The organism is Klebsiella sp. RCJ4, assembly GCF_009025755.1.
GTDB lineage: Bacteria > Pseudomonadota > Gammaproteobacteria > Enterobacterales > Enterobacteriaceae > Klebsiella > Klebsiella michiganensis.
The window spans coordinates 57,672-114,102 of the sequence record NZ_WCIN01000012.1; the positions used below are offsets into that span (position 1 = coordinate 57,672).

Genomic DNA, 56,431 nt, shown 5'->3' on the forward strand with positions numbered 1-56,431 from the left:
GCCCGCCCGATTTCAACAGACGGGTCTCGAGGACGCCGCACAGCGCATCGGGGACAGTCCCCTCCTGCGCCTGCTCCATCAGCAATAATGCGCCGCTGATACGCAAGGCATCAGTACTGCCGGCCTCGGGGTACAGCGACAGGCTGTCAAGCATCCGCTGTCCGGCGAGCCAGTCAAATGCGGCCCTTCGGCTGCGCTCCCGCAGCGGGTGCAGCTGTTCGCCAAAACCCTGCATCAGCCCGGCCAGCAGTTCCAGTCCGTCCGCAAGACCGCTTTCGCCATCCCGGTGCAGCCGCGCCCACGCGTAATATGAGGCAACGCGAATATCTTTGGTCACGGTGGTGAGCAGTTTTTCGGCCAACCTACAAATCAGATCGCTATCCGCACCGGTGATCTTGTTCACCTCTTCGCGCATCAGCTGGAAATCATCATCGTAGCCGGGATCGTCCCCCGCGGGTTTATCGGCTGACAGCGGCTGCAGCCAGTTGTTCCACAACAGCAGACGTTGTTGCGTTTGTACCGCCAGCGCATCAGCAGCGGCCTGACAGACTGAAATCAGAGTATAAACATTGGCCATCAGTACATCTCCTCTCCGGTCAGCGCGGGGCCGGCTGCCAGCGCCGTTCGGGCCACGGAATCAGCCACCTGCGCGTCCAGCATATTCCCGGTGAATCCATTAAATAACGCACGCCGTTTATTGCGGGGCCAGCGCGCTGATTTCGTCGCGTAATTCCTGCGTCAGCGCCGGGTCTTTCAGGATTTTTTCGAACTCTTTTCTGAAAATGCGTGCCCTGGGCACCTCATTCTGGAACGTATCAGCCATAGCGGTCCCTTCCCGTGAGGAATAATGTGTTAAAGATAACGGCGTGTGATGACCAGGATATAGTAGAGCAAAGCGCCAAAAAATATCAACCTGCCGGCCCCAAAGTCCATTATAAGACTTTCCTCAGACATCTTAAGGCAAATGTAAAAATAAAACGCATCAGACAAACAAAGCCGGTATGTAATAACAACCTTTTGCTTACAATAAAGGCTAAGTGTATACCTGGCAGAGGAATATGAATTAAATTCATATCTGAATAGACAGAGTTGATTGATGCAAATCAATGTGCAAAGGAAATAAAGATCACTCCTGACACTGAAAAGATCGCGAATAGCAGAGTGTGAAATAAATTATTTTTTATGGTTTACAGGCTGTAAGCCGCCCAGCTCTGGGTATTAATATGGTCATAATTAATGACTGGTAAGATTAATATAAAATTCACAAATAATATCCGGCAGATATCAAGTCGGGATTCATTGGGAAAGGGACAGGATCGCAGTTCCGTCTTCATACTCGTTGAGAATGGTAATATGCTGCTTTTCACACCTCGCCCCGTATGACGAAGCGGCGCATTACGCCGGGGGAGGCCTCGGGCGTCACCGCCTTTGAGTCAAACCTCATGCAGCTGGATTGACTGCTGCCGAAAGCGATCGGTTGAAAGCGCGATGGGCAGCATTCTGCCCGCCAGGCGATAGTTGCAGTCAGATGTCCGTCCCGGACATCTGACTGCCCCCCTGGTATGCGGGCGATGGCTTTGCGGATACGCAAGTCGGCGGGGAGCCGCTATCGATCGCTCAGGGAATGAGTTCGAAGGTAATGGAGATTAAGGTATCCGGGTTCAGGTCCGCTGGCGTGGTGCTATACAGCGAGCCGGCCTGTCCATATAGCGTGACCGTTCCGCCTTTTAATCCGGATGATATTACTTTGGCCATTAGCGGATCGATTTGCTTATCGTAAACCATCTTTGAATTCATCGTATTGAGTATCGGCGTACCATCAAGCTTCTTCTCAAGGATATTCATAGACAAAGTCTCATTCGACTTGTACGGCTCCTTTCCTTTTTTATCAACTACAAAATATACGCCATTAGGCAAAATCTCATATTTTTTATTTTTGATTTTTACCATAATTCTTTTTTCAATATCGACGTACTTAGACGATAGTTGTTCGTTAAGCATGTTAACGATACTTTCTATTTCATTTTCTTTAATTTTTAGTTTTTTATTATAAGCGTCGTTAAACCCGGAAACCAACGCTGAAGGCGCCAGCTTGACATTATTGTCGGCCATTTTATTCACATCGGATAGCGCCTGGGTAAGGTAGAAAACGCCGAGCGCATAGGCATTTTTATGACTTTTATCCGCAAGGCTTAAATCACTTTGCTTGATGGCCAGGCTATCGAGCGTAGACTGTAATTTTTTATTTTTATCGTTTAAAGCAGCGACTGAAACATCATATTCTTTCTGCGCGGTTGCGGCGGCGGCGGCCAGCTCGGCGTTCTTTTTGGTCAGCGCATCAAGCGCGGTTTTCTGCTGACTTTCTCTCTCCGCGCGCTGCTTGTTCAGCATGGCGATCTGCGCCGACAGCGCGCGGGTGGTCTCATCCTGCTTTTTCTGTGCAGATTCGGCAGCGGCGCGCAGTTCCAGATTCTTTCCCGTCAGCGTATCGATCGTCGATTTCTGCAGGTTCTCACTCTGCTCCTTCTGCGTTTTCAGCGCGGCAATCTGCACCGATAGCGTGCGGGAGGTCTCATCCAGTTTTTTCTGCGCCGCTTCGACAGCGGCGGCCAGCTCGGCGTTCTTTTTGCTCAGCGCATCAAGCGCGGTGGTCTGCCCGCTTTCGTTCTGTGCACGCTGTGCCGTCAATGCGGCAATCTGCGCCGTCAGCGAGCGGGTGGTCTCATCCAGTTTTTTCTGCGCCGCTTCGACAGCGGCGGCCAGCTCGGCGTTCTTTTTGCTCAGCGCGCTCACGGCGGCAGTTTCGCCGCTCTCTTTCTGTACACGCTGTTCACCCTGAGCCTTCAGCGCGGCGATCTGCGCCGACAGTTCGCGCGTCGTTTCAGCGCGCTTTTTCTCCGCCGCTTTGGCGGCAGCGCTCAGCTCCGCATTCTGTTGCCGCAGAGCGTTAATCGTACTCTCTGTTTTATTCTGATGACTTTTTTTTCTGACGACGTCCTGCTTCTGAGGCGTTTTTTTATCAGGGCTATCGTTATTTTGCTTAGACGAGACCGACTCCCCGCTGGCGGCGCCTGAGGCCGGCGGATTGTTTATTTCGAGTTTCGATATATTATCAAGGAAGTCTCCCGGCTCAGCACGAGCAGGAAACACAACAATAAGGGTAAAAAGAGCAAATACAATCGCAGGACCTCGTAGATTGCATATATTCAGTTTCCCCTTATCGTCCATCATCTGGCCAGCCCATCCTTGAGTTCAGATTTTCTTGCCCGGCTTTCAAACTCTTTAATTAATTTCTGCGAAATGCTATTACACTTATCGTTTATCTTGTATTCAAAAAGCGGTGTAATCGTTGATTTTACGCTGGCGGAGGTTTGGTCTGAAACAGAAGCATAAAACTTAGCATCATTGATTAAACCATACAGCTCGTTTGAATCCTGCTGAAATTTTTTATCGAGCTTAACTAAAGCGTCGGCATCCTGGATACACTGCTGTAAAGCAGGAACCTGCGCGGGCTGTTCATTTTGAATGACATCTTTTTTTATGAGTGCGCTCTGCGGTTTTTTACCATTAGTACACCCCTGTAATAAACCTACAGAAATGCACACCAATGCCAATAAGCTATTTCTTATCATCTTCCCATCCATTAGAAAAAAATACGTCAAAAATATATTTGTCGATTGCAGCAGAAAAAATTTTAACAAACAACGTCAGGCGTTGGATTTAACATTAATTCAGAAAAAACACACAAAAAGGTCATTTTTTAACCAGATAAGGAATGGGAATTATCCAGGTGCAGGACGATATTTTTATCTAAGTTTTTTCTCACCACCATATGATTAATGGCACATTACCTTATATATGCCTGATATTGAGCGGTCTTTTTACAATTCTAATCAGGCATAAGCTCTTACTCATTCAATGCGAATCTCATTCGCTCCACTTCGGTCTGGCCACCGTATTCTTCTTGAGTAGATTGCGAAACTCCTTCAGATAGGGTTCGTTGCTGCGCCCGCGCTTGCATATCGCCGAGAAGGGAGATTGAAAGCCAAACTCATTGGGCAGCAGTACGCGCAGGCGATTCTCCTTAATCCACGGCCAGGCGTAGTGCTCGGGAAGGTAGCCGATGTATTTCCCGGAGAGGATGAGCAGCAGCTGCGCATCGACGGTTTCAACGGTCGCGCTGCCCTTGCTGAACCCGCGCCGCCGCAGATCGCTGGTATTCCAGTAGCTGCGCGTCACCAGCGGACACTGGCTGATCAGCTCTTTATCGAGCTGTCGACTGAAGAACATGGGATGCAGGTCGCTGCAGTAGAGCCAGTGCTGCTCGCGATAGAGCGGTTCGCTGATGATGTTATGCACCCGCGAGTTGTAGCTGCCGATGGCGAGATCGATATGGTTATTCAATACGCCGTTAAGCTGTTCCGCCGGGGTACGGATAATCAGCTTGATATGCACATTAGGAAACTTATCGCTAAAGCTGCGCAGCACGACCGGCAGCGACAGCGCGGTTTCCGTCTCGATGGAATCGAGCGTTGAGATACAAATCGTGCCGCTATGCTCGCCTTTCAGCAGCGCCGACTGGCGCTCCAGTTCATTCAGTTCGCTCAGCACGCGGATCGCCTGCTGTAAAAAATGCTGCCCTTTTTCGGTCAACGCAAAGCCGCCGCGCCCGCGCTGACACAGGCTAAAGCCAAGCTGGCCTTCCAGCTGCGACATCGCATTGCTGATCGCGGAAACGGAAATCCCCAGCTCCTGCTGGGCCCGGCCATAGCTCTCAAGACGGGCCACCGCCTCAAAAACCTGGAGCTGTCGAATGTTAAGCGTCGCGTCGTTAAGCATGGCGTCTTAGTTCACTAATAAATGAACTAAGTATTTGCGGCAGACGATTTAAAGTCCAGCACATCTTTCGCACTATCCCTGCTGTTGAGTTTTGTTTGTCAGATTCAGGAGCTGAAATGGATAACGTCTTTCATCAACCGCAGGGTGGCAACGAGATGCCGCGTTTTGGTGGCCGCGCCACGATGATGCGCCTGCCATTTATCGAAAATTTACAGGGACTTGATGCAGCGTTTGTCGGCATCCCGCTGGATATCGGAACCTCACAGCGTTCCGGAACGCGCTACGGACCGCGCTATATTCGTACCGAATCGGTAATGATTCGCCCGTACAACATGGCCACCGGCGCCGCGCCTTTTGATTCACTGTCGGTGGCAGATATTGGTGATGTACCGATCAATACCTACAACCTGCTCAAATCGGTGCAGATTATCGAGGATTACTACACCGGTTTAAATAGTTTTCCGCTTATCCCCCTGACGCTGGGGGGCGATCACACCATTACCCTGCCGATCCTGCGCGCGCTGACCAAAAAGCACGGTCCGGTTGGGCTGATTCACGTCGATGCCCACACCGATACCAACGATGAGATGTTCGGCGAAAAGATTGCCCACGGCACCACCTTCCGCCGCGCCGTCGAAGAGGGGCTGCTGGATCTTAAACGCGTCGTCCAGATTGGCCAGCGCGCGCAGGGCTACGCCGCCGGTGACTTCCAGTGGGGCGTCGATCGCGGTTTTCGTCTGGTTCAGGCCGAGCAGTGCTGGCACAAATCTTTGACCCCGCTAATGGCCGAAGTGCGCCAGCAAATGGGGGCTGGCCCGGTTTATCTCAGCTTCGATATTGATAGCCTCGACCCGATCTGGGCCCCCGGCACCGGAACCCCGGAAGTGGGCGGACTGACGTCGATTCAGGCGCTGGAAATCGTGCGCGGCTGCCGCGGCCTGAACCTGATTGGCTGCGACCTGGTCGAGGTCTCGCCCCCCTATGACGTCAGCGGCAACACGTCCCAGCTGGCCGCCAACCTGCTGTATGAAATGCTCTGCGTTCTCCCGGGCGTGAAATATCCATAGAGGAAAAACCATGCAGCTTAACGTCTTTCGCACGCTGTGGGGCGTAACCACTCCGTGGCAGCAAACGGTCAGCGAACTCCGGAGCGTCGGCTGCTGCGGCATTGAAGCGCGGGTTCCGCTGACGCCAGAAGAGCAGCGGGCGCTGGCCCAACGCATCGAAGCGTCCGCGCTTGAGTATATCGCCATTGTGTTCAGCGGCGGCGGCGTTATTCCGGCCCAGGCCGAGACGCCCGCGCAGCATCTGGAGCGCTTAAAAGAACGTTTTGCGGCGGCAAAAGCGCTTAATCCGCGCTTCGTCAATCTGCTGGCCGGTAACGACCGCTGGCCGCTGGCGCAGCAGGTGGATTTTCTCGGCAAAGCGCATGAGCTCGCCGCCGAATATGAGCTGTTCTGCAGCTTTGAAACCCATCGCGCCACATCGCTGTATAGCCCGTGGCTGACGCTGGAGATAATTCAACAGCTGCCGCAGCTGCGCTTTACCGCCGATATCAGCCACTGGATCGTGGTAAGCGAACGCCTGCTGGATGACCCCTGCGATGACTTCAGCGCCTTTATCGAACGGGTCCACCATATTCAGGCCCGCGCCGGGTACGACCAGGGGCCGCAGGTGCCGCACCCCGCCGCGCCGGAATATCGGGCGGCCCTGCGGTTTCAGCAGCGCTTCTGGGAACAGATCTGGCAATCGCAGCGCCGGCGCGGCTACCAGCACACCACGCTTACGCCGGAATTTGGCCCCGATGGCTACCTGCATCACCTGCCGTTTACCAACGTTCCGGTCGCCGACCTGTGGTCGCTGAACGCCTGGATGGCCCAGCGTGAACAGCAGCATTTTGTTGAATTCACCTCGCAAACTGAATAAGGAACGGAAGAAATGACCGCTGCAAAAAGTTCGTTTACTGAATTACCGACCATCGATATCAGCGACCTGGCCTGCGACGATCTCGTCCGACGCCAGGCGGTGGCCGACGCCATCGGCCAGGCGGCCCGCGAAGTCGGCTTTTTCTACGTTACCGGCCACGGCATCGCGCCTGAACTGATTGCCGGGATCCGCGCGGCGGCCAAAGAGATTTTCGCCCTGCCGATGGAGCGCAAGATGGCGTACTACATCGGACAGTCGAAAAGCCATAAGGGCTACGTTCCCGAAGGGGAAGAGATTTACGGCTCCGGCAAGCCGGATCACAAAGAGGCGTTTGATATCGGCTTTCAGGCCGCCGACGACCATCCGTTCGTCGTGGCGAAAACGCCGCTGATTGGCGCCAACGAGTGGCCGGACGTGCCGGAATTTCAATCCCGCGTGCTGGCCTACTATGACGCAGTCTTCGCCCTTGGGCATCGCCTGTTTGACGCCTTCGCTCTCGCCCTTGGCCTGCCGGAGGGCTATTTCAGGTCGATGGTTACCTGCCCGCCGTCAAAGCTGCGGCTGATCCACTACCCCTTTGACGCCAGCGCCGAAGATGTTCCCGGTATTGGTGCACACACCGACTATGAATGCTTCACCCTGCTGCTCGCCGACCAGCCGGGTCTTGAAGTGCTGAATGAAGATAGCGACTGGATCGACGCCCCGCCGCTGAAGAACGCGACCGGAGAAGAGGCTTTCGTGATTAATATCGGCGACATGCTGGAAGTCCTGAGCGCTGGCACATTTGTTGCAACCGCACACCGCGTACGCAAGGTGCCGCAGGAACGCTACTCCTTCCCGCTGTTTTTCGCCTGCGACTACCACACGCTGATTCGCCCGCTGCCGGGCTTCCTTGAGGCAGGCGAAGCCAGCGAGTATCAAGAACTGAGCATTGGTGAGCATATGTGGAGCCAGGCGTTACAGACCTATCGCTACCTGCGCGAGAAAGTCACCCGAGGCGAGCTCCAGCTCCCCGAACGCGCCCGCGGCACTAACACCTTTGGCCATCTGAAAAAACAAGCACAGCAAAAAACCGTAAATAACCCGTGAGGATAAATGATGAACAAAACGCTAAAAAAAATCTCGCGCCGTGTGGCTTTATCCATCGCCGTCACCGCTTGTTTTTCCCCGCTGGCTCAGGCCGCTGAGCTGCTGACCGAGGGCGTCTTTAAAGTCGGGATGGAGGTGACCTATCCGCCTTTTGAATCCTATGACAGCAATAACAATATTGTCGGCATCGACCCGGAGTTCGCGGCGCTGATCGCCGAACAGCTGAAGGCAAAACCGCAGCTTATCGACACGAAATTCACCAGTCTGATCTTAGGTATCGGTAAGAAATACGATGCGGTGATCTCCGGGATGTACGTGACGCCCGAGCGCCAGAAGCAGGCGGACGCCATCCCTTACGCCCTGTCCGGCGCGTCCATTATTGCGCTGAAAAGCAGCGCCATTCAGCCAAAAACGGAAGACGAACTGTGCGGCGTGAAGGTAGGTCTGCAGGCGGGTACCGCCTGGGTTTCCAGCCTGAAAACGCACTCCGACGAGTACTGCCTGAAAAACGGCAAACCGGCCATTAGTATTCAGGAATTCCCGACCGCGCCGGAAGCCTCCCAGGCTCTGCTGTCGAAAAATATCAACGCCCAGTTAGAAATCGCCCCGGCGGCGCAAATTATCGTCGAGAAAAGCCGCGGCCGCCTGGCCATTAGCTCGAACCGTCTGGTCTATCCGCTGCCGCTGGGAATTTACGTCGCCAAAGGCAACACCGAGCTGGCCGAGGCCATTAAATCAACGTTAGCCACCCTTAAAGCCAACGGCAAATATGACACCATCATCAAGAAATACAACTTAGAAAGCATCAATTAATACAATAATTAAACGGGAGTCGGTATGGAGTTCGATTGGGGATACTTTTTTTCATTATTTAGCGTTGGGGCATTCTGGCAGGCGTGTGTCACCGTGGTTGTCGTCAGTTCATTGTCCTGGTTTATTGGCCTGATATTAGGTTTTCTTTTAGCCTGCGCGAAGCTCTCTGGCCCGCGCTGGCTGAAGGTTCCCGTCGAACTCTATATTTGGTTTTTCCGCAGCGTACCGCTGATGGTCCTGCTGGTCTTTGTCTATAACCTGCCGCAGCTGTTTCCGGCCACCCAACCGCTGCTCGGCGTTCCGTTTATTGCCGGCCTGGTCTCGATGACGGTGACCGAAGCGGCCTACATGGCGGAAATCCATCGCGGCGGCCTGCTTTCGGTCGCCAGGGGGCAAAGCGAAGCCGGGCATGCCTTAAGCTTTAGCTTTATCGGGATTCAGCGCTTAATTATTATCCCGCAGGCGTTTCGTATTTCCCTGCCCACGCTGATTAACGAATACATCACCATCATCAAGCTCAGCTCGATTCTGTCGGTTATTTCGCTGCCGGAGCTGCTGCTGACCGGCCAGCGCCTGTACGCGCAGAATTTTCTCGTCATGGAGACGCTGCTGGCGGTCGCCATTTACTACGTTATGGTCGTCACGGTGTTTAGCTGGCTGTTCCGGGCGCTGGAAAACCTGCTGGATATTCAGCGTAAGCGCCCGCAAACGCTCAACGAGCATGAATGCGAAACCCTGCGCCAGAATCTGAAGCCGCCGGTACAGACGCAAAAAGCGCAGGCCGCCAGCGGCAACCCGCCGGCGCTGGATCTGCACGCCATCGAAAAATCCTGGGGCCAGCACCACGTGCTGAAAGGCATCGACCTGAAAGTGGAAAACGGGGAGGTAATCAGCATCATCGGCCCGTCCGGCTCCGGCAAGACCACCCTGATCCGCACCATTAACGCCCTTGAAAGCATCGACGGCGGCGAGATCATTCTTTACGGCGAGGATTACCTGAAGGGCGCCTCCGTTGTTGATAAACAGCAAATGCGCGCGGGCGTACGCCGCATCGGCATGGTGTTCCAGGGCTTCAACCTGTTTCCCCACCGCACGGTGCTGGATAACGTGATGCTCGCCCCGCTCTATCACAAGCTGCTCGACCGCGCCGCCGCCAGAGAGCAGGCGCTGTGGCTGCTGGATCGCGTCGGTCTGCTGGCGCACGCCGAAAAGTACCCGTACCAGCTCTCCGGCGGCCAGCAGCAGCGCGTGGCCATCGCCCGCGCCCTGGCGCTGAAACCGGACATCATGCTGTTTGATGAACCCACGTCGGCGCTGGACCCTGAACTGGTTGGCGAAGTGCTGAAGGTCATTCAGTCCCTCGCCCGCGAAGGCATGACGATGATTATCGTGACCCACGAGATGGACTTCGCCTTATCAATTTCTGACCGGGTGGTGATGATGGAAAACGGCGTCGTGCAGAGCGATATGCCGCCGCAGCGCATTCGCAGCGATGCCGCCGATCCGACCCTCACCCGCATTCGTGAATTTATGGGAGTGCAATAAATGGCAACTGAACGGGAACTACGCCAGCAGCTGGCCGCCGCCTATCGTCTGGCGGCGCTCTTCGGCTGGGAAGACACGCTGTATACCCACTTCTCCGTGCGCCTGCCCGGCGACGGCGAGCCGCGGTTTTTAATTAACCCCTTTGGCATGATGTTTGACGAAGTCACCGCCAGCAACTTAATCGTGGTCGATATGCAGGGCAAGGTCGTCGAGGGCAGCGCCCCGGCAAACTCGGCGGGATTTACCATTCATAGCGCGGTCCATATGGCCCGGGAAGACGCCCACTGCGTGATCCACACCCACACGCTGCCGGGGATGGCCGTTGCCGCCTGCGCAGACGGGCTGCTGCAGCTTAACCAAATCAGCACCGAATTTTATCAACGCGTCGGCTACCATCCTTATGAAGGCGTCGCATTCGATCTCGATGAACGCGTGCGGATCCAGCGCTCGCTCGGCGAGAACATCGCCCTGATCCTGCAAAGCCACGGGCTGCTGTCGGTCGGGCGCACCGTCGCCGATGCGTTTTACATCATGTACTACCTGAACCGCGCCTGCGAGATCCAGATGGCCGCCGCGCAGCTGGCGCCGCTCGGCCCCATCCATACGATACCTGAACCGCTGAGCCGGCACGCCGGTGAGCAGCTGATGGGGGTTGAACATGAACGCCAGCTGGTGTGGCAGGCGTGGCTGCGGCGCCTCGACCGCCTTGATACTTCTTATAAGAGCTAATGCCTATGACCCAGTTCACCATCGTCGTGGATTGTAACGATCCTCAGTACACCCGGGAGCTTTGCGCCGCGTTCGCGCTATTCCCGGAAGTGAAAGCGGTTCTGCCCGAGGACCCCGCCGCCCGCGAGGCGCAATACGCCTGCTGCTGGTTTCCCGACCCGCAGCTGCTGGCGCGCTCGCCTCAGCTGAAGCTGATCCAGGCCGCGTCTGCCGGCGTAGACCATTTGCCCGCCAGCGTTTTCGCCAGCGACGTTCCGCTCTGCCGGGTGGTGGATGAAGATTTTCGTCACGGTATGTTTGAATACGCGCTGTGGGGCGTGCTGTGGTTTCAGCGTCGCTTTGACCGGGCGCTGGCCCACCAGCGCGAGCGCGTCTGGAAGATGTATCCGCAGCGAGCGGCGGCCGATTATCACGTTGGCGTCATGGGCCTCGGCGAAATTGGCGGCTATATCGCCTCGCAGCTGGCCGCGCTGGGGTATCGGGTTTCCGGCTGGGCGCGTAGCGAAAAATCCCTTGCCGGCGTGCGCTGCTACCACGGAGAGGCGCAGGCTGGCGAATTCCTTGGCCAGCTGGATGCGCTGATCAACGTCCTGCCGTTAACCGGACAGACGCGAGGTATCCTCGCCCATCCTTTACTGCAGCAGCTGCCCGACGGCGCGTCGCTGATTAACTGCGGCCGCGGCGAGCATATGGTGAATCAGGACGTGCTCGAGGCGCTGGATAGCGGCAAGCTGTCCGGCGCGGTGCTGGACGTCTTCCCCGTCGAGCCCCTGCCCCAGGAAGACCCGCTGTGGCAACACCCGCAGGTGGCGATCACGCCGCATATGGCCTCCATCGCGCAGACGGAGGTGATTGCCCGCCAGCTGCTGGACAACATCCGGCGGCAGCAGCAGGCGCTACCGCTGAAAAACCTGGTGAACAAACGGAGCGGTTATTAACCTTGCGCGTCAACGGCGGGATGTTCGTGGGTTAAGCGTTGCTCCGTCTGGTTGATATGATGCTCAATGACCGCCCGGCGCGTATCGTCCGGCGGTAATCGTTTTAGCAGCAACCGCCACGCCGTCAGCGCCTCGCTGAAATGCGCCTGCTCTGATGCACTGAGCGCGTAGAGATTAAGCAGGCGGTCGTTAACGCGCTGGCTCTCCATCAGCTGGCGCACCAGCGCACCGCCCCGCGGGTCAGATACCCGCAGCAGCGCCTCCGCATAGCCAAATGCCGCGCGATCGTTCTCCGGGGCCAGCGCGTAAGCGCGAGCATAGGCCTGAGTCGCCATAGCGGCGTTATCCAGGACCCTGCCGAGACGCCCGAGCATAAGCCAGTCCTCAATAGAAGCGTCCGGATTTTGCCACAGCGTCGTGCGTAGCCCGAGGGCCAGACGCCGCAGCTCGTCTTCATCAAGCGGCTGCGCCTTTGGATCCTGCACCCGCGCCAACAGAGCCGGCGTCTGAGCCACCGCCTGCTGCCAGCGTTGCACCTGCTGATAGTGGCCGGTCTGGCTATAGCTGACCGCACCTACCGCCAGCGCAAGCACCGCGCCAGGTATAAAAATCCACGGCCCGGCGGATTTATCCTCCGGCGCCCGGCCGTCAGAAAACGTCTCCTGCCCTGGCCTGACGCGGCGGCTGGAGCGGGCCACTATAGCCCAACCGCCCATGGCGATCGCAGCGGCCGGCACGACCCACAGCAGCATCGTCAGCGGGGTTAATGGCGGATCGTAGGTGACGAAGTTGCCGTAGCGCGCCACCATGTAGTCCACAATATCGCTGTCGCTTTTTCCTTCCTGCATAAGCGTAAAAACTTTCTGCCGCAGGTCGGCCGCGATCGCGGAACTGGAATCCGCAATGCTATTGTTCTGGCATTTCGGGCACCGAAGCTGCTCCGTGAGCAGGCGAAACCGCTGTTCCTGCTCCTCGTCCTTAAACGGCATGACATCAATAGCGGCCAGCGCGTTTGCGCAAAGCAGCAGCATCAGCGCGCTCAGTAATAATCTCATGGCGCAGCCTCCCGGCTAAACTTCTCCCACAGCGGCCTGAATTCGCGCTCCCACACCCGATCGTTAAGATCCCCCGCGTGGCGGTAGCGAATGATCCCCTGCCCATCGATCAAAAACGTCTCCGGCGCGCCGTAGACTCCGAGATCCAGCCCGAGCATCCCGTCGCCGTCAAACAGGCTCAGCGCGTAGGGATTGCCCAGCGTGTTCAGCCAGCCAATTGCTTTCTGCCGATCGTCTTTGTAGTTCAGACCCACCACGCGGATCCCCCGCGCGGAAAGCTGATTCAAATACTGATGCTCTGCGCGACAGGTCGGGCACCAGGTCGCCCAGACGTTAAGCAGCAGCGGTTTGCCCTGGGCCAGCGCATCCGACTGAAAATGCTGCCCGGGATCTTCCAGCGCCTCAAGACGGAAAATCGGTACCGGTTTTCCGATCAGCGCCGACTCCAGGCTATTGGGATCGTCCCCTTTCACATTACGCGCCAGCTGCCACAGCAGCAGCATCGCGATAGCCATAAAAATGGCCAGCGGCATCAATAACGTACAGCGCTTCATCTGGCCTCCGCGCCAGGATATCCGCGGCGCGGGCGATAGCGCGGATCGCACAGGCACAACAGCCCGCCCAGCGCCATCAGCACTCCCCCGGCCCAAATCCAGCGTACGAACGGTTTATAATAAAGGCGTACGGCCCAGGCGCCGTTGCCCAGCTCTTCGCCCAGCGCGGCATAGAGATCGCGGGTGAATCCGCCGTCAACCGCCGCTTCGGTCATCATGGCGCTGCTGCTGTGGTAAAAGCGCTTTTCCGCATTCAGTATCGCCTGCGGTTCACCGCGTCGCATGACGCCAATCACCGCGACGGCGGAGCGATAGTTTGGGCCGATCGCCTCTTTGACCTCACGGAAAGAAAAGCGATATTCATGGACATCGACGCTGTCGCCCACCCGCATGCGCACGTCGCGCTCCACGCTGTAATTTTGACTAAAGGCGATACCCACGAGGGTGACCGCCAGCCCGAGGTGGCCTGCGACCATTCCCCAGTAGCTGAGGGTCATCCTGGCGCCGCGTGAAACCCGCAAAGCGATCTCTACTCCCGCCAGCACAAAGACCCAACAGGCCATCGCCAGCCCGACCACCGTCATGGCGACAATCTTATCGCCCAACCACCACGGCAACAGAAGCGACAGCGCCAGCGTGCTTGCGCAGGCAATAACCAGCAGCCTCCTGAACTTACGCGGGCGATCGCGCCCCCAGCGCACCAGCGGGCCGATGCCCATCAGGAGCGCAAACGGCGCCATCAGCCAGCTAAACATCGTATTAAAGAACGGCGCGCCAATCGAAATACTGCCGAGACCCAGCTGTTTATGCACCAGCGGCAGCAGCGTACCCAGCAGCACCGTGAGCATAGCGGCCATCAGCAGAACGTTGTTGCCGAGCAGCAGCGACTCGCGCGACCAGAGCGCATTATTTACCCGAGAGCGGACTTTATAGCCACGCATGGCGAACAGCAGTAAAGAGCCGCCAATGACCAGCACCATAAAGGCCAGAATAAACATGCCGCGCGCCGGGTCGGAGGTAAAAGCGTGAACCGAGACCAGCACGCCGGAACGCACCAGAAAGGTCCCCAGCAGACAGAGCGAAAATGCGCAGATAGCGAGCAGAAGCGTCCACGCCTTGAAGCTGGCGCGCTGTTCAGTGACCGCCAGCGAATGCAGCAGCGCGGTGCCGGCCAGCCATGGCATCAGCGACGCGTTTTCCACCGGATCCCAGAACCACCAGCCTCCCCATCCCAGCTCGTAGTAAGCCCACGCGGAGCCCAGCACAATACCGAGCGTCAGGAAGGCCCACGCCGCCAGCGTCCACGGGCGAGAGAAGCGAGCGAAGGTGCTATCCAGCCGCCCGCTCAACAGCGCGGCTATCGCCAGGGCAAAACTCACCGAGAAGCCCACATAGCCCATATACAGCAGCGGCGGATGGAAAATGAGCCCGGGGTCCTGCAACAGCGGGTTCAGGTCGCGCCCTTCAATGGCAAATTCCGGCAGGGTACGGGCAAACGGGTTGGAGGTGAACAGAATAAACAGCAGAAAGCCAACGCTAATCGTTCCCATCACCGCCAGCACCCGGGCGACAATATCAAGCGGCATTCGCCTGCTGCGCAGCGCTACCGCCACTGTCCAGCCGCTCATCAGCAGCACCCATAACAGCAGCGAACCTTCATGTGCGCCCCAGGCTGCGGCCACGCGGTACCGGACCGGCAGCTGAGTATTGGCGTTACTGACCACGTAGCTCAACGTAAAATCGTTGGTAATGAAGGCGTTAATCAGCACCATAAAGGCGCCCATAATGAGGATGAACAGCAGAACGGCAAATACCCGGGAAGAGGCCATCATTCGCCTGTCCCCCCGCGCCGCGCCCCACAGCGGATAGACGGAAAGCAGTAGCGCGACGCCAAGCGCCAGGCACAGCAGCCCGTTGCCGACTTCAGGCATCATAAGGATGTGTCCCTGTAGGCGCTATCCGGGCGACGATGGTTGCTCTCCATCGCTTTTTCCACGTCTGGCGGAGTGTAGTTCTCATCGTGTTTGGCGAGCACTTCTTTCGCCTGTATCCGGTTGTGCGCATCAAGCTCGCCCTGAACCACCACGCCCTGCCCTTCGCGGAACAGGTCCGGCAGAATGCCTTCGTAGCTGACGTCCACCGAACCTTCGGCGTCATAGATGCTAAAACTCACCTGCAGCGAATTCGCATCCCGCTTCACGCTGCCGGGCGCGACCATCCCACCGACGCGCAGACGCTGACCCCGCTCGGGCCGCTGCTGCGTTTCGCGCTTGCCGTAGAGGATTTCGCCAGGCGTATAGAACAGGTCGATACTGGAACGCAGCGCATAGAGCACCAGCGCGGTGGTCAGCGTTAGCCCGGCGAGCACCGCAAGGGCGACCCACAGCCGGTTTTTGCGGCGAATATTCATGTCGCCTCCCGCGCCGCGCGCCTGCGGGCTTCACGGGCGCGCTGCCGGGCGATATCGCGCAGAATGACACGATGCAGGGTCGCGCTGTGCGCGACCAGCGCCGCCAGCGGAAGAACGGTCAACGCCACCGCCAGCCAGACGTAAAAGGCATAGCCGCCCATGGCCAGGAAATCACTCCAGCTTGTAAATGCGCTGCTCATCGACGACCTCTTTTTAAAATCAGTTCACTGACCCACGGGCGACGTTTTTCCATGAGCAAAATCAGATTCCGCATGCGCATTAGGGCCAGCGTGATAAACAGCAGCAGGTAGCCGATAATCGCCAGCCGCAGCGGCGCGCGCATCGCCGGAGCGATGCTTTGCTGCATATTCGTTGAGCCCTGATGCAGGGTGTTCCACCACTCAACCGAGTAGTGAACTATCGGTAAATTCACCACGCCAATCAGCACCAGAATAGCCGCCGCGCGCCCGGCCAGACGGCGATCGTCAAAAGCGTGCCACAGCGCTATCGCGCCGACGTAGAGAAACAGCAGAACCAGCTCAGAGGTTAATCTGGCATCCCAAACCCACCAGGTTCCCCACATTGGCTTACCCCACGCGGAACCAGTCACCAGCGCCACAAAAGTAAACACCGCCCCCACGGGCGCCATCGCCGCCAGCGCCAGATTGGCCATTTTCATCTGCCAGACCACGCCGAAGAACGCCGCGGCCGCCATCAGGGCATAAATGCCCATAGACCACATTGCCGCCGGAACATGCAGATAGATAATGCGATAGCTCTCGCCCTGCTGATAGTCCGCGGGCGCAAAGCCAAATCCCCAGACCCAGCCCGCGAGCAGTACCAGCGCGCTGGCGCCGCCCAGCCACGGAGCGACCCTGCCGCAGAGCTGATAAAGCCGCGGCGGATTCGTCAGTTGAATCCCTGTTTTCCTCATATTTCAGTCACCAGAAATAAAGTTAAATCCATTGATAAGCCCGGGCTGAATCCCTGGCGCCGCAAACCTGATAAGCGCCATCCATCAAAAACCGCGCTAGTGCAGACTGACGCGTAGCGCCGCCGCCGTCGCAAAGGGGCTTAACGTTGCGCTGCCCGCCAGCAGCGCGCCCAGTATCGCCATATACCCCGCCACGGGCAGATGCATGGAGGCCGCATCCATCGCGGCGGTAGCAAAAATAAGTAAGGGAATAGTCAGCGGCAGAACCAGAATGCTTAACAGCGCGCCGCCGCGCTTAAGTCCGACGGTGAGCCCCACGCCCGGCGCGCCAAGGAACCCCAGCGTCGGCGTCCCTAATAGCAGGGTCAGCGCCATAATTTTCCAGCCATAGACGTCCATGCCCAGCAGCAGAGCCACCAGCGGCGACAGGATCAGCAGGGGCACACCGGTGACCACCCAGTGAGCCATCACTTTAGCCACGACCACCGCCGGCAGCGGCAAAGGCAGCAGCATCAGCTGTTCAAGGCTGCCGTCCTGTAAGTCGTCGCGAAACAAGCGCTCGAGCGCCAGCAGCGAGGAGAGCAGCGCAGCGACCCAAATAATGCCGGGCGTCAGCCGCGCCAGCAGCTGCGGCTCCGGACCAACGGCGAGCGGAAACAGCGTAATGACAATCAGAAAAAACCACAGCGGATTGGCGATTTCCGCGCGATGGCGAAACGCGACCCGCAGTTCAAGGCAAAAAATCCGCCACATCACGGTTCCGCCCTCTCGCCGCGCAGCGCAATGCGTCGAATCCTGTCGGATGCCGCGCTAATTGATTGATGGGCAGTGAAAATGACGATGCCGCCTTGCTCCGTGTGCTGCGCCATGCGCTGAATCAGGCGTTCGACGCCCTCCGTATCGACGGCGGTAAAAGGTTCGTCGAGGATCCACAGGCGGGCGCGGGTCAGCCAGAGGCGCGACAGCGCCACGCGCTGCTGCTGACCGGCGGAGAGCTGGTTAACAGGAATATCGTCGAAGCCGGCAAGCCCGGCCTGCTTAAGGGCCTCCCGGCACTGGGCGATATCATCGTGTTGATGAAGAAAGCGCAGGTTTTCCATGGCGGTCAGCCTGGCTTTGATTCCCGGCTTATGGCCAATCCACAGCAGGTTTTGCTGGTAGCTATCGCGAACGCGATGCAGAGGGCGGCCTTGCCAGTAGATTTCTCCGGCATCAGCGCGGGCCAGCCCGGTAAGCAGGCGCAGGAGAGTGGTTTTCCCCGCACCGTTGCCTCCGGCTATCTGCACCCAATCGCCCGCCGAAACGCTGAATGAAAAATCTTTCATCAGCGTCCGACCATCGCGTTCGCAGTGCAGTTTAATGGCCCTGAGCCAGCTCCGGGAACTTTCGCTCATCATCCCGTTATTGCCCCGGCTGATACGGCGTATAAACACCGGTCAGGCTATGCAGAAAAGCGACAATATCATCGATATCTTTTTGCGCTAAATCCGTACCGACCTGATAGCGCAGCATCAGTTTTACTGCGCCATCAAGCGTCGGAACATCACCGCGATGAAAATAGGGCGCGGTGAGCGCCACGTTGCGCAGACCCGGCACTTTTTGGCGTAATTTATCCCGTACCTCTTTCGTCACATTCATTCGGCCAATATCAGCAGCCGTGATTTCACCAAAATTAAAATCACGCTTCAGCCCCAGCGGTTCAAAAGAGCGGCCGCCGAGAATAATACCGCCGTGACAGGTAGCACATTTATTATCTTTAAATAGCTGATAGCCATGTTTTTGTTGCGCGGTCAGCGCGTCTTCATCACCGCGCAGCCAATTATCAAATGGCGCGTCGGGGGTAATTAATGTTTTTTCAAATTCAGCGATAGCGTCAGTAATGCGTTCACCGCTAAAACCTTGCGGATAAACGGCTAAAAAATCCTTTTTCAATACGGGATCTTTATCCAGTTTATTAATAATGTCTTCCCAGGATTTTGATGCCATCTCAATGGGGTTTAACGGCGGGCCACCGGCCTGTTCTTGCAGCGTTGATGCCCGTCCGTCCCAGAATTGCTCAATATTAAAGACGGAGTTAAATACCGTTGGCGCGTTAATTGGCCCAACAGCGCCCCCCACGCCGATAGACGTTTTTCTGCCATCGACCCCACCCGCGTTTAACGCATGGCAGTGTGCGCAAGAAATGGTGCTATCCCCGGACATTCGCGCGTCGTGATAAAGCCGAAAACCCAGCGCAGCTTTACGCTCATCAACGGGCAGCTTTTTAGGGATCGGCTGGAGAGGTTCATTGCGATGCTGCGCGGCGGTATCAGCGCTGGCGTAGTAGCGCTCGCGCTGGTGCTTAATCCAGTTGAGTATCTCAATACGTTCGCTGTCGCTAACGCCGCCGGCCCAGTGCAGCGCGACGTATCGCGTAGGCGGCATCGTTTGATGCTGCATAACCCACTCAATCTTGTTTAATTCACTTTGTGAAACGGGTTTATCGTCAATCAGTGACGTACGCACGGATTGAAGGTTAAAGGATTTGTATCCCAGCTGTACGTCATACTCCATCAGCTGTTTGGCAACGGGAAAAACGGCGTAAAAGGGCAACTCCGCCGAGGGCGTATGGCAATAGTCGCAACCTTTTTCACTAAAAAAAGAGAGAACTTTATTATTCTCGGCAACCGCCGAGAGCCGGACGTCGTTTTTTTTAATACGCTGACTGTCGTAATACCAGATATAGCCTGACAACCCTAAATAACATAACACGCCTGCGGTAATGACCGAGGCTGTAATGGTCGCAATTTTCTTCATAAGATCATTCCTTTGAGGCATTGCAGCTGAGATAATGACGTTTTATATTTATAGTTTCACGTAACATCATAGCGGTGACGGCGCCGTGGATATTGATTAACGTCAAAGCCGATGACAGGCAGGACCTATAGATATAATAAACACACCCTATCATCACTATATTATTCTGCGCTGCGCGCGGCGGCGAAAAACCTCACTCCCTTGCTCAATCCTCCATGTATTCATTCTTATTATATAAACGGGTAAAACATTAATAAGAGGATTCACATTAGCGTGTTTCCATTAAGCAGTAAAAAAGAGAGATGAATTTTATCTCACCCTACCAATTCATATTTTAAATTTGCTCTCGCGGCAGAAATAAAAAGCGGAAAAATAATTCCGCCTGCGTTTGAAAAGCTAAGAGGATTAACCCCTTAGCGTTGGGCGTCGGCCTGCCAACAATGCGATCAGCGCAACCGCAACCGGCACCAGCGAACCCCACAGCACGGCATTCCAGCCGAAGAGGTTCATCAACGCGCCCGAGGAAAATGAGCCAATCATCATGACGCCGAAGACAATAAAATCATTCAGCGATTGCACCTGAGTTTTCTCTTCCGGCCGGTGGAAATCCATAATCTGCGCCGACGCGCCGGTAAAGCCGAAGTTCCAGCCGATACCCAGCAGGATCAGCGACAGCCAGTAGTGCATCACGTCGATACCGGCGAGGCCAACCATCACCGACAGCAGCAGCAGAACTAAACCAGCCGCGTTAATACGCCGGGCGCCGAAGCGATTAATCAGCTTGCCGGTAAAAAATCCGGGACCGTACATGGCGATCACGTGCCACTGAATGCCCAGATTCGACGCCTGCTGGGAGATCCCGTGCATATGCATGGAAAGCGGCGCCGCGGTCATCAGGAAGTTCATCACCATATAGGATATTGCGCCGCTAAAAACCGTCCGGGAAAACCCCGGCTGGCGCACGATTTCGCCCAGCGGGCGCCCGCCCGATTTGGCCTGCGCCGCCGGCTCGGGGGTTTTTACTCCCAGCAAGACCAGCGCGGATACCGCCGCCACCAGCCCCTGAGCGATAAAGGTCATCGCAAAGGTGTGCGGCGGCCACAAATTCATGGTCGCGGTAACCAGCATCGGGCCGATGATCCCCGCCGCCACGCCGCCGCCCATGACCAGCGAGAGCGCCCGCGCGCGCCGCTCGCCGCTGACGCCGTCGGTAGCGGCAAAGCGAAAGGACACCGCCACCGCCGCATAGGCGCCGCCGAAAAAGGCCGCGAGACAGAACAGTCCGAACGAAGCGATCGCGACCGCCAGCGCCGCCAGCGCTCCCGTCAACACGCCGGCGCCGGTACCGACCATAAAGACCGTTTTGCGCCCGCGTCTTCTGGCCAGCGCGCCAAACGGCAAAATACAGGCCGCCATCCCCAGCACAAAAATGGTGATGGGCAGCGTGGCCAGCGTCGGCGAGGGCGCGATGGCGTTGCCCACAATCGCCCCTGTGGCGTAAAACACCACCGAGTTTGCTCCTGCGAGCGCCTGCGCCGTCGCCAGGCGAACAATATTTTGGTTTTGCTGTCCGACGGGCAGCGTTATCTCAGCGCTCATGACTCTCTTTATCCTGAATTCGTTTGCGTTATGCCAATACCCTGACTGACATAATGAACGTAATCAGACATGACGACCAGCCATCACGCCGCCATCAATATCCCAAACCGCGCCGGTCACCCAGCGGGTGCTATCGCTGAGCAGAAACGCCACGGTTTGCGCGATATCATCAGGCGTGCCGACGCGGCCAATGGGATGGAAGCCGTCAAAGCTGTTCATCACATCCTTCACATCCTCTTTAGGGATAAACCCTTCATATATCGGCGTATGCACCACCGCCGGCGATACCGCATTGACCCGAATCCCGCTGCCGCCCAGCTCAATCGCCAGATTTTTGGTCAGCGCATGCAGACCCGCTTTCGCCATGGAGTAGGCTGACGACGGCGTTGCGCCGATGGCCTGCTGCGCCCACATCGAGCCGATATTCACAATCGAACCTTTGATGCCATTAGCCAGCATATTGCGCACCACCTCACGGGTGATAAAAAACGTCGCGCGGTTGAGATGCATATACCGATCGTAGTCAGCCATTTCATGTTCGATAAACGGCTTCGGGAAGAAAACGCCGGCGGCGTTGACCAGCAGGCTGATATCCTGATGTTCCGCGTTAATAGCGGCCATAACCTGCTGCATACCGCTTTCGCTCGTCAGATCAGCGACGATAACATCCACCTTCCCCGCTGCCGCCAGCGCCTGACGCGCCTGTTCGGCCTTCTGCCGACGATTGCCCACCAGCACCACGCTGCCGCCATTCTCCACCACCCGTTTGGCCGTCGCCAGCCCCATACCGCTGGTCCCGCCAACCACTAACAGTTTTTTCCCCATAAACGCCGTATTCATCATTCACCTCTTCACGCTTGATTTGTGTGGCCTAAGCATGCCTTTCCTGCAGCGCGCTGACGAATGAGAAGAAATAGCCCAACGACAAAGAAAATCTATCTTGATGACCTATACTGAGACGCAAATTCACTGAGGGATATTCACCATGCGTTCGCTTAACCGACTGAAATGGCTTCACGCATTTGAAGCCACCGCCCGCCACGGCAGCTTTACCGGCGCGGCGCGCGAGCTGGGCGTGACGCCCGCCGCCGTCGGGCAGCTGGTCAGAGCGCTGGAAGAGTGGGTCGGCCATCCGCTGCTGCACCGTACCCGTAGCGGTAAAGAGCGTCTCACCCTGGTGAGCGAGGCGCAGGCGGCGCTGCAGGATATTACTCAGGGGCTGGATAAGCTGGAGAGCGGACTGAATAAGCTTCGCGGCCGCCGGGCGCGTTCCGTGGTGGTGATTACCGCCTCGCAGGTGCTGATGATGAACTGGCTGATGGAGCGCTTAAACCGCTTCTCTGAAGTCCATGATAATATCGACCTGCGCCTCAACGTTACGGAAAAGCTGATGGACGTGGCCCACGGCGAAGCGGATTTGGCGGTACGCTGCGGTCGCGGCGACTGGCCCGGGGTCAATAAAACCTGGCTGATGGATGAAGAAGCGGTGCTGGTGTGCAGCCCGCTAATCGTCCCGGCAGACAAAACCGCCTGCGGCGAGTGGCTGGCGGCGCAAAAGCTGATTCATGATGATACGCCCTATCCCGGCGCCAGTTTTCCATCATGGGCGGAAGTGCTGGAGGCCGCTCAGGCGCCAACGGCGCGCGATAGCGGGTTGCACATTAACTCAACGTCGGCGGTCATCCTGGCCGCGCTCAGCGGGCGCGGCGTCGCTATTGTTCGCCGGGCGCTGGTACAACAGCTCCTCGCCACCGGCCAGCTCGTTCAGCTACACCCGGCCCGCCGCTGGCCGCTCACCTGGTCCTACTATATTGTGACGCCCCAGCATGCGGTCATGCGCCCGGAAGTGAAGGTGTTTTATGACTGGCTGCTTCACGATGTGCTGGCGGAAAACCCGATGCGCTGAATATCTTCCGCCACACCCGCATAGAAAACCTTTATTGCTTTATGGTTTTAGCTGGTCATGAATGCGCCACTTCTGTTTCAGCACGTTTTTGTCCTGGCTGGCCAGCCACTGGTTAACCTTGTCCAGCAGCTGCGGGTTATCTTTATTCATCATATAGACTTTGAAGCTGGCGGTGCCCGGGAACGGCTGCTCATTGGCCACGCAAAACACGCCCGGCTCATTGCTCTGGTAATAGACGCCCTCAATCAGGTCGGTCACCATCATATCCGCCGTTTTCTGCCGCAGCGCTTCAAGATTATCGATATTGTTTTTCACCCGAATAATCTGCGCCTGCTTGATATGTTCATCGACAAAGCTTTGGTTGGTGCCGCCCGGATTCACCACCACCTTCACGTTTGGCTGGTCGATTTTTTCCAGGCTACCGAGCGCCGGCGCCGCCGCGCAGTTAGCCAGCGCAATCTTGCCGTTCGGCACCACCGGCTGGCTTAACGCGAAATCTTTCGCCCGCGCTGCGGTTTCCGTCACCCCGCCCATGGCGATATCAAACTTATCGGCCTTCAGGTCGGCGGAGAGCGTGGGCCAGCTGGTCGTCACAAAGCTCACCTTTAGCCCAAGCCGCTTGCCGAGATCTTTCGCCATATCAACATCGTAGCCCACCAGCTCCCCGGCTTTATTATGAAACGCCAGCGGCGCGTAATCGCCCGGGACGCCGACTTTAAGTTCACCGCTTTGTTGAATGCTGTTCATGTCGCGCGCCTGGGCGCCAAAGGCGACGGCAGCGATGACGAAAACAAGACCTGACTTCAACTTCATCGTTATATCCTTGTTCAAATGTGAACCGTTTATGATTACACCGCGCTGCGCAGCGGATGCTGTTTATTGTTTATAAAATCTTTAATCATGGATACCGTCAATACCGGCGGCGAGAAAGGCGGCATCGTTCCTTCGGCCACCCGCCCGGCGAGCTGCTCGCAAAAGCGCTCAACCTGATTAACCGGATACCCGGCAATATCCTGGGCGGAGTAACGCCACCATCTTAGCGCCATCAGCTGCTCAATAATCGCCTCGCTAAAGCGCATGCGGATGATCTTCGCGGGATTACCGCCGACGATGGCGTACGGTGCGACGTCTTTGACCACCAGCGCGTTGGCGGCAATGACAGCCCCATCGCCAATAGTAATCCCCTGCGCCAGGGTGACATTCTGGCCAATCCACACATCGTTGCCGATGGTTATCGGCCGGGGCGTTTTCGCAAAAGGATAAAACTGGTTGGGCCTGCCGCTATCGGCAGCCAGCGTCGCCATCACGCCGGAATGATGGGCATAAAACACCGGGCTGGCGCTGGCCCACTCCAGGGGATGTCGGTCGCCGAGCACCTGTAACCGATCGGCAATCGACGTGTAGCGCCCCACGTTAATCAGCGCCGGCAGCAGGGTTCGCGTATAGCTAAAGGCGCCCAGCGAGGCCAGCCGTTCGCCGCAGCGCCCCCAGTAGGTGGTATAAGCCTCGGTGGCTAAGTTTTCCGGTATCTCAATCGACAGGTCGTCACGGTAAAAGGCGTGGCTACAGGCCAGCGTCTGCCCGCCGACAAAAATCCGCTGCGCCTGCAATAGTGGCTTAAGCTCCCCAAAGGCGATTTTCATTATCGATTTTCCCGCACAAAAGTATTCCCGGACAGCCGCTTAATCTCTCGATCATTGATAGCGTACCGATCCGCTCGCCGTGCGAAAAATCGTTATGACTTCTCTTTTTTGTGAGCGACAGCGCGAAAGCGACGGTCAGTTATACTCCAGCGCAAACGTCACCATGCTATTGGCGGTACCGGCGGTTACCGCGTCATCCGTCTGTACGTACTGGGCGTTAAAGTTGATATTTTCCGCCGCACCCGCGCTGCTGGCGGTAATCCGCTTGAGTACAGGTAAGTTACTGGCCTCATTGATTTTGACGCCGGTTCCGACGGCGGGCGCTGGGGCACTGTTATTGCCGTAGGTGAGCCTGACGCCCACACCGCTCGCGGAGGCGTTTGCTTTACTTAGCGCCAGTGTATCCGTCCCTCCGGATGGCGAGGTGACGCCAAAAAAGCCGATGCGGATATCGGTTGGCGTGGAGCAGAAGACCGGTATGGAGAAGCGCTTCGCGACGCCGCCGGTGGTGTTTTTGCCCTTAAACTCCGCTTTATTTACCGTGCCGAGGCTAACGTGAATATTCGCGGTTGAAACCTGACAGCTGCCGCTGCTGCCGATATCGACATTCAGCGCCGCCATATCGAGCGTGACCGGCGAGCTGGCGACAAAACCGCTGCGGCTGTCGGCCTGCTGCTGAATAGTGAGTTCGCCAATCTGCGGCTGCGCCGGAACGTTTGCGTGGTTGCCGCTGACCAGGGCGACATTACCGGTCTTATAAAACGTCACAAAGACTTTCACCACAATCTGCTGCTGGTTCAGCAGATTAGCCATCTCATTGCTGTCGCAAACCGTCACGGATTCCCCATTACCGGCCGCATGGCTGCCATCAATAAAGCGAACGGCGCCGCCGCTGCACTGGAAGCCCAGCGAGTATCCTATGCCGTCCAGCGCTGAGGGGAACACGTGCTGACCGCCGATTGACAGCGGCGTTGAGGCCGTTTTTAGCTGCCGATAAACCAGACGCTTTGCCGCCGCTTTCGGCACCTGAAGATCGCAGGAGAAATGAATCCCGCTGCCGTTATCCGCCATCATACCGGTCATCTGGGTATTCAACGGCAGCGTGGGCAGGTACTTGATATTCTGGACGTTCACGGTCATCTGACCGATATCTCCTCTACAGGTTTCCGCCCAGCCGCAGTGGCTATAAATCCCCGCCATCAGCAGGAATAAAAACGATATTATGCGCAAAATCACCTCTGTGCAGACCTACTGGCAGAGGCCAGAGACGGTTTTAACCGGACTCTGCCCCTGCTGTACGGTATCGGTAAGATGGAAATGCAGCGCGCATCTCCGTGAGAGATTGTCGGCGTTCCAGGCGGCATCGAGCGTCCCTTCTTGCGGAATACCGCTCAGATAGACCTGCCCGCCATCCGCCACCATGCCGCCCGGCGCCGCGCCCCGATCGTCTTTTGCTTTACGCAAGCGAACGCTGGCGCCGAACGGCAGCGGGCCGTGGCTATCGCTGAGGGTAAACAGCACGCGGCTGCCGATGTGGGTCTGATAGTTTGCCTGCACCACCGCCCCGCCGCCGGGGATCACCGTCTGCCCTTCAAGTTCAACATCGGCATCGTCGGCCAGCGATTCGGTATCGAGCGTAATGGTGTTTTTGCGATACGCCGTCAGCGAGGGCACCACCGCATAGCCCCGCCAGTCGGTATGCACGTTGCTGCCGTTCTGAATCGCCACGTCGGCGGCTCCCGGAGCGCGTACGATGGCAAAGCTTTCGCCGACGGTCTGACCCAGCGTCACGCCATGAGGATGGGCGACGATGGACCCCGATGCGCCCCAGGTCAGCTGATGGCTTGCGCTATCGCGGCGATAGCCGAGCTGCGCGGTTCCATAGCCGCCGTGGTAATCGAGCGATGCGCTGCTGTTGCTGCCCTGGCCGCCGTTAACGTAGCCCTGCTGAAGGGAGTAGTAGAGATTGGGATTGCGCGGAAGCGAACCGTACAGCGACGCCTGCTGCGAGGTGCGTCCGTTACTGTCGGAGGTAGTGCTGTAGCTAACCGCGCTCTCGGACAGCGGGCCGCCAAGCGGAATGCTCAGGTTCAAGGACCACGAGCGATCGTCTTTTTGGCGATCGGATGACTGGGTGTAGTAATAACCCACGCCCCACGAAACGCCTCGCCAGGCGCTGTAAAAACCGAGATGGATCGTTTCATCGCGGCTCTGGCGGTGCCAGTACTCCTGCGACCAGGCGGAAATCGCCAGGCTGCTCATACCGCCAAATGCCTGAGAAAGGGAGACCTCTTCGCGGCTGCGCTTGTTATCCAGCAGACCATTGCGGCTCTCAAGCGCGCTGGCTTCGCTGAAGTCGTAATAACCGCCGGAGGAGTAGCGATAGCTGGCGAGGCTAAATGAGGTGCCGGTGCCGGCAAAATCCTTCTGGTACTGCACCCGTACCGAATGGCCGGCCGAGCGCTTTCCCGACGGCGTCGTGGTGTTCGCCCATGTCGCATCGCCTCCAAGCGATCCGAGCTCGCCAAAACCGCGCCCGACGCCGAGCGCCCACGACTGGTAATCCTGCGCCAGCTGGCTACCGCCGTAGAGCGTGAATTCAGCCGGTAGCCCATAAAAGAGCGTACCCTGCAAAAACGTCGGCGAACGCGCCTGGCTCTGCTCCGAATGGTAGCGTCCGGCGCTCAGGCTGAATTTCACGCGTCCTTCCCGCAGCATAAACGGGACGGCTGAAAAAGGCTGGGTAAAGGTCCGCACCGAACCATCGCTCTCTTTTACCTGCACCTCGAGATCGCCGCTTTGCGCCGTTGGATAGAGGTCGTTTATCGCAAACGCCCCCGGCGAGACGAACGTTTCATAGATAACGTAGCCATGCTGGGAGATGGTGACTTTGGCGTTGCTGTGCGCCATTCCGCGGATCGTCGGGGCGAAGCCACGCTGGCTATCCGGCAGCATTTCATCATCGGACATCAGCTGAACGCCGCGAAACTGCACGCTGTCGAAAACGTCGCCGGTCGTAAAGGTATCGCCCATCCGCAGCAGGCTTTTGAGTGACTTCAGGTCGCGCTGTAGCCAGGTACTCTGTGAATTCCAGCGCCGGGTCCGGTCATACTCCATCGACGAGACGTTACGAAGGCGCCAGGCGCCGAGGTTAACCCCGCTGCGTAGATTCAGGTAGCTGGAGCGGCTGCTGTCATCCGTCTGCCGGGTTTGCGACCCGGTCAGGTTATAGTTAACAAACGCCGCCGGGATACCATCATCCCAGCGCGCCGGATCCACGTATCCGCGGCTTTGGGCGTTCATGGCCGCCTGGGGAATACTTAAGTTCAGACGCTGAGTGGCGAAATCAAAACGGCTGCTGGCATCGGGGATGTAGCGCTCGATGCGAGTAAACGTTTCTCCCTCATGCAGGGTATTAAACGCCGGGAAAGCGCTGACGTTGACGCCATATTCCGCCAGCTGCGCCGGGGTTAACTGCGGCCGCAGTTCGCCGTTGCTGTCGACAAATGTCACCTCGCCCTGGGCTATCTCCTGGTTATTCACCCAAATGCTGACCGGGTATGTCCCGGGCTGCTGGCCGCCTGCTTTAGCAAAATAGTGTAAATCAGCGGTCTTTTGCTGCGGATTGGCAAATTCTAATGCCGCCGGATCAAAGTAGTCCTCCGCCCGCGCGATACCGCTTTGGTACAGCAGAAAAAGCGCCGTCGGCAATAATAAAATCCCGCCGGTTGGCGCCGCGATCGCCGAATAAACGGAAGTCATATCCGAAGTGTTATTTTTCACAATATCCTGACCAGGCGAAGCAAATTAATTACTGTTGCGCGTAATCCGTAATACCACCGAAGTCATTAATGGCGCGCCATTTAACTACCCCGGAATGAGTAATCGGCCACGCTTTATGGTCAAAGGGGCCAATCATGCCGGGTTGCGGAATATCTGTACCGCCAACCGAAATAACAAAAAAGGAGACAAAATAGGGCGTCGGGTTTTGGGCAACCAGCCTGGAACCGTCAATGTTAAACGTCAGCTTGCGCCATGCATCGTCAGGCTCGCCCGCCAGACCATTCGGGCGATAGAAGATCTTAAACTTTGATTTAATATTGACCTGAAGCTTGTTCACTTCATCTTGTTTCGTTGGAGCAATACTTTTCACATTGAGCCAAAAAACGGATTCGCGATCGGTGGGCAGCGTTCCACCAATATAGTTAATACGCAATACGTTCTGCTGTTCAGGATCGAGACGGAAAAGCGGCGGCGTCACAATAAAAGGCACCCGGCTTTTATTGTTTTCCGCATAGTTTTCCACCCACGATTGCACCAGATAAGGTGAATGAGTATCAGCGTTGGTGACCGATATTGCGGCTTCACGTTTCCCTTCCTGATAAACAACACGGGTTCCTCCCATGACAATACCGGCCTGTGCCGCAGTTGATAGCAATAAAAAGGCTATCGCGGCGATCGTTCGTTTCATAATGACTACCGTCCGGGAATAATAAAAGCGGGTATCACTGCCTGAAGCTGATAAATAATCTGCATTAATTATGCCGACCCTATTTCAGCCGGGCGGCGGCTGGCGGCTTACCCGGCGTGGGAAGCCATGAATAACCGCAGCTTTACCCGCTTCCAGGGTATTAGTTGTAAACCATATTGAAGTTGGCCGTACCGTTGGCAGAACCGGCGGAAACCGCGCTGGTTGAGACATAGTCAGCAAAGAATTCCAGATCGGCGGTACCCGTTGCCGCGCCGCTCGCGCCAGCGGTAACGCTGTGGCCGCGTGAGACGGCGCCGAGATCAACCGGCGTCGACTTATCATCTTCATACAGCTTTATCGCTACCCCACTTGCGGTACCGTTTATCGCCAGCAGATCGCTATTGTTGGTATCGCGGGTACCGTCAAATAGCACCGAGACGGTGGTAACGGTAGAAGGACAATCTTTCACTTTGATATGGAAGGCGGTTTTGGTCGTTTCAGAACCTGCGCCGGTAAAATAGCTGCTCGCCCATTTCCCCAGATCGACGCTCTGATTTGCGCTGGTGCTATCAACATTACAGGAGGAATCGGTAATCGATCCGGTAAATTCTACCTGCCCACCCGTCCCCTGCGTGCCCGCATTAGAACCGGGATTAACGGTCATTGCCGATCTGGCGGGTTGTGAAGGCGAGGATAATGCGCTAGCGGACACCAGAGCACCGACAAACATTGCCATAATACGAAATTGCGTTTTCATTATTCATCTCATCTCTAACTTATATTTTCGACAGATTGCGCGCGAGGGCTTAAGCCCCGGGCAAATCTGCGTGCAGATCCTCCATGTTAATAATATTCGCGTTCCGTCCGCAGGACATCAGGCAGCAAAAATAAGCTGCTTAATTGGCTATTTTGATAAAAAGAAGTTCTTCGGCGAAATTCATAAACCCTTTATTAAGGTAACAAATAAATACTATCCCTACCGATTACAAATCGCAATATTTTGTTATGTTAATGAAATGCTGTTTTATTTTACATATAAAGATAATATTAAAAACATTATGCGCATTGTTAATTAATGCAACCAAAAATCACGATGCAATAACATCAAAAAGCAACATCAGGCGGCGTAATTTAACAATCCCCCCCTAATTTCACCGCGATTTTTCGGCAATAATTCTGTGAGCGGACTGGGTTTTTATAGAATATTAGGATAAATCTTAGATTGGCTTTTATCTTATTTTCGTTATCGAATAAACAATAATCACGCGAGTCATTATAAGCAGGAGATATTGATGACAAGTGTATTTCATCTGAAAGCCGGAGAGGAAAGATGAATAACAATACTTTCCTTGTGGAATAATAAACCCGCAATCAATGCTGAAGATTGCGGGTTATCCTAAAATAAATAGCTGACAGGGACGATCAGAACAGGCCCAGCGGCGCGGTACCGTAGCTCACCAGCAGGTTCTTCGTCTGCTGATAGGCATTGAGCGCCATCTTATGGGTTTCGCGCCCTACGCCGGACTGTTTGTAGCCGCCGAACGCGGCGTGCGCAGGGTAGATGTGATAGCAGTTGGTCCACACCCGACCGGCCTTAATGCCGCGCCCCATGCGATAAGCCAGGTTGGTATCCCGCGTCCACACCCCGGCCCCAAGGCCAAACTGGGTTTGGTTTGCAATAGCCAGCGCCTCGGCTTCATCTTTAAAGGTGGTGACGCCGATAACCGGGCCAAAGATCTCCTCCTGGAAGCTGCGCATATCGTTGCGGCCCTGAATCAGCGTCGGCTGAATATAGAAACCGTTATCCAGTTCGGCAGAGATGCTGGCGCGTTCGCCGCCGGTCAGGATCTTTCCGCCTTCATCGCGAGCGATCTTAATATAGGAAAGGATCTTATCGAACTGCTGACGCGACGCCTGCGCGCCGATCATCGTATCGGTATCAAAGGGGTCGCCGCGGCGAATTTGCGCCACCTTCTCCATGACCCGCGCCATAAAGGGCTCGTAAATAGACTCCTGAATCAGCGCGCGGGACGGGCAGGTGCAGACCTCACCCTGATTAAAGAAGCCCAGAACCAGGCCTTCAACCGCCTTCTCGATATACTCTTCTTCGCCTTCCATCACGTCGGCAAAGTAGATATTCGGCGATTTACCGCCCAGCTCAACGGTGCAGGGGATAATGTTTTCCGCCGCGCAGGCCATGATATGGCGGCCTACCGGCGTTGAGCCGGTAAAGGCGATTTTGGCGATGCGTTTACTGGTTGCCAGCGCTTCGCCCGCCTCTTTGCCAAATCCCTGAACCACGTTAAGGACGCCCGCCGGGAACAGATCGCCAATAATCTCCAGCAGCAATGTAATGCTGAGAGGCGTCTGCTCTGCCGGTTTCAGCACCACGCAGTTGCCCGCAGCCAGCGCCGGAGCGAGCTTCCAGGCGGCCATCAGCAGCGGGAAGTTCCACGGAATAATTTGTCCGACCACGCCGAGAGGCTCATGGAAGTGATAAGCCACCGTCGTTTCATCAATCTCCGCCGTGCTTCCCTCCTGCGCGCGCAGGCAGCCGGCGAAATAGCGGAAGTGATCGACCGCCAGCGGCAGGTCGGCGTTGAGGGTTTCGCGGATCGGCTTACCGTTATCCCAGCTCTCCGCTACCGCCAGATATTCCAGATTGGCCTCAATACGGTCGGCAACCTGCAGCAGCAGATTAGCGCGGTGCTGAGCCGACGTTTTGCCCCAGGCGTCGGCGGCCCGGTGCGCCGCATCAAGGGCGAAGTCGATATCTTTGGCATCAGAACGCGGAAACTGCCCGATGTTGCTACCGTCGACCGGGGAGGTATTCATAAAGAATTCTCCACCGATGGGTTCAACAAATTTACCGTCAATAAAGTTACCGTAGGCTGACTTCAGTGAAACCAAAGCGCCCGGTGTGCCAGGATGAGCATAACGCATCGCGAATCTCCTTCATGTAGGGTTGAGGGCAGCGGCATATTAGTTTTGTACGGCGGCTCGCTGCGTCTCTCGTCTATTGCAGGGGTTATGCCATTTTTTATATTTTAAAAAAGAAATTAATTTTCAATAAATTAGATAGGTCACGTCACTTTCTGTCGCACAGAATCTCTCTTATGTGTCGCAAATCGCAACACCACGAAAACCATATAGCTACAATATTGCAACACAAATTAAACGACGAGGTGTCCCGTGCCAGGAAATCCGTTTGCCCTGACGCCAGAGATCGAAGCGAACCCGCTGCTCAGCGACTCCTGGTGCCGTAGCCAACGCTATGGCCTCGACCCCGCCACGGATGACTTCCCTCGCCTGCACGCCAGCGAACTGGCCGACAGGCTCGCCAGACACAGCCGCCTGCAAACGCTGGCCCAGCCGGTCGTTAATGAGCTATCCCGCAAAGTCAACGCTCTGCAATCCGTCGTGGTTCTCTCTGACGCCAGCGGTCTGGTTTTGCAAACCTTTGGCGATACGCACGCCATGCAGAAAGCGCAGCGCTTCGCTTTAGCGCCGGGCAACCTGTGGAGCGAAAGCGGACGCGGAACCAACGCCATTGGCACCGCGCTGGCGATTGACGACAGCTGCGAAATCGATGGCCGCCAGCATTTTCTGACCAGTAACCAGGGTCTTTATTGCGCCGCCGTGCCGCTGCAAAGTCCCGATGGCAAAATAGCCGGGGTACTGGATATCTCCGGCCCGGCCCGGTACCCGCACGACCGCACTCTGGCGTGGGTAAAAGGCGCCGCGAAGCAGATAGAATATCTGTGGGTTAAACAGAGTCTGCATCCGCAACAGTGGCTGATGAGCCTGCATCCTCAACTGGAAAAGCTCGACGGCGTCGACGAATGTCTGCTGGTCTTTACCGACAATGTGCTGATGGCGGCTAACCGGCTGGCGATGCGCGAGTTCTCACTTAACGCAGATCGGTTCGGCCACCTCACGTTCCAGCAGCTTTTTCCGCAGCTGCGGCAAACCGCCGTCAGCGTACCGCTGCCGCTCGTCGCCGGAGATCGAAACTACTATTACCGTCTACGCGCTCCCGTGACCGCTGGCGTGGCGGTGACCGCGCGCCCCACCCTCGAGCTGCCTTTCTCCAGCCAGCGCGAAGGCGAAAAGCTGCTGCGCCTGCTTAACGCCGGGATTGGGTTGTGTATCGAAGGCGAAACCGGCTGCGGCAAAGAGTACGTCAGCCGTACCCTGCACCGGCACAGCCGCTGGAGCGGCGGCAAATTCGTCGCCATCAACTGCGCCGCGCTGCCGGAATCACTGATTGAATCCGAGCTGTTTGGCTACCAGCCCGGGGCGTTTACCGGCGCAAACAAAAACGGCTACATCGGCAAGATTCGCGAAGCCGACGGCGGCGTACTGTTTCTTGATGAGATTGGCGATATGCCGTTAACGCTTCAGACCCGGCTGCTGAGGATCTTACAGGAGAAAGAGGTCACGCCGCTTGGCGCCAGCCAGAGCTCGCCGGTTAATTTCGCGGTGATTTGCGCCACCCACCGCAATCTGGCGCAGCGCGTCGCGGAAGGGACCTTCCGCGAAGACCTGCTCTACCGCCTGCGTGAGTTTGCTTTAACGCTGCCGCCCCTGCGCGAATGGCCTGAACTGTCCGGGTTTATCCAACGATTGTGGCGCGAGCTGGGCGGAGAAAAGCGTCGCATCGCGCTGGCCCCGGAAGTTGTGCAACACCTGACGTCTCATCCCTGGCCGGGCAACGTCCGCCAGCTGCAAAGTGTGTTGAGGGTACTGCTGGCCCTCGCCGAAGAGGGTGAAACGCTGGGGATAGATGATTTGCCCCAGGAGTATCGAAGCCCGCCCGCCGCCCGCCCGCTGCGCGGGCTTCAGCAGCACGATGCGCAGCTGATTGCCGACACGCTGGCAAGCTATAACGGCAACATCAGTAAGGCCGCGCAGGCGTTAGGCGTCGCGCGCAGTACGCTGTATCGCCGTGCGGCCCGTCGCGGAAGCCATAGCGCATAGCCTTCTGATTCGCTCAGGGCGTGAAGCGCGGCGGCCATAATACCGCCATTAGTATTACCAGGTTTCAGCCGCGCTATTTTGTCACTGCGGCAGCCATTGCTGGCGTAATACGCTTTTTTATTTTAGACTTTACTAAATTTAGAAAAGACTAAAATAAATGAATACACACGAACAGCTACAGGCCAGCGCCGGCGAAGCCGCCGCGCTGCTGAAAGCCATGAGCCATCCCAGCAGGCTATTGATTCTGTGCATGCTATGCGATGCGCCGGGCACCAGCGCCGGCGAACTGGCGCGGATAACCGGGCTGAGCCCCTCCGCAACTTCCCAGCATCTGGCGCGGATGCGTGATGAAGGCCTGATCGGCTGCGAACGTCAGGCGCAGCGCATTCACTACTTCATTACCCGGCCAGCGGTTCAGCAAATCGTCGCCGCACTCAAGTCAATCTATTGTCCTTAAGGAGCCTTTATGCCTATTGCTACTCTTTCGCCTGCCGAAGCCCAGGCGCTCGTCGCCCGGGGCGGCCGGCTGATCGATATCCGCGATGCCGATGAATACGCCCGCGAGCATATTCCCGGGGCGGAGCTCGTGCCGCTGGCGACGCTGACGAATGGCGCAGCGCTGCACGCCAGTCCCGAAGAGACGATTATTTTTCACTGTCAGGCGGGATCGCGCACCCAAAATAACGCGGCCCGTCTGGCGCAGGCCGCCGCACCGGCGCAGGTAAAGCTGCTGGCTGGCGGAATTCAGGCGTGGAAAGCGGCCGGTCTGCCGGTGAAAGAGGATAAATCACAGCCGCTGCCGCTTATGCGTCAGGTACAGATCGTCGCCGGCGTCCTGATTTTGCTTGGCGTCGCTTTAGGTTACGCTTTCAGCAGCGGCTTTTTTCTGCTTAGCGCCTTCGTCGGCGCCGGCTTAACCTTTGCCGGTATTACCGGGTTTTGCGGTATGGCGCGTCTTTTGGCTTTGATGCCCTGGAACCGTCGCTAGCCTCTACCTTTTTGAGAGACTGTTGGTAACGCTTTTGCTGAGCTATGGTTATGTCAGCGAAAAGATTCATCAGCACACAGGAGAAGCAGTATGTTTTCAGTCGGTGACCTGGTACAACCGCGCGCGGGTGGGCCAAAACTTAAAGTCGTTGAAGTCCAGGACGATCGCATTATTGCCGTTCAGGCAAGCAACGAGCAGGGTGAGAAATATACGCTGAAGGCCGCCGATGTGACGGCTTATAAAGAAGACGGCGATTTTGGCGTGTGCTGATTAAGCCGGCTAACGATAACGGTGGGTCTCCCCACCGTTTTCAATATTAGATCAGAAAGCTATCGAGGGATTTTCCCTCAGCCACCGCTTTAGCCAGCGGCTTCGGCATACGTCCCTGCCCGGTCCAGGTTTTCTCGGCGCCGGTATGGTCGGTAAAACGATATTTAGCCGGACGCGGCTGGCGCTTTTTGCTCCCTTTCGGGGAAGCGCTATTGTAGCCCGCTAATTGTTCAGGGGTAATGCCGTCAGCCATCATTAATTCCAGCCAGGTATTTATTTTTTCCTGATGTTCTGCGCGCAGCGCCTGAGCCGCCTGCTCCTCAGCGCGTTTTTCTTCAGTGACGGTCCTTAGCTTTGCCAGCATATCTTCAAGCACGTCAATGGAGAATTCACGGGACATGGCGCGAAGTGAACGGATATTATTCAATTTCTCTAATAGTAATGACATATAATTCAAAAAATTCCCAAATAGCAAATGAAACAAAGATTACGGCGCTAGTTTAATTGATATGATAATGTATTTCCAGCCTTTCACTAATTCCTGATATAGCACCGGAAATGTTTAGCAATTAATAAGGCAAACAAATCGATAAAAGCGAAATTATCAACACTGAATAAATTCTTTTGCAAATAATACTATTCGCCAGGCAACGTCTTTATCTTATTACCTGTATGCTCAGCAGGTTATCCGTATATTTACGGTTGCGCCTCGCAGGGCGCTACGGGCGTTTATAGAATAGTCATGCAAAAAATCCGAATGCCCACCCAGCAGACAAATCAGCATATAATGCTACCATTCCTCTTTTATACGTGTAAAAAACGCCAAAAGTGACACAACTCACACCACTACGCGATTCTGTCGCGAAATCCCCCCTCACAACCCGGATTGGCTCTCATCTATATGACGTATTTATTTTACAACCAATTGAAAAACAATAAAAAAATCAACAAAGAGAACAAAAGTAGCGTAACGAACAAAAAATAGCCTGACGCAGAGTATTTTATCGACCAAAAGCCTTTAAATAAAAATTTATAGCTAGTTGCCTCTTTTAATGCAGAGATATAATCTACGCACATCAAAACAGGCACCCAAAAACGCTGAATAACCGCGAATCTTTTGGCATTATCGACTTCATTTTCGAGGAGCATACCAATGTTCTCTGCGCAGTCCCGCTTGCGTCATGCGGTAGCAGACACCTTTGCGATGGTGGTGTACTGCACCGTTGTGAACATGATGATCGAAATTTTTCTCTCCGGAATGACTTTCCAGCAGTCGTTATCTTCGAGACTGGTGGCGATTCCGGTGAACATTATTATTGCCGTGCCTTACGGTTTTTATCGCGATTTCGCGATGCGCCAGGCGCGCCGCATTAGCCCGTCCGGCTGGATGAAGAATATTGCGGATGTGGTGGCCTATGTGACGTTCCAGTCGCCGGTATACGTCGCGATTCTGCTGGTTGTCGGCGCCGACTGGCATCAGATCGCCGCGGCGGTAAGTTCCAACATCGTGGTATCGATGATGATGGGCGCAGCGTACGGTTATTTCCTCGACTACTGCCGCCGCCTGTTTCGCGTCAGCCCCTATCAGCAGGCCAAAGCCTGAGTTGATACAAAAAAGCGACTGGTTCAGCCAGCCGCTTTTTGTCAGCTATACTGCGTTTCGCCAAACAGGCCACTCAGAAAACGCTCAAGCGCCATGCGCGAACTGAACCCGTGTGGAATACCATAATGCTGCTGAGCATCGCCCGCTAAATAGAGCGGGAACTGCTCGTAGTGATCGCAGGTTTTGATATCCGACGCGGGCTCCGCAAGCGTTGTGCTGCGCTCTTTTAAAGCCGGATGAATAATTAACGCGGTACGCCCCATACGAGCTTCACGGTTCACATAAACATAATTATCGCCACGGCGATAGCCGTACGCTTTTTGCGTCACAACATCCATGGTGAAGCCGGCTTTTTCAAGAACACGCGCCACCTCATCGGGTCTTAAATACATACTCATTCCTCATTATCTTTTACCGCACGTTAACCTTACCTTATTCATTAAAGGCAACGCTTTCGGAATATTCCATAAAGGGCTATTTACAGCATAATTCAAAATCTTGTCCTACACTTATAGACTCAATGGAATTAAGGGAGAAACCAATGGCCAACCGAGCAAACCGCAACAACGTAGAAGAGAGCGCTGAAGATATCCATAATGATGTCAGCCAATTAGCGGATACGCTGGAAGAGGTGCTGAAATCATGGGGCAGCGACGCCAAGGACGAAGCGGAGGCCGCGCGTAAAAAAGCGCAGGCGCTGCTGAAAGAGACCCGCGCGCGGCTTAACGGCAATAACCGCGTTCAGCAGGCGGCGTGCGATGCCATGGGCTGCGCTGACAGCTACGTGCGCGATAAACCGTGGCAAAGCGTTGGCGCCGCAGCTGCCGTTGGGGTATTTATTGGCGTATTGCTGAATTTACGTCGATAATAAAACAGCCAGACCCATGAAGATAACAAATACGCGTCTACCCCTGCACTGCAGGGGTTTTTGTTATCTCTGCGGGTAAAGCGCGACATAAAGCTTACGCACAGCCTGATTCGCCATTTCGGCCGACGTCAGGTTGGTGAAGCTCATTATCAGCCCCCCTTCTCCCCGAGTCTCCATCCGCCAGTCGCTCAGCGCCTGTACGGCCAGACCAGCCCGTCTGGCGCGCTGCGCCAGAGGCCGATCGTCTCCGGCGACCCTGACCACCATCTGGATCCCGCCCGCCTGAGGCACGACGGTGAATCCCTGCGCCCGCAGCGCCGACTCAAGCCACAGTCGGCGCTGGGCATAGCTGGCGCGCATTTTCTTCAGATGCCGCCAGAAGTGGCCTTCGCGAATAAAATCCGCCAGCGTCTGCTGCCACAGCGTCGGCACGCTACAGCACATCAGCGCGGCCTGTTCACGAAACGGCGCCACCAGCGGCTCAGGCACCACCAGCCAGGCCGCGCGTAATGCCGGGAACAAAGACTTGCTGAACGCCCCGGCATAGATGACCCGCTGCGGGGCGTCGAGGCTTTTCAGCGGCGGCAGCGGCTTACCGTGATAGCGGAATTCGCTATCGTAATCATCTTCGATAATCCACGCGTTATTCTGCGCCGCCCATAGCAGGAGCTGTCTGCGCCTGGCCAGCGATAGCGCCACGCCGAGCGGGCTTTGATGAGCCGGGGTCAGCAGCGCGAAATGGGCACTCGGGTAATGCCGCTGCGCCCAGGGAATATCCATCCCGTCGTCGTCGACCGGAACGGGATTGATCGCCACCCCCTCGTCGTTCACTACCGGCCGGATCAGCGGAAACCCCGGATCTTCCATCCACATTTGCTGGCCAGGCCGCGCCAGCGTGCGCAAAATAAGGCGCATCGAGGCCGCGTAGCTACCGGTGATCAAGACCTGCTCAGGCCGACACTCAATACTGCGCGACAGACGCAAATAATCGACGATCGCCCGGCGAAGCGTCGGTTCACCGCTGGGATCGCCTGGCGCGAGGTCAAAACGCGTTTGCGTACGCAGACGCCGACCCATCACGCGCGCCCACAGGCCGCGTGGAAACAGATCCAGCGCGGGCAGCCCCAGCTGAAACGGCAGCGGCGCCGCGGGTTCATCGCCCTCGACGGGCTGAACGGACGCGTTTTGCTGCGGCAGCAGCCGATCGCTGACAAAGGTCCCCGCCTGTCCGCGCCGCTCCAGCCATCCCTGCGCCACCAGATCTCCCCAGGCGTTCTCAATCGTCGCCCGCGACACGCCAAGCTCCTGAGCATAGACCCGACTTGCAGGCAGCCTGCTGCCCGGAGCCAGCTCGCCGCGCTCAATCGCCTGCTTAAGCTGTCGGGCAATGCGCTGGTAATGCGGAATTTTTTTACCGTCCATCATGGTCTGCTTTTTTCATCGCAATATGGCTATCTTATGCAGTCCATTATAGTGCTATTTTCCTCGCGTCTTAATGAGGAGAGTAAAATGAACACACTACGTCAGCCGTACAATGAACTGAGCCCGGAAGTCTATAACGCCCTGGTTCAGGCCAAAATTGCGCTGGAAAAAAGCGAGCTGGATGGCGCGCTGATCGAGCTGGTGTATTTGCGGGTATCGCAAATCAACGGCTGCGCCTTCTGCCTGGAGATGCACAGCAAAGCCCTGCGTAAATCCGGCGTCGCGCAAAACAAGCTGGACGCGCTGGCAGGCTGGCGGGTGAGCGCCCATTTCAGCGATGCGGAACGCGCGGCGCTGGCGTGGGCGGAATCGGTGACCCATATCGCCGAAAGCCATGCGGAAGACGCCGTTTATCAGCCGCTGCTGGACCATTTCAGCGCCCGCCAGATCAGCGATCTGACCTTCGCCATCAGCCTGATGAACGCCTTTAATCGTCTGGCGGTGAGTATGCGCCTGTAATTTCACGGCAAGAAATCCCGCCCCCCGCCGGATCCTCCCGCGGGGGTTAACCTTTACAAAAACCATATATATTGAGTTGTTGAACTTTTAAATAACTACATCTAGTATTTCCTTCAACGATAACCCATAGCACGCGACGTCAATTTTACGTCGTACTGTTATCTTAAATGGAAATACGAATCATGCGCATTACTATTTACACTAAAAACGACTGCGTGCAATGCCATGCCACTAAACGGGCCATGGAAACCCGCGGGTTTGAATTCGACATGATCAACATCGACCACCACCCTGAAGCCGTCGATATGCTGCGCGAGCAGGGTTTCCGTCAGCTGCCGGTGGTGATTGCCGGAGAGACCCGCTGGTCCGGCTTCCGTCCCGATATGATCAATCGCCTGCGCCCTACAGCGTCAGCGGCCAGCGTATGAGCCTGATCGTCTACTTCTCCAGCAGTTCCGAAAATACGCACCGGTTCGTCCAGCGTCTGGGGCTGCCCGCCGTGCGTATACCGCTTAACGAACGCGAGCGCATCCAGGTAGACGAACCCTACATTCTTATCGTCCCCAGCTATGGCGGCGGCGGCACGGCGGGCGCGGTCCCCCGGCAGGCGATCCGTTTCCTCAACGATCCGCATAACCGCCAGCTCATTCGCGGCGTCATCGCCGCGGGCAATCGTAATTTTGGCGAGGCCTACGGCCGGGCAGGCGACGTCATCAAGCAGAAATGCGGCGTACCGTATCTCTATCGCTTTGAGCTGATGGGCACCCCGCAAGATGTCGACAACGTGCGTAAAGGAGTAAGCGAATTTTGGCAACGACAACCGCAGAACGTATAACCACCGAGGCGCCGGATTTCCACGCCCTCAACGCGATGCTGAATCTCTACGACAGCAACGGCCGCATCCCGTTTGACAAAGACCATCAGGCGGTAGCGGCGTTTATGGCCAACCACGTTGAGCCGAATACCGTGCCCTTTACCAGCCAGGACGACAAGCTGACGTGGCTGGTCGCCGAAGGCTATTACGACGCCAGGGTGCTGGCCCGCTACGATCGCTCGTTTATTCTTGCGCTGTTCGCGTACGCTCAGGGCTACGGTTTTCGCTTCCAGACGTTTCTCGGCGCATGGAAGTTCTATACCAGCTACGCGCTGAAAACCTTCGATGGTAAGCGCTACCTTGAAGACTTTGGCGACCGCACCTGCATGGTGGCCCTGGCCCTGGCGCAGGGTAACGAGGCGCTGGCCCGGCAGCTAACCGATGAGATCCTCTCCGGACGCTTTCAGCCCGCCACGCCGACGTTCCTCAACGCGGGTAAACAGCAGCGCGGCGAGCTGGTCTCCTGCTTTCTGCTGCGCATCGAAGACAATATGGAATCCATTGGCCGGGCGGTGAACTCGGCGCTGCAGCTATCCAAGCGCGGCGGCGGCGTGGCGTTTCTGCTCTCCAATCTTCGCGAAGCCGGGGCGCCAATCAAGCGCATCGAGAATCAGTCCTCCGGCGTGGTGCCGGTGATGAAAATGCTGGAAGACGCCTTCTCCTACGCCAACCAGCTCGGCGCGCGCCAGGGGGCCGGCGCGGTCTATCTGCACGCCCATCATCCCGATATCCTGCGTTTCCTTGATACCAAACGCGAGAACGCCGATGAAAAAATCCGCATTAAAACGCTCTCGCTCGGGGTGGTGATTCCGGATATCACCTTTCAGTTAGCGAAAGAAGATGCGCAGATGGCGCTGTTCTCGCCCTACGACGTCGAGCGCCTGTACGGTAAACCGTTCGGCGATATCGCGGTAAGCGAAATGTATGCACAACTGGTGGCCGACGCGCGGGTCAGCAAGCGCTGGATCCGCGCCCGCGATCTGTTCCAGCGGCTGGCGGAAATTCAGTTTGAATCCGGCTATCCGTACATCATGTTTGAAGACACGGTTAATCGCGCGAACCCGATTGCCGGGCGCATCAATATGAGCAACCTGTGCTCGGAGATCCTGCAGGTTAACGCGCCTTCTACCTTTGACGAAAACCTGGATTACGCCAGCATCGGCCAGGATATCTCCTGTAACCTCGGCTCGCTGAATATTGCCCATACCATGGACTCTCCTGATTTCGCCCGCACGGTTGAGGTCGCGGTGCGCGGTCTGACCGCGGTGTCCGAAATGAGCGATATCCGTTCGGTACCGTCGGTCGCGGCGGGCAATGCCGCCTCGCACGCCATCGGCCTTGGGCAGATGAATCTGCACGGCTATCTGGCGCGCGAAGGTATTGCCTACGGCAGCGAAGCGGGGCTGGATTTCACCAATTTCTATTTCTATACCATCACCTGGCACGCGCTGCGTACCTCGATGCTGATAGCGCGGGAAAAAGGCACGCGTTTTGCCGGATTCGAGCAGTCGCGGTACGCCAGCGGTGATTATTTCCGCCCCTACCTGGAAGGCGACTGGCAGCCGAAAACGGCGAAAGTCCGCGCGCTGTTTGCCCGTGCCGGTATTGTCCTGCCCGACCGCGATATGTGGCGGCAGCTGCGCGATGACGTGATGCGCTACGGCATTTATAACCGCAACCTGCAGGCGGTGCCGCCGACGGGCTCTATTTCGTACATCAACCACGCGACCTCCAGCATCCATCCGATCGTGTCGAAGATAGAGATCCGCAAGGAGGGGAAAACCGGACGCGTTTACTATCCGGCGCCGTTTATGACCAACGACAACCTGGCGCTGTATCAGGACGCTTACGAAATCGGCCCGCAGAAGATCATCGACACCTACGCCGAGGCGACGCGCCATGTCGATCAGGGGCTGTCGCTGACCCTGTTCTTCCCCGATACCGCCACCACGCGCGATATCAATAAAGCGCAAATCTATGCGTGGAAGAAAGGCATCAAAACGCTCTATTACATCCGTCTGCGCCAGCTGGCGCTGGAAGGTACCGAAATCGAAGGCTGCGTGTCCTGCGCGCTGTAAGGAGAACAGGATGACCCATTTATCGCGCATCAGCGCCATTAACTGGAACAAAATTGAAGATGATAAGGATCTGGAGGTCTGGAATCGGCTGACCAGCAACTTCTGGCTGCCGGAGAAGGTGCCGCTGTCTAACGATATCCCCGCCTGGCAAACGCTCGCCCCGGCGGAACAGCAGCTAACGATTCGCGTCTTCACCGGCCTGACGCTGCTCGATACCATCCAGAATACCGTTGGCGCCCCGGCGCTGATGGCCGACGCCCTCACCCCGCATGAGGAAGCGGTGCTGTCGAACGTCAGCTTTATGGAGGCGGTGCACGCCCGCTCCTACAGCTCCATTTTCTCGACGCTCTGCCAGACCAAAGACGTCGATGCCGCCTATGCCTGGAGCGAACAAAACGCGCCGCTGCAGCGCAAAGCGCAGCTGATGCTGGAGTACTATCAGGCAGATGAACCGCTGAAGAAAAAAATCGCCAGCGTCTTTCTCGAATCGTTCCTCTTCTACTCCGGCTTCTGGCTGCCGATGTACTTCTCCAGCCGGGGGAAGATGACCAACACCGCCGATCTGATTCGCCTGATCATCCGCGATGAAGCGGTACACGGTTATTACATTGGCTACAAATTCCAGAAGGGGCTGGAAATAGTCAGCGCCGAGAAGCGCGAGGAGATGAAAAACTTCGCCCTCGACCTGTTGATGGACCTGTATGACAACGAACTGGCCTACACCCGCGAACTGTACGCCGATAGCGGCTGGATTGAGGAGGTCAACGCCTTTCTCTGCTACAACGCCAATAAGGCGCTGATGAACCTCGGCTACGACGCGCTATTCCCGGCGGAAATGGCCGCCGTCAATCCGGCGATCCTCGCCGCGCTTTCGCCGAATGCCGACGAAAACCACGACTTCTTTTCCGGTTCAGGTTCATCGTATGTGATGGGAAAAGCGGAAGAAACCGTCGACGGCGATTGGGACTTTTAGCCTTACTTTCACCAGGAATATATCAGCATATTTCCTGGTGATTTATTTCACATTATTTGTTTTCGCCTCACTCAATATCTTTCGGTCATCACCGTGTCATATTCAACAGCATGCCCTCGATTTTCGCCTGAATTAACGCAACATAACTAAAAAATATCGACCATAAGTCATTCGCGCTCAGCCCTTATATCACGGGGGATGCACCGGAATTCTCCCTTGCGCATTTCCCTGGCAACGCCACATAAAGGGTTGTCACAGATTCTCAGTATGTTAGGGTGTAAAAAAGCAATTATCATCACCGGGTACCGTATCGATATTAATAAATAACAGGAAACACTCTATTGCATGGCAATTAAATTAGAAATCAAGAATCTCTATAAGATATTTGGCGAGCACCCGCAGCGGGCTTTCAAATATATCGATAAAGGACTATCGAAAGAACAAATACTGGAAAAGACGGGGTTATCGCTTGGCGTAAAGAACGCCAGTCTGACCATTGAAGAAGGCGAGATATTCGTCATCATGGGGCTCTCCGGATCGGGGAAATCTACCATGGTTCGCCTTCTCAATCGCCTGATTGAACCCACCCGCGGCCAGGTCCTGATCGACGGCGTCGATATCGCTAAAATCTCTGACGCCGAGCTCCGGGAGGTGCGCAGAAAAAAAATTGCGATGGTTTTTCAATCCTTTGCGCTTATGCCGCATATGACCGTGCTCGACAACGCCGCTTTCGGCATGGAGCTGGCCGGCGTGCCGACTCAGGAACGCCAGGAGAAAGCGCTGGAGGCGCTGCGCCAGGTCGGCCTGGAAAACTACGCTCATGCCTACCCGGACGAACTCTCCGGCGGCATGCGCCAGCGCGTTGGTCTCGCCCGCGCGCTGGCGATTAATCCCGATATTCTGTTAATGGATGAAGCCTTCTCCGCGCTCGACCCGTTAATTCGTACCGAGATGCAGGATGAGCTCACTAAATTACAGGCCAGACATCAGCGTACCGTGGTCTTTATTTCCCACGATCTTGATGAAGCCATGCGTATTGGCGATCGGATTGCCATTATGCAAAATGGTGAAGTGGTTCAGGTCGGTACGCCGGATGAAATACTCAATAATCCGGCCAATGATTATGTCCGAACCTTCTTCCGCGGCGTCGATATTAGCCAGGTGTTCAGCGCCAAAGATATTGCCCGCCGTAGCCCGGTGGGGCTGATTCGCAAAACGCCCGGCTTTGGCCCGCGTTCCGCGCTGAAATTGCTGCAGGATGAAGACCGCGAATATGGCTACGTCATTGAACGCGGGAATAAGTTTGTTGGCATTGTCTCCATTGATTCCCTGAAAGCCGCGCTAAGCGAAGGTCAGGGAATTGATGCGGCGTTAATCGACTCACCGCAGGCGGTGGATGCGCAAACGCCGCTCAGCGAGCTGCTCTCTCACGTCGGCCATGCACCGTGCGCGGTGCCGGTTGTCGACGAGGGGCACCAGTACATCGGCATTATTTCCAAACGGATGCTGCTGCAGGCTTTAGATCGCGAGGGGGCAAACAATGGCTGATCAATCTAACCCGTGGGACACCGCACCGGCGGCGGATAGCGCAGCGCAATCCGCCGATGCCTGGGGCACCTCTACGCCGGCGCCGACCGATGGCGGCGGTGCCGACTGGCTGAGCAGCGCGCCCGCGCCGCAGCCGGAACACTTCAATATTATGGACCCGTTCCATAAAACGCTGATCCCGCTCGACAGCTGGGTCACGCACGGTATCGACTGGGTCGTGATGCATTTTCGTCCGGTATTCCAGGGAATACGTGTACCGGTGGATTACATCCTGAGCGCCTTCCAGCAGCTGCTGCTGGGTATGCCGGCGCCGGTGGCGATTATTATTTTCTCGCTGATTGCCTGGCAGATTTCCAGCGTCGGCATGGGCGCGGCGACGCTGATTTCGCTGATCGCTATCGGCGCTATCGGCGCCTGGTCGCAGGCGATGGTGACCCTGGCGCTGGTGCTGACCGCGCTGCTGTTTTGTATGCTGATCGGCCTGCCGCTTGGGATATGGCTGGCGCGGAGCCCGCGGGCGGCGAAAATTATCCGTCCGCTGCTCGACGCGATGCAGACCACGCCGGCGTTTGTCTACCTGGTGCCCATTGTGATGCTGTTCGGTATCGGCAACGTTCCGGGCGTGGTGGTCACCATTATCTTCGCCCTGCCGCCGATTGTTCGTCTGACCATTCTGGGGATTAACCAGGTGCCGGCGGATCTGATTGAAGCGTCGCGCTCCTTCGGCGCCAGCCCGCGTCAGCTGTTGTTTAAGGTTCAGCTACCGCTGGCCATGCCGACGATTATGGCCGGGGTCAACCAGACGCTGATGCTGGCCCTGTCGATGGTGGTCATCGCCTCAATGATTGCCGTTGGCGGTCTCGGCCAGATGGTACTGCGCGGCATCGGTCGCCTTGATATGGGCCTGGCCACCGTTGGCGGCGTCGGGATTGTTATCCTCGCCATTATTCTTGACCGTCTGACTCAGGCCGTAGGACGGGACTCACGCAGCCGCGGCAACCGCCGCTGGTATGCAACCGGCCCACTGGGGCTGATAACTCGCCCTTTCTGTAAATAAGAGCCCATCCCCCCGGCAGCCGGGGGGATAGACTTCCCTTCTGATAAGTAAAAGGAACAACGATGCGACATACAGCGATCCTTGCCACAGCGTTAACCGCCCTCATTTCCACCACCGCCTTCGCGGCGGATCTGCCTGGCAAAGGCATTACCGTTAAGCCGATTCAGAGCACTATTTCGGAAGAGACCTTCCAGACCCTGCTGGTCAGCCGCGCGCTGGAGAAACTTGGTTATACCGTCGATAAGCCGAGCGAAGTGGATTACAACGTTGGCTATACTTCGCTCGCCTCCGGCGACGCCACTTTTACCGCCGTCAACTGGCAGCCCCTGCACGACGATATGTACGCTGCCGCCGGCGGGGATAAAAAGTTCTACCGCGAAGGCGTGTTTGTGAACGGCGCGGCGCAGGGCTATCTGATTGATAAGAAAACGGCCGAGCAGTACCACATTAAATCTATCGATCAGCTAAAAGATCCGAAAATCGCCAAACTGTTTGACACCAACGGCGACGGCAAAGCCGACCTGACCGGCTGTACCCCGGGCTGGGGCTGTGAAGCGGTGATCAACCATCAGCTTGATGCCTATGGCCTGAATAATACCGTCACCCACAATCAGGGTAACTATGCCGCCATGATGGCCGACACCATTGCCCGTTATAAAGAGGGCAAGCCGGTCATCTACTACACCTGGACGCCTTACTGGGTCAGCGATGTGCTGAAGCCGGGTAAAGACGTCGTCTGGCTGCAGGTGCCGTTCTCTTCCCTGCCGGGCGAACAGAAAGATATTGATACCAAACTGCCAAACGGCATGAACTATGGCTTCCCGGTGAACACAATGCATATTGTCGCCAACAAAGCCTGGGCCGAGAAAAACCCGGCGGCGGCGAAACTGTTCAGCATCATGAAGCTGCCGATTGCCGATATCAACGCCGAAAATGCCATGATGCACGCGGGACATGGTTCTGAGGCAGATATCCAGGGCCACGTCGATGGCTGGATCAAAGCCCACCAGCAGCAGTTTGACGGCTGGGTGGAAGAAGCGCTGGCCGCGCAGAAATAGTCTCCCAATTTATAGCCAATTCCCGGAGGCGATGCTACACATCTGTCCGGGCTACAAAACCCGTAGCCCGGGCAAGGCGCTTTGCGCCGCCCCCGGGGAAGACGGCCTCCTGCACAACACGACATCTCCTGTTCTAAATGATGGATTAATATGCAAATAAACTGCATAACTTTAGCCATCAACGTTTTCGTTACTGTTAAGCCGCACCGCTCTCTGCTAAGGTAAATCCACCTGTTTAATCATGTGATTTTCACGTGAGTTATTAATAAGCAATTCCTATGGAAAATCCTGACGCATTGACGCACTCTCCTCCCGCTGACGCGGCCACGCTGGCTGAAGGCCTGAAAGACAGCCTGCCGATCGTCATCAGCTATATTCCCGTGGCCTTCGCCTTCGGCCTCAACGCCACTAAGCTCGGCTTCACTCCGCTGGAAAGCCTGTTTTTCTCCTGCATTATTTACGCGGGCGCCAGCCAGTTCGTGATCACCGCGATGCTGGCGGCGGGAAGCTCGCTGTGGGTCGCCGCGCTCACCGTCATGGCGATGGACGTTCGCCACGTTCTCTACGGCCCTTCCCTGCGCAGCCGCATCCAGCGCGCGCTGAGCAAGAAAAAAACCGCGGTATGGGCATTCGGCCTGACCGATGAGGTCTTTGCCGCCGCCACCGCTAAACTGGTACGCGACAATCGACGCTGGAGCGAAAACTGGATGATCGGTATCGCTTTGATGTCCTGGGCGTCATGGGTCTTCGGTACGCTGATCGGCGCTTATTCGGGCAGCGGCCTGCTGACCGACTTTCCGGCGGTGGAAGCGGCGCTGGGCTTTATGCTTCCCGCTCTGTTTATGAGCTTTTTGCTGGCTTCTTTCCAGCGCAAGCAGTCGCTTAGCGTAACCGCCGCGCTGGCAGGGGCGCTGGGGGGGATCATCCTGTTTTCCATTCCCGCCGCTATCCTTGCCGGGATCGTCTGCGGCTGTCTGACCGCGCTGGTGCAGGCCAGCATTGAGGGGATGCCCGATGAACAGTGATGTTTTAATTATCGGCGTCGTGGTCGGCTGCGTAAATTATCTGTTCCGCTATCTGCCGCTGCGCCTGCGCGCCGGGAACGCGCGTCCGACGCGTCGCGGGCCGGTCAGCGTGCTGCTGGACACCATCGGCATCGCCTCTATTTGCGCGCTGCTGGTGGTCTCCAGCGTACCGGAAATTCTCCACGATGCCCGCCGCCTGCTGCCCACGCTGGCTGGCTTCGCCGTGCTGGGTCTGGCTTTCTGGAAAACGCGCAGCATTATTTTGCCTACACTATTAAGCGCCCTAACCTACGGTGTTGTCTGGAAAATCGGCACATGGCTATAAGCTTAAAGTATCAATTTCTGTCAATAATTCATTTGATTTATTTGTCACAATAGTTATTATATCGACTGTAATTAATGAGGTCATAACCAAAATGGATAGTTCGTTTACTCCCATTGAGCAAATGCTCAAGTTCCGCGCCAGCCGTCACGAAGACTTTCCTTTTCAGGAGATTCTGCTCACCCGTCTTTGCATGCATATGCAGGGAAAATTGCTGGAAAACCGCAACAAGATGCTGAAAGCGCAAGGGATTAACGAGACATTGTTTATGGCGCTGATCACGCTCGAGTCTCAGGAAAACCACAGCATTCAGCCTTCCGAGCTGAGCTGCGCGCTGGGCTCTTCGCGTACCAACGCCACGCGCATTGCCGACGAGCTGGAAAAACGCGGCTGGATTGAGCGCCGCGAAAGCGATAACGATCGTCGCTGCCTGCATTTACAGCTTACCGAAAAGGGGCATCAGTTCCTGCGCGAAGTGTTACCCCCGCAGCACAACTGCCTGCATCAACTCTGGTCTTCTTTAAGCACCAGCGAAAAAGATCAGCTCGAGCACATCACCCGTAAGCTGCTTGGTCGTCTTGACCAAATGGAAGAGGATGGCGTGCTTGCGGAGTCTCTGCGCTAAGCGCGGAACCAACCGCTCAACAATTTTTCTGGATTGACAAGGAAAACGGACAGGCCAGCAGATCTTCTGCTGGCCTTTCTGATAAACAGGTCGGCTCAGCCGATGTGAAATAATAAGATCGTGGAGAATAACATGAGCGCAAATGCGGAGAGCCAAACCCCGCAGCAACCGGGCAGCAAAAAAGGGAAACGTAAAGGCGCCCTCCTGCTGCTGACCTTGCTCTTTATTATTGTTGCCGTGGCATACGGGATTTATTGGTTTTTGGTACTGCGTCACTTCGAAGAGACCGACGACGCGTACGTGGCAGGGAATCAGGTACAAATTATGGCGCAGGTGTCCGGCAGCGTGACGAAAGTCTGGGCCGACAACACCGACTACGTGCAAAAAGGCGATCCGCTGGTCACCCTCGACCAGACCGATGCCCAGCAGGCGTTTGAAAAAGCGCAAACCCAGCTGGCCGCCAGCGTACGTCAAACGCGCCAGCAGATGATCAACAGCAAGCAGCTGCAGGCCAGCATCGACGTGAAAAAAACCGCGCTTTCCCAGGCGCAGACCGACCTTAACCGTCGTATTCCGCTGGGGGCCGCCAACCTGATTGGCCGCGAAGAGCTGCAGCACGCGCGCGACACGGTTGCCAGCGCGCAGGCCGAACTGGACGTGGCGATTCAGCAATACAACGCCAATCAGGCGATCGTTCTGGGCACGAAGCTGGAACAGCAGCCTGCGGTGCTGCAAGCGGCCACCGAAGTGCGTAACGCCTGGCTGGCCCTGCAGCGGACGAAAATCGTCAGCCCGATTAGCGGCTACGTTTCGCGTCGCTCCGTACAGCCCGGCGCGCAAATCACCACCACCACCCCGCTGATGGCCGTCGTGCCAGCGACCAACCTGTGGATTGACGCCAACTTTAAAGAAACCCAGCTGGCGCACATGCGTATCGGTCAGCCGGCCACCGTGATCAGCGATATTTACGGTGACGATGTGAAATACACCGGTAAAGTGGTCGGCCTCGATATGGGCACCGGTAGCGCCTTCTCGCTGCTGCCCGCGCAGAACGCCACCGGCAACTGGATCAAAGTGGTTCAGCGCCTGCCGGTACGTATCGAGCTGGATGAAAAACAGCTGGCAGAGCACCCGCTGCGCATCGGCCTTTCGACCCTGGTTGAGGTGAACACCACCGACCGCGGCGGCGAGATGCTGGCAAGCCAGGTACGTAGCGCTCCGGTTTACGAAAGCAATGCCCGCGAAATCGGCCTTGAGCCGGTCAATAAGCTGATAAACGACATCATCCAGGCCAACGCCGGATAATTCGGGGTGAGCGTAATGCAACAGCAAAAACCGCTGGAAGGCGCGCAGCTGGTCATTATGACCATTGCGCTGTCGCTCGCGACCTTTATGCAGGTGCTGGACTCCACCATCGCCAACGTGGCCATCCCCACCATCGCCGGTAACCTTGGCTCATCGTTGAGCCAGGGGACCTGGGTTATCACCTCGTTTGGGGTGGCGAACGCTATCTCCATTCCGATTACCGGCTGGCTGGCAAAGCGCGTAGGTGAAGTGAAGCTATTCCTCTGGTCGACGGTGGCGTTCGCCATCGCCTCCTGGGCCTGCGGCATGTCAAACAGCCTGACGATGCTAATTTTCTTCCGCGTGATTCAGGGGATCGTCGCCGGTCCGCTGATTCCGCTGTCGCAAAGTCTGCTGCTCAGCAACTATCCGCCCGCCAAGCGCTCTATCGCCCTGGCGCTGTGGTCAATGACGGTGATCGTCGCGCCGATTTGCGGCCCGATTCTCGGCGGCTATATCAGCGACAACTACCACTGGGGCTGGATCTTCTTTATCAACGTGCCGATTGGCATCGCCGTGGTGGTCATGACGCTACAGACCCTGCGCAACCGCGAAACCCGCACCGAGCAGCGGCGGATTGACGGCGTTGGCCTGGCGCTGCTGATTATTGGTATCGGTAGCCTGCAGGTGATGCTCGACCGGGGTAAAGAGCTGGACTGGTTCGCCTCAAACGAGATCATCATCCTGACCATTGTCGCGGTGGTGGCGATAAGCTTCCTGATCGTCTGGGAGCTAACCGACGACAACCCGATAGTCGACCTGTCGCTCTTTAAGTCGCGAAACTTCACCATCGGCTGCCTGTGTATCAGCCTCGCCTATATGCTCTACTTCGGCGCTATCGTGCTGTTGCCGCAGCTACTGCAGGAGGTATACGGCTATACCGCCACCTGGGCCGGTCTGGCCTCGGCCCCGGTCGGGGTGATCCCGGTAATCCTGTCGCCGATTATCGGCCGCTTCGCGCATAAGCTGGATATGCGTCGGCTGGTTACCTTCAGCTTTATTATGTACGCGGTCTGTTTCTACTGGCGCGCGTGGACCTTCGAACCGGGTATGGACTTCGGCGCCTCGGCGTGGCCGCAGTTTATCCAGGGCTTCGCGGTGGCCTGCTTCTTTATGCCGCTGACGACCATTACGCTTTCCGGCCTGCCGCCGGAACGGCTGGCGGCGGCATCGAGCCTGTCGAACTTCACGCGTACCCTGGCGGGCTCCATCGGCACCTCGATTACCACCACTATGTGGACGAACCGCGAGGCGCTGCACCATGCTCAGCTTACCGAATCGGTGACGCCGTATAATCCCAACGCCCAGCAGATGTACGATCAGCTGCAGGGATTAGGGATGACGCAACAGCAGGCGTCCGGCTGGATAGCGCAGCAGATAACCAACCAGGGGCTGATTATCTCCGCCAACGAAATTTTCTGGTTCTCGGCGGCAATATTTATCCTACTGCTCGGGCTGGTGTGGTTTGCCAGGCCGCCGTTTAGCGCCGGGGGCGGCGGCGGCGGCGCGCACTAAGGTTTGACCTGAAGGGATCTGCGGATCCCTTTTTTATTGCCCAACACGCAGGTTGTCCGGTTTACGCTAGTTGATGTCCAGTTTGCTGGAGATGCCTTTTCGCTCTGTCGTGCACGATGAAGATCCGCTAAGAAGGAGAAAATCATGCTGACTCAACCCGGTGAAAAATACCGTCCCTATCCGCCGATTGCCCTGCCCGACCGCCGCTGGCCGGAGCAAAAAATAACCCGCGCCCCCCGCTGGCTCTCCACCGACCTGCGCGACGGCAACCAGGCGCTGGCCGAGCCGATGGACAGCGCGCGCAAGCTGCAGTTCTGGGACTTGCTGCTGGAGTGCGAATTTAAAGAGATCGAGGTGGCATTTCCCTCGGCTTCGCAAACCGATTTCAACTTTGTGCGTCAACTGATTGAAGAACGGCGTATCCCGCAGGATGTGACGATTCAGGTGCTGACCCAGGCGCGGGAAGATTTAATCCTCAGAACCTTCGAATCGCTGCGCGATGCCCACCGCGCCACCGTTCACCTCTATAACGCCACCGCTCCGCTGTTCCGCGAGCTGGTTTTTGGAATGAACAAAGCGCAGGTGGTCGAGCTGGCGACCCGCGGCACCCGGCTTATCCGCCAGCAGTGCGAACAGCAGCCGCAGACCCGCTGGCAATACGAGTATTCCCCGGAAACCTTCTGCTTCACCGAGCCGGAATTCGCGCTGGAGATTTGCGAAGCGGTGGCGGAAATCTGGCAGCCCTGCGCCGAACGGCCGATGATTATCAATCTGCCCGCGACGGTAGAAGTGAGCACGCCTAACGTTTATGCCGATCAAATTGAGTATTTTTGTCGTCACTTCTCGCGCCGCGCCGATGTGTGCATCAGCGTCCATCCGCATAACGACCGGGGAACCGGCGTCGCCAGCGCGGAGCTGGCGGTGATGGCCGGCGCCGACCGCGTCGAAGGCTGCCTGTTCGGCAACGGCGAACGCACCGGTAACGTCTGTCTGGTGACGCTGGCGATGAATCTCTACAGCCAGGGCGTCGATCCCCGGCTCAGCTTCTCCGAAATGAACCGGGTGGTCGAAATTGTCGAAAGCTGCAACCAGATCCCGGTTCATCCGCGCCACCCGTGGGCGGGAAGCCTCGCCTATACCGCCTTTTCCGGCTCGCATCAGGATGCGATCAAAAAAGGGTTCGATGCCCGCCGGCCCGGCGAACGCTGGGAAATGCCCTATCTGCCCATCGACCCGCAGGATATCGGCTGTAGCTACGAAGCGGTGATCCGCGTCAACAGCCAGTCCGGCAAAAGCGGAAGCGCGTGGCTGATTGAGCAGAATCATGGCCTGAAGCTGCCGCGCGCGCTGCAGCAGGATTTTAGCCTGCACGTTCAGCACGAAACCGATACGCATGGTAAAGAGATGACCCAGAACGCGCTGTGGCAGCTGTTTCGCGCCCGCTACGGACTTCTGCCCCAGCCGCCGCTTGCGCTGCTGGATTACCAAAGCGATAGCCAGCAGGACGGCCAGCTTTCTCTGCAGGCGACCCTGCGCATCGCCGGTGAAACGCGACGACTGCAGAGCCGCGGCAACGGCCTGCTGTCCGCCGCCGCCAGCGGGCTGAGCGGCCTGTTAAAGCAACACATCGTGATTAAAGATTATCATGAGCATACCCTCGGCGAACGTAGCGACAGCCGTTCAGTGGCCTATATTCGCTGCGTCTTCCCGAATGGCGACAGCCGCTGGGGGGTAGGAATTGATAGCGACGTGGCGCGCGCCTCGCTGCAGGCGTTGTGCAATGCGATGAGCGCAGGCCATTACGCCGGCGAGCGGAAGTAGTCGCTGGGGGCCACGCCTATCACCCGGCGAAACATGGCGCTAAAAGCGCTATGGCTGCCGTAGCCGAGATCCAGCGCCACCCGCAATACCGAATGCCCCTGTGCCAGGCGAACCAGCGCTTCCATCAGCTTCGCCCGGCGCACCCACTCGCTCCAGGTGAGCGAGGTCTGCTGCTGAAAATGACGATTCAGCGTGCGCTCGCTCATGCTGCTCTCCTTCGCCGCCTCGGCGCTGCTCCAGGGTTCGCCGGGCGCTTCTCTTACCTTCTGGCATAAACGGCGCAGCGCTTCGCTTTGCGGCTCCGGCAGGCCAAACGGCAGCACTGCCATGCCGCGAATTTCATCGAGGATCAGTTCGTAAATGCGTTCATCGCGGCTGCCCGGCGCGTAGGATTCCGCCAGCGTCAGCGATGCGACGATCAGTTCACGCAGCAGCGGAGTCACCTGGACTATCTGGCAGGATGAGGGGAGATCGGCCCGGGCAAGGGGATCGATAAACAGGGTTCGCGCGGCCGCGACGCCGGTCACCCGTAGGGTATGCGGCGTACCGGCGGGCAGCCAGACGCCACGCCCCGGCGGCACAACCCAATAACCCTGCGCGGTTTCCACCCGCACCACGCCGCTGAGGATATGCAGCAGCTGGGCGCAATCGTGCTGATGCCAGGGTTCGCTATCGCCATGGGCGTAATCATGGGCAAAAGGCACCAGCGAACGGTGTTGAAAATTGAAGGTTAAAGTCGTCGACATCGCGGCGTCAGGGAGTAGCGGCCCGACGCGGTTCGCCGGGCCGTGGCAGAAGCACTAGATGTGCAGTTCTTGCAGTTTTTCTTTCGGCAGCGCCAGCTCATCGTTGCTGTTGACGCGGACATCGCGCTCAATAATATGGCGAGCGATTTCCTGAGCTTCCTCCAGCGAGTGCATGGTGTAGGTTCCGCACTGATAAACGTTCAGCTCCGGGATCTGATTCTGATCTTTCACCTTCAGCACGTCGGCCATCGCCGCTTTCCAGGCATCCGCGACGCGCTGCTCGTCCGGCGTACCGATCAGGCTCATATAGAACCCGGTGCGGCAGCCCATCGGAGAGATGTCGATAATTTCCACACCATTGCCGTTCAGGTGATCGCGCATGAAGCCGGCAAACAGGTGCTCAAGGGTGTGAATGCCTCTTTCCGGCATCACTTCCTGGTTTGGCACGCAGAATCGCAGATCGAAAACGGTGATTTCATCGCCGTGAGGCGTGTTCATTTTCTTCGCGACACGCACCGCAGGCGCTTCCATTCGGGTATGGTCGACTGTGAAACTATCTAACAACGGCATTCTTCACCTCCGATAGTGATTTTTTTTAAAATAAAATGAACTCTTTTTGAGGCCGCGAGTCTGAGTATATGAAAGACGCGCATTTATTATCATCATCATCCCTGAATCAGAGATGAAAGTTTGGCCACAGTGATGTGGCCGTTTTCTTTTTTACGGCTCGTAAAACTACGCGTGCCGTGTCAGCAGCGCTTCAAACGGCTCGCTATCCGCCGCCTCCACCTTCTTCTGACGCTGTACCGATGCTTCACGCTCGGCGACAAAATCCGCTTCGCTTAAAATTTCCAGCGGCTCTTCGCGCAGCATCGTCCGATACCGATCGGCCAGCTCTCTGCCGGTACCGCCAATCCCCTCTTCAAGCATAGAACGCAGAATGCGCGCCGAGAAGGTTAATTCCGGATTATCGAAGCAGGCGACCAGCTCATCGCAGACCTGCTGATAGGCCTGGCATCCGTGGATGCTATCCAGCGTTTGCGCCACGCGGCGTAAATCGCGGAACAGATCTTTGCCGACCTGAGCCAGCGGGAACTGAGCGGTTTCGCAGCCAATACCCAGCGTCAGGCCCGGCTTACGGCCTTCCAGAATCACCCGATTCCAGTTGGTGCGCGTGCACAGCAGCTCGTCGCTGCTCATCTCCGGCGCATCGGCCAGCACGCACCAGACCATAAACAGATCGAGGAAACGTACCTGCTGCTCATCAACGCCAATCGGTGAGAACGGATTGATATCCAGGGAGCGAACTTCAATGTACTCAATACCGCCGCGCAGCAGCGCGTCGGAAGGCGTTTCGCCGCTGCGGGTCACGCGTTTCGGGCGAATCGGCGCGTACAGCTCGTTTTCGATCTGCAGCACGTTGCTGTTGATTTGCAGACGCTTGCCGTCTTTCTCCAGCCCAATATTTTCATACTCTTCGGAAGGCGTTTTAATCGCCCGCTTCAATCCTGCCACATACTCGTAGAGATCGTTAAACGTAATTCCGAG

The 56,431-nt window shown here is 56.7% G+C and carries 56 protein-coding genes and 1 pseudogene (2 of these 57 only partly in view); 28 read left to right on the forward strand and 29 right to left on the reverse strand.

Annotation, left to right across the window (positions count from 1 at the left end; genetic code table 11):
• From tssA to F8562_RS04300, 5 genes and pseudogenes are all read right to left on the reverse strand, one after another.
• Window positions 1–577 carry the 5' end (the start) of a type VI secretion system protein TssA gene (gene tssA / locus F8562_RS04285; protein WP_014839255.1) on the reverse strand. Its footprint begins 998 nt before the window's first position, so only the first 577 of its 1,575 coding nucleotides appear in the window; it begins with the start codon at window positions 575–577; its stop codon lies off the left edge, out of view.
• Between the two features lie 117 nt (window positions 578–694).
• Window positions 695–781: pseudogene (locus tag F8562_RS29210) on the reverse strand (type VI secretion system contractile sheath small subunit); the annotation flags it as partial.
• Window positions 782–1,617: 836 nt separating this feature from the next.
• Window positions 1,618–3,231: a hypothetical protein gene (locus F8562_RS04290; RefSeq protein WP_042934146.1), complete on the reverse strand. Its 1,614-nt coding sequence runs from the start codon at window positions 3,229–3,231 to the stop codon at window positions 1,618–1,620.
• A complete protein-coding gene (locus F8562_RS04295; RefSeq protein WP_014839258.1) occupies window positions 3,228–3,632 on the reverse strand; it encodes a hypothetical protein in 405 nt (134 codons plus the stop codon). The genes F8562_RS04290 and F8562_RS04295 overlap by 4 nt, the downstream gene beginning before the upstream one ends.
• Before the next feature lie 295 nt (window positions 3,633–3,927).
• Window positions 3,928–4,839 carry a LysR family transcriptional regulator gene (locus F8562_RS04300; protein ID WP_004135102.1) on the reverse strand — a complete coding sequence of 304 codons (912 nt, stop codon included), beginning with the start codon at window positions 4,837–4,839 and terminating at the stop codon, window positions 3,928–3,930.
• A 116-nt stretch (window positions 4,840–4,955) separates the two neighbouring features.
• Here F8562_RS04300 and speB point away from each other — a divergent pair, with 116 nt between their 5' ends.
• The 7 genes from speB to F8562_RS04335 are packed head-to-tail and all read left to right on the forward strand — an operon-like array spanning window position 4,956 to window position 11,879.
• Window positions 4,956–5,906: an agmatinase gene (speB, locus tag F8562_RS04305; RefSeq protein WP_014839259.1), complete on the forward strand. Its 951-nt coding sequence runs from the start codon at window positions 4,956–4,958 to the stop codon at window positions 5,904–5,906.
• Window positions 5,907–5,916: 10 nt separating this feature from the next.
• Complete coding sequence (locus tag F8562_RS04310) at window positions 5,917–6,765, forward strand: sugar phosphate isomerase/epimerase family protein (RefSeq protein WP_014839260.1); 849 nt, start codon at window positions 5,917–5,919, stop codon at window positions 6,763–6,765.
• Between the two features lie 12 nt (window positions 6,766–6,777).
• On the forward strand, window positions 6,778–7,854 hold the full coding sequence (locus F8562_RS04315; RefSeq protein WP_009652534.1) for an isopenicillin N synthase family dioxygenase: 1,077 nt from the start codon (window positions 6,778–6,780) through the stop codon (window positions 7,852–7,854).
• Window positions 7,855–7,863: 9 nt separating this feature from the next.
• Complete coding sequence (locus tag F8562_RS04320) at window positions 7,864–8,667, forward strand: ABC transporter substrate-binding protein (protein ID WP_014839261.1); 804 nt, start codon at window positions 7,864–7,866, stop codon at window positions 8,665–8,667.
• Window positions 8,668–8,691: 24 nt separating this feature from the next.
• On the forward strand, window positions 8,692–10,212 hold the full coding sequence (locus F8562_RS04325; RefSeq protein WP_014839262.1) for an amino acid ABC transporter permease/ATP-binding protein: 1,521 nt from the start codon (window positions 8,692–8,694) through the stop codon (window positions 10,210–10,212).
• Window positions 10,213–10,941 carry a class II aldolase/adducin family protein gene (locus F8562_RS04330; protein WP_014839263.1) on the forward strand — a complete coding sequence of 243 codons (729 nt, stop codon included), beginning with the start codon at window positions 10,213–10,215 and terminating at the stop codon, window positions 10,939–10,941. It begins immediately after the preceding gene.
• Window positions 10,942–10,946: 5 nt separating this feature from the next.
• Window positions 10,947–11,879 carry a 2-hydroxyacid dehydrogenase gene (locus F8562_RS04335; protein WP_014839264.1) on the forward strand — a complete coding sequence of 311 codons (933 nt, stop codon included), beginning with the start codon at window positions 10,947–10,949 and terminating at the stop codon, window positions 11,877–11,879.
• Here F8562_RS04335 and F8562_RS04340 read toward each other — a convergent pair.
• The 11 genes from F8562_RS04340 to F8562_RS04390 all read right to left on the reverse strand — a co-directional run bounded on the left by F8562_RS04340 (window position 11,876) and on the right by F8562_RS04390 (window position 22,067).
• Complete coding sequence (locus F8562_RS04340; RefSeq protein WP_014839265.1) at window positions 11,876–12,934, reverse strand: cytochrome c-type biogenesis protein CcmH; 1,059 nt, start codon at window positions 12,932–12,934, stop codon at window positions 11,876–11,878. The two genes, F8562_RS04335 and F8562_RS04340, sit on opposite strands and share 4 nt — an antisense overlap.
• On the reverse strand, window positions 12,931–13,488 hold the full coding sequence (gene dsbE, locus F8562_RS04345; protein ID WP_014839266.1) for a thiol:disulfide interchange protein DsbE: 558 nt from the start codon (window positions 13,486–13,488) through the stop codon (window positions 12,931–12,933). Before dsbE ends, F8562_RS04340 begins: the two co-directional genes overlap by 4 nt.
• Complete coding sequence (locus F8562_RS04350) at window positions 13,485–15,422, reverse strand: heme lyase CcmF/NrfE family subunit (RefSeq protein WP_151891888.1); 1,938 nt, start codon at window positions 15,420–15,422, stop codon at window positions 13,485–13,487. The genes dsbE and F8562_RS04350 overlap by 4 nt, the downstream gene beginning before the upstream one ends.
• Window positions 15,419–15,898, reverse strand: coding sequence for a cytochrome c maturation protein CcmE (gene ccmE / locus F8562_RS04355; protein WP_014839268.1), 480 nt, complete (start codon window positions 15,896–15,898; stop codon window positions 15,419–15,421). The genes F8562_RS04350 and ccmE overlap by 4 nt, the downstream gene beginning before the upstream one ends.
• Window positions 15,895–16,098 carry a heme exporter protein CcmD gene (gene ccmD, locus F8562_RS04360; RefSeq protein WP_014839269.1) on the reverse strand — a complete coding sequence of 68 codons (204 nt, stop codon included), beginning with the start codon at window positions 16,096–16,098 and terminating at the stop codon, window positions 15,895–15,897. Before ccmD ends, ccmE begins: the two co-directional genes overlap by 4 nt.
• Window positions 16,095–16,832 (reverse strand): heme ABC transporter permease, encoded by a 738-nt coding sequence (locus F8562_RS04365; RefSeq protein ID WP_014839270.1) that lies wholly within the window; start codon window positions 16,830–16,832, stop codon window positions 16,095–16,097. The genes ccmD and F8562_RS04365 overlap by 4 nt, the downstream gene beginning before the upstream one ends.
• A gap of 96 nt (window positions 16,833–16,928) precedes the next feature.
• Window positions 16,929–17,585: a heme exporter protein CcmB gene (gene ccmB, locus F8562_RS04370; protein WP_086074038.1), complete on the reverse strand. Its 657-nt coding sequence runs from the start codon at window positions 17,583–17,585 to the stop codon at window positions 16,929–16,931.
• The gene (ccmA, locus tag F8562_RS04375; RefSeq protein WP_032694815.1) at window positions 17,585–18,226 is read right to left on the reverse strand and encodes a cytochrome c biogenesis heme-transporting ATPase CcmA; all 642 of its coding nucleotides are present in this window, start codon (window positions 18,224–18,226) and stop codon (window positions 17,585–17,587) included. The genes ccmB and ccmA overlap by 1 nt, the downstream gene beginning before the upstream one ends.
• Window positions 18,227–18,233: 7 nt before the next feature.
• The gene (locus tag F8562_RS04380; protein WP_032694790.1) at window positions 18,234–19,628 is read right to left on the reverse strand and encodes a cytochrome c peroxidase; all 1,395 of its coding nucleotides are present in this window, start codon (window positions 19,626–19,628) and stop codon (window positions 18,234–18,236) included.
• A 405-nt stretch (window positions 19,629–20,033) separates the two neighbouring features.
• Window positions 20,034–21,227, reverse strand: a complete 1,194-nt coding sequence (locus F8562_RS04385; RefSeq protein WP_014839275.1) for an MFS transporter — start codon at window positions 21,225–21,227, stop codon at window positions 20,034–20,036.
• A gap of 63 nt (window positions 21,228–21,290) precedes the next feature.
• Window positions 21,291–22,067, reverse strand: coding sequence for an SDR family NAD(P)-dependent oxidoreductase (locus tag F8562_RS04390; RefSeq protein ID WP_014839276.1), 777 nt, complete (start codon window positions 22,065–22,067; stop codon window positions 21,291–21,293).
• Between the two features lie 145 nt (window positions 22,068–22,212).
• Between F8562_RS04390 and F8562_RS04395 the strand changes: the two genes are divergently transcribed.
• The gene (locus F8562_RS04395; RefSeq protein WP_014839277.1) at window positions 22,213–23,133 is read left to right on the forward strand and encodes a LysR substrate-binding domain-containing protein; all 921 of its coding nucleotides are present in this window, start codon (window positions 22,213–22,215) and stop codon (window positions 23,131–23,133) included.
• A gap of 39 nt (window positions 23,134–23,172) precedes the next feature.
• Here the strand turns inward: F8562_RS04395 and F8562_RS04400 are convergent, their stop codons facing one another.
• From F8562_RS04400 to F8562_RS04435, 7 genes are all read right to left on the reverse strand, one after another.
• Window positions 23,173–23,946 (reverse strand): transporter substrate-binding domain-containing protein, encoded by a 774-nt coding sequence (locus F8562_RS04400; RefSeq protein ID WP_004853415.1) that lies wholly within the window; start codon window positions 23,944–23,946, stop codon window positions 23,173–23,175.
• A 35-nt stretch (window positions 23,947–23,981) separates the two neighbouring features.
• Window positions 23,982–24,776 (reverse strand): CatB-related O-acetyltransferase, encoded by a 795-nt coding sequence (locus F8562_RS04405; protein WP_032720451.1) that lies wholly within the window; start codon window positions 24,774–24,776, stop codon window positions 23,982–23,984.
• 135 nt (window positions 24,777–24,911) lie between these two features.
• Window positions 24,912–25,976 (reverse strand): fimbrial protein, encoded by a 1,065-nt coding sequence (locus F8562_RS04410; protein ID WP_049824830.1) that lies wholly within the window; start codon window positions 25,974–25,976, stop codon window positions 24,912–24,914.
• 48 nt (window positions 25,977–26,024) lie between these two features.
• Window positions 26,025–28,559, reverse strand: a complete 2,535-nt coding sequence (locus F8562_RS04415) for a fimbria/pilus outer membrane usher protein (protein WP_089046388.1) — start codon at window positions 28,557–28,559, stop codon at window positions 26,025–26,027.
• Window positions 28,560–28,587: 28 nt separating this feature from the next.
• Window positions 28,588–29,247, reverse strand: a complete 660-nt coding sequence (locus F8562_RS04420) for a molecular chaperone (RefSeq protein ID WP_014839282.1) — start codon at window positions 29,245–29,247, stop codon at window positions 28,588–28,590.
• A gap of 160 nt (window positions 29,248–29,407) precedes the next feature.
• Window positions 29,408–30,004: a fimbrial protein gene (locus tag F8562_RS04425; protein ID WP_014226488.1), complete on the reverse strand. Its 597-nt coding sequence runs from the start codon at window positions 30,002–30,004 to the stop codon at window positions 29,408–29,410.
• Window positions 30,005–30,669: 665 nt separating this feature from the next.
• Window positions 30,670–32,190, reverse strand: a complete 1,521-nt coding sequence (locus F8562_RS04435) for an aldehyde dehydrogenase family protein (protein ID WP_004853428.1) — start codon at window positions 32,188–32,190, stop codon at window positions 30,670–30,672.
• Window positions 32,191–32,439: 249 nt separating this feature from the next.
• On the opposite strand from F8562_RS04435, the gene F8562_RS04440 reads away from it, so the two are divergent.
• The 4 genes from F8562_RS04440 to F8562_RS04455 all read left to right on the forward strand — a co-directional run bounded on the left by F8562_RS04440 (window position 32,440) and on the right by F8562_RS04455 (window position 35,485).
• The gene (locus F8562_RS04440; RefSeq protein ID WP_014839285.1) at window positions 32,440–34,227 is read left to right on the forward strand and encodes a sigma-54-dependent Fis family transcriptional regulator; all 1,788 of its coding nucleotides are present in this window, start codon (window positions 32,440–32,442) and stop codon (window positions 34,225–34,227) included.
• 157 nt (window positions 34,228–34,384) lie between these two features.
• Complete coding sequence (locus tag F8562_RS04445; protein ID WP_014839286.1) at window positions 34,385–34,684, forward strand: ArsR/SmtB family transcription factor; 300 nt, start codon at window positions 34,385–34,387, stop codon at window positions 34,682–34,684.
• Between the two features lie 9 nt (window positions 34,685–34,693).
• Window positions 34,694–35,215, forward strand: a complete 522-nt coding sequence (locus F8562_RS04450; protein WP_014839287.1) for a rhodanese family protein — start codon at window positions 34,694–34,696, stop codon at window positions 35,213–35,215.
• Window positions 35,216–35,305: 90 nt separating this feature from the next.
• Entirely contained in the window at window positions 35,306–35,485 is a 180-nt protein-coding gene (locus F8562_RS04455) for a hypothetical protein (protein ID WP_014226493.1), read from the forward strand.
• 46 nt (window positions 35,486–35,531) lie between these two features.
• Here F8562_RS04455 and stpA read toward each other — a convergent pair whose 3' ends face one another.
• Entirely contained in the window at window positions 35,532–35,933 is a 402-nt protein-coding gene (gene stpA, locus F8562_RS04460) for a DNA-binding protein StpA (RefSeq protein ID WP_014839288.1), read from the reverse strand.
• 705 nt (window positions 35,934–36,638) lie between these two features.
• Here stpA and alaE point away from each other — a divergent pair.
• A complete protein-coding gene (alaE, locus tag F8562_RS04470) occupies window positions 36,639–37,088 on the forward strand; it encodes an L-alanine exporter AlaE (RefSeq protein ID WP_014839290.1) in 450 nt (149 codons plus the stop codon).
• Between the two features lie 41 nt (window positions 37,089–37,129).
• Here the strand turns inward: alaE and F8562_RS04475 are convergent, their stop codons facing one another.
• Window positions 37,130–37,480, reverse strand: a complete 351-nt coding sequence (locus F8562_RS04475; protein WP_004123942.1) for a DUF2002 family protein — start codon at window positions 37,478–37,480, stop codon at window positions 37,130–37,132.
• Window positions 37,481–37,629: 149 nt separating this feature from the next.
• Here F8562_RS04475 and F8562_RS04480 point away from each other — a divergent pair, with 149 nt between their 5' ends.
• Window positions 37,630–37,956 carry a DUF883 family protein gene (locus F8562_RS04480; protein ID WP_004123945.1) on the forward strand — a complete coding sequence of 109 codons (327 nt, stop codon included), beginning with the start codon at window positions 37,630–37,632 and terminating at the stop codon, window positions 37,954–37,956.
• 63 nt (window positions 37,957–38,019) lie between these two features.
• Here F8562_RS04480 and F8562_RS04485 read toward each other — a convergent pair whose 3' ends face one another.
• Complete coding sequence (locus F8562_RS04485; protein WP_014839291.1) at window positions 38,020–39,378, reverse strand: PLP-dependent aminotransferase family protein; 1,359 nt, start codon at window positions 39,376–39,378, stop codon at window positions 38,020–38,022.
• An 87-nt stretch (window positions 39,379–39,465) separates the two neighbouring features.
• On the opposite strand from F8562_RS04485, the gene F8562_RS04490 reads away from it, so the two are divergent.
• From F8562_RS04490 to leuA, 14 genes are all read left to right on the forward strand, one after another.
• Window positions 39,466–39,897 carry a carboxymuconolactone decarboxylase family protein gene (locus F8562_RS04490; protein WP_004853446.1) on the forward strand — a complete coding sequence of 144 codons (432 nt, stop codon included), beginning with the start codon at window positions 39,466–39,468 and terminating at the stop codon, window positions 39,895–39,897.
• Between the two features lie 182 nt (window positions 39,898–40,079).
• Entirely contained in the window at window positions 40,080–40,325 is a 246-nt protein-coding gene (nrdH, locus tag F8562_RS04495) for a glutaredoxin-like protein NrdH (RefSeq protein WP_004853449.1), read from the forward strand.
• A complete protein-coding gene (gene nrdI, locus F8562_RS04500) occupies window positions 40,322–40,732 on the forward strand; it encodes a class Ib ribonucleoside-diphosphate reductase assembly flavoprotein NrdI (RefSeq protein ID WP_004104769.1) in 411 nt (136 codons plus the stop codon). The genes nrdH and nrdI overlap by 4 nt, the downstream gene beginning before the upstream one ends.
• Entirely contained in the window at window positions 40,705–42,849 is a 2,145-nt protein-coding gene (nrdE, locus tag F8562_RS04505; protein WP_014839292.1) for a class 1b ribonucleoside-diphosphate reductase subunit alpha, read from the forward strand. Before nrdI ends, nrdE begins: the two co-directional genes overlap by 28 nt.
• A gap of 10 nt (window positions 42,850–42,859) precedes the next feature.
• Window positions 42,860–43,822 (forward strand): class 1b ribonucleoside-diphosphate reductase subunit beta, encoded by a 963-nt coding sequence (gene nrdF, locus F8562_RS04510; RefSeq protein ID WP_014839293.1) that lies wholly within the window; start codon window positions 42,860–42,862, stop codon window positions 43,820–43,822.
• A 345-nt stretch (window positions 43,823–44,167) separates the two neighbouring features.
• Window positions 44,168–45,370 (forward strand): glycine betaine/L-proline ABC transporter ATP-binding protein ProV, encoded by a 1,203-nt coding sequence (gene proV, locus F8562_RS04515; protein WP_014226499.1) that lies wholly within the window; start codon window positions 44,168–44,170, stop codon window positions 45,368–45,370.
• Window positions 45,363–46,427 carry a glycine betaine/L-proline ABC transporter permease ProW gene (proW, locus tag F8562_RS04520; protein WP_004853456.1) on the forward strand — a complete coding sequence of 355 codons (1,065 nt, stop codon included), beginning with the start codon at window positions 45,363–45,365 and terminating at the stop codon, window positions 46,425–46,427. The genes proV and proW overlap by 8 nt, the downstream gene beginning before the upstream one ends.
• A gap of 62 nt (window positions 46,428–46,489) precedes the next feature.
• Window positions 46,490–47,485, forward strand: a complete 996-nt coding sequence (proX, locus tag F8562_RS04525) for a glycine betaine/L-proline ABC transporter substrate-binding protein ProX (protein ID WP_014839294.1) — start codon at window positions 46,490–46,492, stop codon at window positions 47,483–47,485.
• 278 nt (window positions 47,486–47,763) lie between these two features.
• Complete coding sequence (locus F8562_RS04530; RefSeq protein WP_014226501.1) at window positions 47,764–48,510, forward strand: AzlC family ABC transporter permease; 747 nt, start codon at window positions 47,764–47,766, stop codon at window positions 48,508–48,510.
• Window positions 48,500–48,835 carry an L-valine transporter subunit YgaH gene (ygaH, locus tag F8562_RS04535; RefSeq protein WP_009652550.1) on the forward strand — a complete coding sequence of 112 codons (336 nt, stop codon included), beginning with the start codon at window positions 48,500–48,502 and terminating at the stop codon, window positions 48,833–48,835. The genes F8562_RS04530 and ygaH overlap by 11 nt, the downstream gene beginning before the upstream one ends.
• Window positions 48,836–48,926: 91 nt before the next feature.
• A complete protein-coding gene (gene mprA, locus F8562_RS04540; protein WP_004104785.1) occupies window positions 48,927–49,457 on the forward strand; it encodes a transcriptional repressor MprA in 531 nt (176 codons plus the stop codon).
• A 132-nt stretch (window positions 49,458–49,589) separates the two neighbouring features.
• Window positions 49,590–50,762, forward strand: coding sequence for a multidrug efflux MFS transporter periplasmic adaptor subunit EmrA (gene emrA / locus F8562_RS04545; RefSeq protein ID WP_014839295.1), 1,173 nt, complete (start codon window positions 49,590–49,592; stop codon window positions 50,760–50,762).
• A 15-nt stretch (window positions 50,763–50,777) separates the two neighbouring features.
• Window positions 50,778–52,316, forward strand: a complete 1,539-nt coding sequence (gene emrB, locus F8562_RS04550; RefSeq protein ID WP_004123984.1) for a multidrug efflux MFS transporter permease subunit EmrB — start codon at window positions 50,778–50,780, stop codon at window positions 52,314–52,316.
• A gap of 144 nt (window positions 52,317–52,460) precedes the next feature.
• Window positions 52,461–54,137 carry a 2-isopropylmalate synthase gene (gene leuA, locus F8562_RS04555; RefSeq protein WP_014839296.1) on the forward strand — a complete coding sequence of 559 codons (1,677 nt, stop codon included), beginning with the start codon at window positions 52,461–52,463 and terminating at the stop codon, window positions 54,135–54,137.
• Here leuA and F8562_RS04560 read toward each other — a convergent pair.
• The 3 genes from F8562_RS04560 to gshA form a co-directional block, all read right to left on the reverse strand.
• The gene (locus F8562_RS04560; RefSeq protein WP_014839297.1) at window positions 54,116–54,883 is read right to left on the reverse strand and encodes an AraC family transcriptional regulator; all 768 of its coding nucleotides are present in this window, start codon (window positions 54,881–54,883) and stop codon (window positions 54,116–54,118) included. The two genes, leuA and F8562_RS04560, sit on opposite strands and share 22 nt — an antisense overlap.
• A gap of 54 nt (window positions 54,884–54,937) precedes the next feature.
• On the reverse strand, window positions 54,938–55,453 hold the full coding sequence (gene luxS / locus F8562_RS04565; protein WP_004104795.1) for an S-ribosylhomocysteine lyase: 516 nt from the start codon (window positions 55,451–55,453) through the stop codon (window positions 54,938–54,940).
• A 165-nt stretch (window positions 55,454–55,618) separates the two neighbouring features.
• Window positions 55,619–56,431, reverse strand: the 3' portion of a protein-coding gene (gene gshA, locus F8562_RS04570) for a glutamate--cysteine ligase (RefSeq protein WP_014839299.1). It continues 744 nt past the right edge of the window; 813 of the gene's 1,557 nt are visible here — the last part of the coding sequence; its start codon lies beyond the right edge, outside the window; it ends in the stop codon at window positions 55,619–55,621.

Bases quoted from the DNA above. Each gene is read 5' to 3' on its own strand.
- F8562_RS04290 (WP_042934146.1), bottom strand. From the start codon at position 3,231: ATGATGGACGATAAGGGGAAACTGAATATATGCAATCTACGAGGTCCT.
- F8562_RS04295 (WP_014839258.1), bottom strand. From the start codon at position 3,632: ATGATAAGAAATAGCTTATTGGCATTGGTGTGCATTTCTGTAGGTTTA.
- F8562_RS04300 (WP_004135102.1), bottom strand. From the start codon at position 4,839: ATGCTTAACGACGCGACGCTTAACATTCGACAGCTCCAGGTTTTTGAG.
- speB (WP_014839259.1), top strand. From the start codon at position 4,956: ATGGATAACGTCTTTCATCAACCGCAGGGTGGCAACGAGATGCCGCGT.
- F8562_RS04310 (WP_014839260.1), top strand. From the start codon at position 5,917: ATGCAGCTTAACGTCTTTCGCACGCTGTGGGGCGTAACCACTCCGTGG.
- F8562_RS04315 (WP_009652534.1), top strand. From the start codon at position 6,778: ATGACCGCTGCAAAAAGTTCGTTTACTGAATTACCGACCATCGATATC.
- F8562_RS04320 (WP_014839261.1), top strand. From the start codon at position 7,864: ATGAACAAAACGCTAAAAAAAATCTCGCGCCGTGTGGCTTTATCCATC.
- F8562_RS04325 (WP_014839262.1), top strand. From the start codon at position 8,692: ATGGAGTTCGATTGGGGATACTTTTTTTCATTATTTAGCGTTGGGGCA.
- F8562_RS04330 (WP_014839263.1), top strand. From the start codon at position 10,213: ATGGCAACTGAACGGGAACTACGCCAGCAGCTGGCCGCCGCCTATCGT.
- F8562_RS04335 (WP_014839264.1), top strand. From the start codon at position 10,947: ATGACCCAGTTCACCATCGTCGTGGATTGTAACGATCCTCAGTACACC.
- F8562_RS04340 (WP_014839265.1), bottom strand. From the start codon at position 12,934: ATGAGATTATTACTGAGCGCGCTGATGCTGCTGCTTTGCGCAAACGCG.
- dsbE (WP_014839266.1), bottom strand. From the start codon at position 13,488: ATGAAGCGCTGTACGTTATTGATGCCGCTGGCCATTTTTATGGCTATC.
- F8562_RS04350 (WP_151891888.1), bottom strand. From the start codon at position 15,422: ATGATGCCTGAAGTCGGCAACGGGCTGCTGTGCCTGGCGCTTGGCGTC.
- ccmE (WP_014839268.1), bottom strand. From the start codon at position 15,898: ATGAATATTCGCCGCAAAAACCGGCTGTGGGTCGCCCTTGCGGTGCTC.
- ccmD (WP_014839269.1), bottom strand. From the start codon at position 16,098: ATGAGCAGCGCATTTACAAGCTGGAGTGATTTCCTGGCCATGGGCGGC.
- F8562_RS04365 (WP_014839270.1), bottom strand. From the start codon at position 16,832: ATGAGGAAAACAGGGATTCAACTGACGAATCCGCCGCGGCTTTATCAG.
- ccmB (WP_086074038.1), bottom strand. From the start codon at position 17,585: ATGTGGCGGATTTTTTGCCTTGAACTGCGGGTCGCGTTTCGCCATCGC.
- ccmA (WP_032694815.1), bottom strand. From the start codon at position 18,226: ATGAGCGAAAGTTCCCGGAGCTGGCTCAGGGCCATTAAACTGCACTGC.
- F8562_RS04380 (WP_032694790.1), bottom strand. From the start codon at position 19,628: ATGAAGAAAATTGCGACCATTACAGCCTCGGTCATTACCGCAGGCGTG.
- F8562_RS04385 (WP_014839275.1), bottom strand. From the start codon at position 21,227: ATGAGCGCTGAGATAACGCTGCCCGTCGGACAGCAAAACCAAAATATT.
- F8562_RS04390 (WP_014839276.1), bottom strand. From the start codon at position 22,067: ATGAATACGGCGTTTATGGGGAAAAAACTGTTAGTGGTTGGCGGGACC.
- F8562_RS04395 (WP_014839277.1), top strand. From the start codon at position 22,213: ATGCGTTCGCTTAACCGACTGAAATGGCTTCACGCATTTGAAGCCACC.
- F8562_RS04400 (WP_004853415.1), bottom strand. From the start codon at position 23,946: ATGAAGTTGAAGTCAGGTCTTGTTTTCGTCATCGCTGCCGTCGCCTTT.
- F8562_RS04405 (WP_032720451.1), bottom strand. From the start codon at position 24,776: ATGAAAATCGCCTTTGGGGAGCTTAAGCCACTATTGCAGGCGCAGCGG.
- F8562_RS04410 (WP_049824830.1), bottom strand. From the start codon at position 25,976: ATGGCGGGGATTTATAGCCACTGCGGCTGGGCGGAAACCTGTAGAGGA.
- F8562_RS04420 (WP_014839282.1), bottom strand. From the start codon at position 29,247: ATGAAACGAACGATCGCCGCGATAGCCTTTTTATTGCTATCAACTGCG.
- F8562_RS04425 (WP_014226488.1), bottom strand. From the start codon at position 30,004: ATGAAAACGCAATTTCGTATTATGGCAATGTTTGTCGGTGCTCTGGTG.
- F8562_RS04435 (WP_004853428.1), bottom strand. From the start codon at position 32,190: ATGCGTTATGCTCATCCTGGCACACCGGGCGCTTTGGTTTCACTGAAG.
- F8562_RS04445 (WP_014839286.1), top strand. From the start codon at position 34,385: ATGAATACACACGAACAGCTACAGGCCAGCGCCGGCGAAGCCGCCGCG.
- F8562_RS04450 (WP_014839287.1), top strand. From the start codon at position 34,694: ATGCCTATTGCTACTCTTTCGCCTGCCGAAGCCCAGGCGCTCGTCGCC.
- F8562_RS04455 (WP_014226493.1), top strand. From the start codon at position 35,306: ATGTTTTCAGTCGGTGACCTGGTACAACCGCGCGCGGGTGGGCCAAAA.
- stpA (WP_014839288.1), bottom strand. From the start codon at position 35,933: ATGTCATTACTATTAGAGAAATTGAATAATATCCGTTCACTTCGCGCC.
- alaE (WP_014839290.1), top strand. From the start codon at position 36,639: ATGTTCTCTGCGCAGTCCCGCTTGCGTCATGCGGTAGCAGACACCTTT.
- F8562_RS04475 (WP_004123942.1), bottom strand. From the start codon at position 37,480: ATGTATTTAAGACCCGATGAGGTGGCGCGTGTTCTTGAAAAAGCCGGC.
- F8562_RS04480 (WP_004123945.1), top strand. From the start codon at position 37,630: ATGGCCAACCGAGCAAACCGCAACAACGTAGAAGAGAGCGCTGAAGAT.
- F8562_RS04485 (WP_014839291.1), bottom strand. From the start codon at position 39,378: ATGGACGGTAAAAAAATTCCGCATTACCAGCGCATTGCCCGACAGCTT.
- F8562_RS04490 (WP_004853446.1), top strand. From the start codon at position 39,466: ATGAACACACTACGTCAGCCGTACAATGAACTGAGCCCGGAAGTCTAT.
- nrdH (WP_004853449.1), top strand. From the start codon at position 40,080: ATGCGCATTACTATTTACACTAAAAACGACTGCGTGCAATGCCATGCC.
- nrdI (WP_004104769.1), top strand. From the start codon at position 40,322: ATGAGCCTGATCGTCTACTTCTCCAGCAGTTCCGAAAATACGCACCGG.
- nrdF (WP_014839293.1), top strand. From the start codon at position 42,860: ATGACCCATTTATCGCGCATCAGCGCCATTAACTGGAACAAAATTGAA.
- proV (WP_014226499.1), top strand. From the start codon at position 44,168: ATGGCAATTAAATTAGAAATCAAGAATCTCTATAAGATATTTGGCGAG.
- proW (WP_004853456.1), top strand. From the start codon at position 45,363: ATGGCTGATCAATCTAACCCGTGGGACACCGCACCGGCGGCGGATAGC.
- proX (WP_014839294.1), top strand. From the start codon at position 46,490: ATGCGACATACAGCGATCCTTGCCACAGCGTTAACCGCCCTCATTTCC.
- F8562_RS04530 (WP_014226501.1), top strand. From the start codon at position 47,764: ATGGAAAATCCTGACGCATTGACGCACTCTCCTCCCGCTGACGCGGCC.
- ygaH (WP_009652550.1), top strand. From the start codon at position 48,500: ATGAACAGTGATGTTTTAATTATCGGCGTCGTGGTCGGCTGCGTAAAT.
- mprA (WP_004104785.1), top strand. From the start codon at position 48,927: ATGGATAGTTCGTTTACTCCCATTGAGCAAATGCTCAAGTTCCGCGCC.
- emrA (WP_014839295.1), top strand. From the start codon at position 49,590: ATGAGCGCAAATGCGGAGAGCCAAACCCCGCAGCAACCGGGCAGCAAA.
- emrB (WP_004123984.1), top strand. From the start codon at position 50,778: ATGCAACAGCAAAAACCGCTGGAAGGCGCGCAGCTGGTCATTATGACC.
- leuA (WP_014839296.1), top strand. From the start codon at position 52,461: ATGCTGACTCAACCCGGTGAAAAATACCGTCCCTATCCGCCGATTGCC.
- F8562_RS04560 (WP_014839297.1), bottom strand. From the start codon at position 54,883: ATGTCGACGACTTTAACCTTCAATTTTCAACACCGTTCGCTGGTGCCT.
- luxS (WP_004104795.1), bottom strand. From the start codon at position 55,453: ATGCCGTTGTTAGATAGTTTCACAGTCGACCATACCCGAATGGAAGCG.